This is a genomic window from Embleya sp. NPDC050493 (assembly GCF_044458105.1).
GTDB lineage: Bacteria > Actinomycetota > Actinomycetes > Streptomycetales > Streptomycetaceae > Embleya.
This window is the reverse complement of sequence record NZ_JBITHP010000023.1, coordinates 1-56,706: the sequence shown is the minus strand read 5'-3', so window position 1 is coordinate 56,706 and position 56,706 is coordinate 1. Positions and strand designations below refer to the sequence as shown.

Genomic DNA, 56,706 nt, shown 5'->3' with positions numbered 1-56,706 from the left:
GAGCAATCCACTCCGGTCATTCGTGCCACGTTGCCCGTCGTCGGCGCGGCCCTCGGGGACATCTCCGAACGGTTCTACGTCGGTATGTTCGACGCCCATCCCGAACTGCTGCGAGACCTGTTCAACCGGGGCAACCAGGCCAACGGAGAACAAAAGCAGGCGCTGGCCGGATCCATCGCGGCGTTCGCCACCATGCTCGTGGAGCAGCCCGACGTCCGGCCCGACGCGATGCTCGCGCGGATCGCCAACAAGCACGCCTCTCTGGGCATCACATCCGGGCAGTACAAGATCGTCCACCACCACCTCTTCGCCGCGATAGTGGACGTGCTCGGCAGTGCCGTCACCCCTGACGTCGCCGCAGCCTGGGACGAGGTCTACTGGCTCATGGCCAACGCCCTCATCGCCGCCGAGGGACGCCTCTATCAGGAACACCGGCTTGCCGAGGGAGAGGTCTGGCGACCGATGGAGATCACTGGGCGGCGTGAGGAGACCCCCGACGCGGTCTCCTACACGCTGCAGCCCGCCAACGGCGGCTCCGCGGGCTCGTTCAGGCCTGGTCAGTACGTCAGCGTCCAGATCCGACTTCCGGACGGCGCACGGCAGATCCGCCAGTACAGTCTCTCGGCCGCGCCCGGCACCACGCACTGGCGTATCACCGTCAAGCGAGTCCACGGCGGGGCGAGCCCGGACGGCGAGGTCTCCTCCTGGCTGCACCGGAACGCCGCAGTGGGCGATGTCCTGACCGTTTCGGCGCCTTTCGGCGACCTCGTCCTGCCCGACGGCGACAATCCCTTGCTTCTCGCCTCCGCCGGAATCGGCGTCACTCCGATGGTGGCCATGCTCGACCACTTGGTGGCCACCGGTTCGACGCGCCCGGTGGTCGTCGTCCACGCCGATCGCAGCCCCGCCGATCACGCCCACCGCGACGAACAGCGGCGTCTCGTCCACGCGTTGCCGCACGCCGACCTCCACCTGTGGTACGAGGAGCCCGGCGACGAGGAAGCCTCCGTCGGCCGGGCCGACCTCGGCGCACTGGAACTCCCCGACGGTTCGACCGCGTTTCTCTGCGGTCCGCTGCCCTTCATGCGCACGGTACGCGGCGACCTGCTGCGTCGCGGTGTGCCCGCCGAGGCGATCCACTACGAGGTTTTCGGACCGGACCTTTGGCTCGGAGAGGACTGACCCCGACGCGGCGGGCCCGTCGTTCCCCATGGTTGGACAACCGTACATTCGGGGCCGGCGGCGTGAGCGACGGGCGAATATCGGTGTCCGAGGGCGTGGTTCTTTCGAACCTGCACCCTCGGACATCCGGCCGACCGTTGCCCGACGGTTGTTCTAAAACCCCGCCGGATGCCGAGGCGGTCAGGCTCGACTGCGAAAACCCACCGTCGAGCCGACGCCCACGGGCCGCTCCCTATGCCGATTCGAACCACGCGATCGCCACGATCCGCCTGCCACGAGCACACGAGGTCGCGGCATCTCGTGCAGCGCGGCACGGGTCCTGCCGCACAGTCAGCCTCACACCGGCGCCGAACAGAAACCGGGCGACCTCACCGAGCGAAACCGCCGCGCGGCCGCCGTCAATCAGGGTCGCCCGAACAGGGCCAGGGGAGTGCCGATGTCCTGGCAACGGCGCCTGACCTACGCCGGCGAGCTCTTGGCCGCGCGGCGACCGGGCCTGCCTCGGTTCGCGTCCCGCATGGCGGGATGGCTCCGATCGTCGTGCCGGTCCGCTCCTCGATGGAAGGCGCTGTGGTGCCCCGGGTGTTGAGCCCCGGGGCAGCACAGGACGGGTCGGACGCCGAACGCGGCGGGGTACCGGATGGTTCCGGCGGGGACCGTGCGGGTGTTGTCGAGGGCCATGGCCATCATGGCCTCGTCCGGTACCTCGAAGGGTGCGCGGATACCGAAGCGGGAGGCCGGTGTGAAGCCGAACCGCGGGTAGTAGTCGGCGTGTCCCAGGACGAGGACGAGGTTTTCGCCCATGGCCCGGGCGGCGTCGAGTGCGGCGCGGATGGCGGTGGAGCCGGCGCCGGTGCGCTGGGCCGAGGGCAGCACCGCGCAGGGCGCCAGGGCGAGGGCGGGTGCGCCGTCGACGTGGCAGCGGGTGAGCAGGGCGTACCCGGTCGCGGTGCCGTCGGGGGCGGTGCTGAGCATGGACAGGCCGTCGATCCACGCCGTCGGGTCGGCGCGCAGGGCGTCGACGATGTCGGCCTCCAGGGCGGTGGGGAAGGCCGCGAGGAGGATGTCGCGGATGGCCGGGATGTCCTCGGTGGTCTCGGGACAGGCGGTCCAGGTCGTCATGGTTTCGTCCTCGGTGGTGTCGGGGGTGTGGTCGTGGGGGCGGAGGATGGAGACGGCGTGGTTGTAGTCGCTGCCGTGTTCGCGCCGCACGTCGATCTCTGTCCGGTGTGCGGCCGGGGCCTCCGGCATGCCGGGGTGCTGCCGGTCCGCTCGGTCCATGCGCTGGGTGAGCGGCCTGTAGTACTCGTCCCACCGGTCGCTTTCCGGCAGCGACCGGTGCGCGTGGAGACGGTAGCCGGCGGCCTGTACGGCGTCGGTGTTCGCGGCGTGGGTGCGCAGCGGGTAGGCCGCGTCCCAGTAGGCGCGCACCGGGTCGGCGGGGCTGGGCACGGTCCATTCCATTTCGGTGACGACGAGGACGCCGCCCGGGGTGAGCAGGCGACGCCAGGCGCAAAGGGCGGCGTCGAAGCCGATGGTGTAGACGGACCCCTCGGCCCAGATCACGTGATCGGGGACGGGCAGCCGCTCCATCGAGCGGTTGACGACCGTGATCCGGTCGCCCAGGCCCCGGCGGGCCGCTTCGGCGGCAAGGCTGTCCAGCGGTCACGGACGCAGTTCAAAGAAGACCCCCGTGTCCGTGCAGGCCCCGCGCGGACCGACGTGCCGTGTCGGTCGGCGGCGTCGTGATCGACGCCCGCGCCCGATGCGGTTCCCCCTTCGCGGCCGCTGCGCCGCCGACGTGCGGCTGCGCCGGGTCGGACAGCCGTGGTCGGTCGAGCGGGGATTCAGGTTCGCGGCTTCGGAAGAATCGTGTTCGGGGCGGCCTGCCCTGGGCTCGGTCGTGCGCGTTCTCGCGTTCGGTGGCGTGAACGGCCGCGGCGCCGTGGCGTCGAGGAGTCTGCGGTCGGGCGCGTCGTCTGCGCAGGCGGCGGCCGGGGTGGACGGCGCCGCGGCAACACCAACAGCCGATCGGGCCGGGCCGGCCGGCCTGCCGTGGTTTTGTCGTCTGCGGTGCTCGACCAGGCGGGCGACAGGCGCCGGGATGGATGTCGTGACCGACGACCTGCTCCTGGGCGACCTGATCGGCCATTACATGGCGGCGGTCGCGGAACGCCTTCTCGCCGACGGTCATCACGTCGTCGGCTGCGACGCGCGTCCGCCCTACAGCGACGACAACGAACTCGCGTGCGCACGCGGGGGATCGGCCTCGCGTACACCTGCCGGCAGAGCATGCACCCGGGTCCGTACGAGAGCGAGCCGGCCTGGGACGCGGAATCCGGCTGGTCCCGCAGCGTCCGGGACACGGCCACGTCCGAGCCCGTACTCCCTCTCGGCCGGTGGGCCTGCGCCGGGCCCGTCCCGGCCCACGAACGCGTGGCCGCGTTCGTGGCGGCCCGCTGCTCGACGCCACCGCGGCGGGCAGCCCGAGACGACCCGCCTACCGGGAGGACCCGGGCGCCGTGCGCGCCCGCCTGCCCCGCCACACCCGCCAGCCCTGGACCCGACGCGTGGATGCCGCCCGCCGCCACGCCAACCGGCGCCACGCGCTCGAATACCTCGCCGGCGCCCGCGCCGGGGGAAGAACCCCTGTACGTCCCCGTGTCGAGGGGCGAGCCGAGGATGTTGAGCCGCCGGCCGGCGACCCGGCGAACGACCGACGCGTCGCATCGTCCGCCCCACACGCACCCCCACGGGCGGCCGACACGAGCCCGCCCCCGCACCCCGCTGCGCCGCTTCCTCGACCGCGAACTCTCGGCCGGAGCGAGACCGTCGCGCGAAAGCTCTCCCACGAACGCCGACGCCGACCTCCCGGTCGACGGCCTGCTCCCGGACGTCACGAGCACCAACCGGCCCGGGCACTCCGCCCGGAGCACCGTTCACCAACTGCTCGGCCACCTCCTCCCGGACACCCGAGCAGGACGGGCAGGCCCGCAGCCGCGTGGAGTCGGTGGGCCATCACACCGAGGGCGGGCGCTGATTCCTCCCGGCACGGGAAATCGTGCGCGCGTTCGTCTCTCCGCAGGCCGCTCCCTCGTTGCCCGAGTCGGTGATCGCGAGCGTGAACTCGCCGTGCGCGTAATCGGCCGGCACCGGTGTCGTTGACGCATCCAGGCGCCAGTTCGTTGGCGAGTTCGTCGAGGCAGAGGCGATGCGTGCGTCCCGGTCGGCGAACGGTCAGGTGTCCGGCGGAGAGGTCGACCGAACCGGCCGGAAGCCGAGTGGTCTCGTTCGGGCCGAGAGCGTGGACTGCCACCAGAGCGACGATCAGCCTGCCGGCAGGGGTGGGAGTGCGGTCGATGACTTCCCTCGGCGCCTCGGGGGGAATTCGAGGGGAATCTTCTCGGCCGCGGTAACCGCGGGTGGGATCCGCGAAGAGACGAATCCGGACGCGCCGCCAACCCGGCCCACGGAGATGCTTTGCCACAGCAGCCGTCAGGTCGCCCGGCAGGCTCCGGTGTCGACCCATGCGTGGATGAGGTCGTGGTGCAGGGTCTGGCCTTCCGGCGCGTTGGGTATTCGTATCGGGACGTCCGCGGGATCGCGCCCGGCGTTCTCGACGGTCAGACACACCGCGTAGCGCCCGTTGTTCGTCGCGATCGTGAACCGCTCGCCCGCGATCGACCCCGAGACAGCTTCGATCCGCAAAGCCGGCCGCGAACCGTTCGGCGAATCGAGTCTGGTCCCCACGAGTGTGGTGTAGTCGATCGACCCGGCGAACCCTTCCGCCACCGACCCACTCGACAGCTCCGCCGCGAACTTGTCCGCCGCCGATCGCACGGAGTCCCGATCCCACGTCGACCGATCGTGCAGGTTCACCATCAACAGGCCCAACCCGAAACCGCACAGCGCGGTCAGGATCCCGCCGACCTGCCCCTTCCCGAACGACTCCCCCCAGCGCGGCGCGGTCGCCGCGTCGTCACCCGGACCCGCGAACCTTCGGTACAGCCAAGGGATATCGACCACGCTCAGCAGTAACGCCAAGCCACCGAGCCCGAAAAAGTAGACGGCCGATCCAGGCATGCCACTTCCCCCGTTCACCGGCTCGACCACCGCGCCGGCTGCGCCCGAAGGTACACCCCTGCATTTGCGGAGTCCTTGGCAGAGGTCTCAAAGATCGAGCACGGCGGCGACGGCCTCGATCTCGACGAGTCGGTCCTTGTAACCGAATACGGTCACGCCCATCAGGTGCTGGGGACGCCATGGTCGGCGAACGAGTCCCGGACCACCTGACAAACGCGGTGTCGACAGCCCGGCCCCCGCCTCCCCCGCACTGCCACCCTCGTGCGACGGCCCGTCGAGGACCACCCGGCCTCGTCGGAACCCGCCGCCGCGAATTGCCCGAACCACGTGCCTCCTTCGCCGTACTCCTCGCCGGCCGGCCGACACCGTCCCCACCGGCCCGGTGAGGACGCCGCCGTCCGCAGACTCCTCCACGACCTCGACACCGTGCCCAACCCCGGTCACCGCCCGCCCGCGCCCAACCGGTACCGGACCCGCAACGGCGCATCCACCGCTCACGCCGGTGCGGCACACGCGCCCCCACCCCGCGCCACCACGAACGGCCCCTCGGCCACCCGGCGTTCGCCGCCGCCCACACGGGAACCCTCTCCCATCGGAACCACGCCGCGCCCGCCATCCGGACGAGGTCGCGCCGCCGCGGCGGCTTGGATCCCGATCACCCCGCGCTGCGCCGCCCGTCCCGACCCGGCGGAAACCGCGGACGACCTCGTCCTGCCGGGCGAGGTCCCCGAACACCAACGCGGACCCGGTGCGACACGAGCAGGCCGGTACGGCCCGTCCGGTGCCGGTGCAGCGCGCGGTGCACCGGCTGGCCGCACCGAACCGACCGCACGGACGCGGATGCGGCGGCGGGTGAACGGCCGGCGGTGATCGCCGGGCATCCGTAACCGGCCTCCCGGCCCCCGGGACGCTGCGCGCCGCAGGGCCGACCAACTGTCCGTTGCCATCGAAACGAGGCGAATGGCAGCGAATCAAGTTGTTTCGACCTTTGCGCCGGCGATCCTGGACGTTCGTGGTTTCACGGGATCGGACGCTTCTCAGTGCTGGACCAGACAGAAGGGGTGTCCCGCCGGGTCCGCGTAGACGCGCCAGCTTCGCCCGTCCGGACCGATATCGAGCACCGTCGCGCCTGCGGCCAGCACCTCTCGCTGAGCCCGATCCAGGTCTGCGACACCCAGGTCCAGATGGAACTGCTGGGGCCGCGCGGGGTCCGGCCACTGTGGCCGCCGGTAGTTCGCCACGCGCTGGAAGGCGAGCACGAGACCGGACGGCGAGTGGAGCGTTGCCCAGCCGTCACCAGGTGCCCATCGCCGATCCTGCCGATTGACGACGCCGCCGAGGAGGGATCTGTAGAACTCGGAGAGTCGCCTCGGATCAGGACAGTCCAACACCACGCACTGCAGATCGGCAATCACGACCAGACTGTAGACCGTCCCCGAGCACGCACCTAGCGTCGCCGGTCGCGCCGCGTCCAGGCTCGAGGCCGTGGCCTTGTGACAAACGATCCAGTCCATGCAGGTGAGAGCGCCCAACTCGACCGACTCCGTCGACACCAGACACCAACGCCTGAACACCGCGCGCGAATGCCGACGCCGTGACGCTTGCGGATCGCCGAAAACGGCCGGGCATGCTCTTCGTTGTCCACTTGCCGGAACGCTCGGCAAGATCGGGAGCCGCCCGACAGTCGAGGGTCGGGGCCGTACCGACCGGTCACGGGCGGGCGCCTTCGGCGTCGCCGGCGCGATGGCCACGTCACCCCGGGGCAGTTGGACCCGCGTGTCCTACATCGAGATGACATCGCGGTTCCTCGAACCCGTCCTTCCGGGCCTTTCCACAATCCAAGGCCGCGTCAAACGCTGAACCCACTGACATCCGCTCGTGGCGAGAGGCGCTGTCACTCGCCATGTGGTCGGCAGTGAAAATGCTCTGTGCCGCATCGGGCAAACCCTGAACCGGCGCGGCACTTGAACCCGGAAGCAAACACCGTTCCCGGAGCAAAACGCTCTTTCATTCGACGTAGAGGAACTCCGGGCCGTAGGTCTTCCCGCCGCCGTCCGGAAGCTGTTGCACCATCAGGGAGCGCGCGAGGGGCCCCATCTTGAACATGTGGCCGACCGCGGTACCCACCTCACTCCTGCCCGCGTTCGGATCGTCCGCCCGCCACGCGCGCTCCAGCGCCCGCAGCATCGAGCTGAACTCGGTGTTGAACGCGTCGAGAGTCTCCCGGATCTCGGGAGTGGGAGCGTTCGTCGGGTCGTTGGCCCAGCCGCCCTCGGGGACCCTGCCCATGGGGTGGGCCGGAGGCAGGGGAACGGCGTCGCCCGTGAAGTCCCAGACGTCCGGGGACTCCGAAACCTTGATCAGCTTCCGGCCGTGGAAGAGTTCGCGGAACACGTAGAAGTGCGCCAGCTCTCCCGGCTTCCCGGGGAAGGGATTCTCGGGCGAGGCGGAGGTGCCCTCGCCCTGCTCCTTGATGACCTCGATGGCGGCCCGGACCTTCTCGATGCTGTCGAGCGGGACGATGTCGTTGCCCTGCCCGTGGTGGGCCAGCGAGTAGTCGATCTGTCGGGCGCCGGTGATCAGGTGGCTGTGCGCCTCGAACGCTTTCTCGATCGCGGTGTAGAAGGCCCCGATCGTGGTGAAGGTCTCGAATTGCGCGACGGGGTCGTCCGGACGCTCGATCTCGGAGAACATCTCGACGGAAGCCTTGTTCAAGCCCTCCAGGAAGACGATCAAGTCGGGGCGTACACCACCGGGCAGCGGGTGCTCGTACTTCGGCACCACGCTCGGGTCGGCGATGACCGGATTCCCGCCGATGGTGGTGAGCATGTTGCACACCAACCCCATGTGGGTCATCTCGTCGAACATGACCGCCCGGATCGCGTCGTAGACCGGCCCCTGCCTCTGCTCGATCGACCACAGGCCGCTCGCGTAGGGGCCGATGGTCGCGACCTCGACCATGATCGCCTGCTGGAGCGCGTTCCTCAGCCACTCCGCGTCGCGCTCCGTGGGGCGAACCCCCATCAGTTCGACGATGGCGTTGCTCTGGTACTCGAGAGTTTGGGTCACACCGCTACCTTTCCGATCCGTGCATGAAAACGTGACGGCCGTGGTCCACCGTCGACGGATACCAACGTAGGTGCCTCCAACCCGCGGACCGTCGCCACACGAGACGGCCATTCGGGTGCTTCGCGGCTCGATCCGCGCCCACCGCGCGCCGGCCAACGAGGGTTCAACGACCGCTCGGGTTCGTTCACACTCGCGTCCCCGCCCACGGCGCGCCCCCCGCCCGCCGCGCCGCGTGCCGCCGGGGCCTGCGCCGCCGGGAGGAACGGGTGAGGAGACGAGCCGTTGTTCGTCGATGCCTCGGCAGGGCCTCGGGCAGGGCGAGAGAAGGGACGTCTCCCTGCACCGAAGGATGCGGGTAGAGGTGTCGGCGTGGTCGCGGCCGCGCGGACAAGGGGGTTGACCGGCCTGCTCGTCCCCGGGGGCGCGGTCGGCTCGATGCACCCCCGGGGACACGCCCCGGTTTACCCCTTGTCCGCGCGGGCCGGGCGGTCGGTCACACGATGGTGGTCCAGATCGAGCGGTGGGCGGGGCCGTGCTCGTCGAGCTGCTCGAGGGTGGTCGCGTACACGCGCATCACCCGGCGGTCCAGGGCGCGCATCGCGTGCAGGGCCGGGCGCAGCCGGTCGATCCGGCGGTGCAGCACGGCCCAACACGGCCAAGCATCGGATGCCGGCGGCGATCGCGACGCGGGTCGGCACCGTCTACCCCGACGACCCGAGGAGCCCGCTCGAGACCGTGATGCCGCTGGATCTGCGGCCGCGTCCCGGTGGCGGGGTGTGTGCGGGGGTGGGGGATGTCGTCGCCAGCGCGCCGCGGGGCAGCGGATCGCGTTCGCGGTGGTCCCGACGGTGTGTTTGCGCAGGCCTCACACGGGGGTGTGGACGATCCTCGCGCACGAGGTGCGGTTGCTCGAGGAGTGGGTGAGGACCGTAGCGGTGCCGGTGCTGTTGACCGGACGCCACGACGCCCCGGTGCTTCCGCCGCAGGTGACATCTGCGCGGCCTACGACGACGTGCGAGGTCGACTCGCCGACGCCGGTACCGTCCCGGCCACCGAACGATCCCGGGCCCGATTCGAAGCCGCGGCCGCGCGGACTGATCGACGTACTCGCCCCGTCCCCCGGTGGTTTCGCCGAGGAGACGGTACGGGCGTGGGCCGAGGCGCTGACCGATGCCGAGGCCCTCGACCACGCGAACCGGCCGGCCCGGGTCCGCCACGATCCCGCCGCGATCCTCGTGGTGCTTCGTATCTTGATCGCCGAGGCCCGGGTCGCCGCAGGGCGTAGGGGTCCCCGGCAGGATGAAGTCGGGGGCCTGTCGCGGGAATTGCGGTATGCCGGTCACCCGAAGGGGGCGACCGCCTGGAGGACGGTGACGACCAGGACCGTGCCGCCGACCTCGTAGCGCAGGAACGCGTTCGCGACGGTGACCTCGCGGCGGTCGCGGTCGCCGCGGACCGGGCACGAACCAGGCCCGTAGGGGTCGCGGCCGATGATGGACTCCGCGCCCGACCTGACCTCGCCGGGCTGGGTGTCGCCGAGTTTCGACAGGCCGTCCTCGGCCTCGTTCGTGTACTGAATCCGGTAGGTCACGGCTGCTTAACCGGATTGCCCTCGGCGTCGACGATCCCCGAGTAGTCCCCGCGGCGGATCCGCTCGACCGCGGCGTCCTCGTCCTCGTACGCCTCGGCCGGCAACGCCCAACCCAGGATCGCCCGACGCACCAGATGCTCCAGCGGGGTCGCGTACATCTCCTCGTCGAACTCCGCCCGACGCTCCGGCGGCAACGCCGCACGGCTCTCCCCGAGCGTGCCCGGCAACGTCACCACCTCGCCCCGCACCCACATGCGTCATGGCTTTGTTCACGAGAAGTGAAGGCGCCGGTACAGCGGTTCGGGTGTCGCCAGGATTCGCCAGGGGTGAGGTTCACGGGTTTTGAAGGCGGTCGGGCGGTTGCGGTGTGAGCATCGAAGTGCTCTTCATATTGGGGAGGCTCCGATGCCGCGTGAATCGAAGGTCGCGTTGGACGCGGCGATCCGGCGTGACCATCGTGCGGGGCTGTCGACGCGCGCAATCGAGAGCAAGCACGGGGTTAGCCGGCGGACGATCAGCAAGGCGGTGAACTCGGCGTGGCCCGAGCCGCGCAAGCCGCTGCCGCCGCGCCGAGCAGTTGCAGCAGCTCGGTCTCGTCGTTCGGCACCCGACGGGAGAGCACCACGGTGGCGTTCGCGTCGATTGTGGTGCAGTGGTGCTGCGTCTTGCCCGCGTCCGTCCCGGCCCACGGTTCGGGCACCGGATCCTCCTCCGTCGTGCGTGTGCCTGGCCCCGGCAGACGACTTCGCTGTCACGTCCATACAGGCGATTCGGTTCGCCTATCCCAATCAGCAACCGAGTCGTCGCGGGACTTCGGGCGGCCAATCCCTCTGAGCCACGACAACGGCATACGCATGACAGCCACACCCGGAGTCCCTGGGTGTCCCGACCCTACGAACGACCGGGAACCAACCCGACAAGAAAGGTATGGATCCGCCTGACCTTGGTGTTCAGGGTCGAGCAAGCAGGAGGAACTCAGGTGCGCGGCGCCGGGGGAAACGCCACACTGACCTGATGGACCATGTCGAGGCGGCCCGGGAACTGGTTCAGGAGCGCTTTCCCCAGGCTCGGGCCGTGTTCTTGGCCGGCAGCGTGCTGACCAAGCGCCGCACCCTTACCTCCGACTTGGACATTGTCGTCCTGGTCACCGGGCTGTCGGCCCCATGCCGCGAAAGCCTCGTGCACCGGGGCTGGCCGGTGGAGCTGTTCGTGCAGACCGAGCACCACTGGCGCACCTTCGTCGAGCGGGAGACAGCCGCCCGACGCTCCCCACTGTTGGCCATGTGTGCCGAGGGGATGTTGCTGGCCGATGCGGACGGGCTCGGAGCGGCGCTGCAGCGCGAGGCGCAGGCGCGGCTGACCGCCGGCCCGCCGCAGGCCTCGCCGGCCGAGCTGGACGACCGGCGGTATGCGCTCACCGACGGGCTGGAAGACCTGCGCGGCTGCACCGACCCGGAAGAGCGCGTCTACCTCGTGGCTGATCTGCTGCAACGGGCCTCGGAACTGGCCCTCTTGGCTGGAGGGCGCTGGCTCGGCGGCGGCAAGTGGCTGTCGCGTCGGCTTGTGACAGCCGATCCAGGGTTGCACAGCAGGTTGATTGCAGGTGCGGTCGCGGCGGTCTCAAGCGATGCGGACGGGACCGGGCGCTTTGCCGCCGCAGTCGAAGAGGTCCTGGATCGGGTCGGCGGCCCGCTGTGGGCGGGGTACACCCGCGGATGACGACACGTAACCCTGAGTGCTTTCGCGTGGACGCGACACACCGGAATCCTTGGTCGCCTTCAAAACTCGGGAACATTCCACCCTCGCTCACGGCCCGACCGCCTTCCGAACTCGCGGACGAACGCCTTCACGAGTCATGGACATAGCCACCCACCTGCGGGCACCACATCGGGCTCAACGACTTGGTCCCGGGCTCCTGCGGCCGGACCCGGACCCGCAGTTGGTGGCCACGATGCATCGCCTGCTCGACCGGCGGATCGACGAGATCGCCGCCCGGATCCGGCGGGGCGAGGCGGGAGGCCCGCCCATGGACCGACATTCCCCTCCGCCGGCCGTGAGACACAGCCCGCACCAGGGGCATTCGGGCCCCGGCTTGGCCATGATGCTCACACGGGCCGCGTCCGCGAGCCCACGAACAAGGAGGCACACCGTGACCGATCCCGACACGAAATCCACCGCACCCGTCGTGGAGGAGGAGGGCGTTCGGCAGGTCGTTCCGGCGGTGATCAGGGTCGCCCCCTCGCCCGCCGCGGCCGACGCCCGCGACGCGCTCCTGGACGCCATCGGCAAGGAGGCCCGCGTCCTCGCCGACACCCACCCCGGCCAGGCGTCCCAGGCACTTCGGGAACTCGCCCACGCCTATGCCCTGGTGACCACCGCGACCCCCACGATCCCCGACACCTTCGTCGGCGCCAACCGCAACGGTCGCGCCGACATGGTGATCGCCCCCACCAAGCCCTCCGGCGGTTACGAGTCCGGCGACTACACCGGCCAGGTCCACATGGTGTTCGACGCGGTGGTCGAGGCCTGACCCCCGGGGAGACGATCCGTATCCGGCCGGGGGCACGACGCCCCGCCAGGTTTCCGGCCGCAAGCCCCGGGCCGAGGAACCCGGTCCGGGGCTCGGCGTCGTTCCCGTACCCGGCTCCGAGGGATGTGAACGGGCGGCATGGGGCACGCGGTGGGTGCGGCGTCCCGGCGGTACCGTGCGCTACGGAAGTCTCTTCGATTCACCTCTTCCCTGCCCGTAGCCATGGGCGGACCATGCCGTTGAGCCTTGTATGCGGCCGGGTTCGCCGGGTGCGGGAGGTATGACACGTTCCATGAACAGGCGCCGGGTACTGAAACTGGGAGCGGCGGCAGCGGCCGGCACAGGACTGGCTCTCGGAGCCGCACCGGCCGGCGCGGCGGCCCCGGTGGTCACCCGTCCCGAGGTACGCACGCTGACCACGCAGCAGTGGCAGGACTTCGTGGCCGCGGTGCACCAACTGCACTCCGGCGACGACCCCTACACCGCCATGGTCGGAACGCACTACAACCACCAGAGCGCCGGACACGGGGTCCCGGCGTTCCTTCCCTGGCACCGCGTGGATCTGTCGCGGTTGGCAAAGCGCCTCCGGGAGATCGACCCGAGCGTCGTCCTGCCCTACTGGGACTGGAGCCGGGACTCCCAGGCTCCGGAACGCTCGCCGGTGCTGGGGCCCTCCTACTTCGGCGGCGTGGGCAGGCAACCTGACGGCGCCGTCGTGGACGGGGCCTTCCCCAACTGGCAGTGCACCATCCCCAACCGCCACCTCCTGCGCCGCACCACCGGCCCCCGGATCGCCTCGTTCCACAGCCCGGAATCCCTCGAAAGGATTCTGACGAATTCCAATTCGTACGACTACCTGCGGCGCCATCTGGAAGGGGCACCGCACGGGGCCGTCCATACACATATCGGCGGGAACAACGGCGACATGTCCTTCATGTACGCGCCCAACGACCCGATCTTCTGGGTGGCCGAATGCTTCATCGACCTGTTGTGGGCCGAGTGGCAACAGCGGAATCCGACCCTGGCCCGCACCTACGACGGAGGGGGTGCGAAGCCCTCCAACGTCCTGCGCCCCTTCGACGTGACCGTCGCCGACACCTTCGACACCCGCGCCCTGGGCTACATCTACCCCCGGTGGTCCGCCCGCAGGCCCGCGTAGCCCGCCGGTGCCCGCACCCCGGGGCCACGGCCAACGGACCGATTCGGTGGCGCGAAGTCACCGTGAGCGTGCCGGACCGGCCACCACGTTCGGCACGTGCCGGGCCCGGCCCGGCGAGACCGACGTCGACCGACACGACCCCTCGCTCGATCGTGTGAATCCTGCCCGAAGTCGGTGCTTCCGGTGGCATGCTGGGCGCGTTCCCGGCCGGGTCCTCACATTCATCTCGCGGTGGCTCGTGCGGGCGGGCTGTGCCCGAACGGGAGTCCAGGACAGGGAATTCACCCGAGAAGGGCTTCAGGCGTGGACCTCAAGACACGTACACGACGGCTCAGGTCCGGCATGGTGGCGGCGCTGAGCGCAACCGCGCTGACGGTGACACTGGCCACCGACGCTCAAGCCGCCACCGGCACCTTCACCTACACCGACGGCAACACGTACCAACAGGTCACCTACACCAATCCGTCACCGGATCGCTGCATCACGATCAATACGTGGTCGTACGACTTCACCAACAACACGAACTCGTATGCGTGGCTCTACATCGGGACCGCAGGATGCTACGGGACCAACCCCGTATACATCGCCCCCGGCGAGACTAAATTGGGCCAGCTGACGACCTACGCCCACCTCAAGTTCGCCGTCTGATCACTGAAGGTGCGGACGCCACGGGACCGTTACCGGCTCGGCCCCCGTGGCGTCCGCCGGTCGCGATTCCTCCTGACGGGTCTGACACGAAAATAGCGTTCGTCGGGTGGCCGGGATGGGCTCGAAGCGGATGGTCAGGCCGAGGCTGTTGGCTTCTTTGACCATGCGGCGCATGGCACGTTCGGGGTTGCGTTTGGTGAAGTGGTCGGTGCCGGGGTCGCGGTAGGGGACGTTGTCGTGCAGAACATGCCAGATGGCGATGGCGATTTTGTGCATGACCGCGACCAGGGCTCGTCTGCCGCCCCGCCGGGCGGCGATGCGCCGGAAGAACACCGCGAGGTAGCCGTCCTTGTTCCTGACCGCGGCCATCGCGGCGATGCCGAGCAGGCGTTTGAGGTTGCTGTTGCCCGGGCGGGTGCGCCCGGACCTGTTCACGCCGGCGGATTCGTTCTGGCCCGGGCATACCCCGATCCACGAGGCGAGGTGGTGGGCGGTGGGGAACTGGGCCATGTCCCCGCCGGTTTCGGCGATGACGATCTCGGCGGCCAGGCGTGCGATCCCCGGAATGGTGTCCAGGTTCGCCAGGTCCTCCTCGTGGTCCGCCACCAGGGCGGCGATCCGCGTGGCGACGTTGTTGGCCGTGGCCCAGTCCCTGACGCGTTGGCATCTCCTCGTCGTGAGGTGTGGGGAGAAGTTGTCGAGCACGATCGCGATTCGGATCTCGATCGGGTGGAGGGTTCGCAGGTGGCGGCAGAACTCCGGGAACTTCGTGCGGGTCTTGGTCTTCTTGACGTGCGCGTAGAGCTTGTCGGCGCTCGGGTCGTAGGCGGAGAACAGGTGCCGCGCCCCGTGTGCCCGGGTGTGGGTCGCGCGGCGGCGGGGTCGGGGTTCACGGTCGGGGTCCTTGTGTCGTCCGCCGCGTTCGGTCCACTGTCGGCCGGGGTGGGGTTGGAGGTTGAGAGGGCTGAACTCGTCCATGCACCGGACGACTTCGGGTTCGCCGGCCTCGGGGCGGACCTCGTCGTCGGCGATGGCGTAGAGGCATTGTCATCTGCCTGGCCGGGTTTGCCCTGCTCGGCGGCGCTGTCTGGGCCCGCATCATCGGCGTGATCCTGGCGGGGCTGAGCATGATCGCCAACTTCGCCTGGCTGCCGCACTACCCGGTGTGGTCGATCGTGGTGATCGCGATCGACATCGCGTCATCTGCGCGCTGTGCACCGGCCCGCAACGGGACACCCGGTAGCCCGGAAATTCCGCCGCGCGGCGGCCTGGCGAGGTCCGGTTTCCGACGGTCGTGCTCGCGCTGATCGGCGCCGGGGCGACGTCGTCACACTTCCCACGGGGTGATCCCCCAGCGGACGGTGTGCTGTTCGCCGGGGCCGAGGGTGACGAGCCCGGCGCCGCTGCGCAAAGCGTCCGGCGGGCAGGTCATCGCCTCGATGGCGACCGCACGACGGCGCTGCTCGGGTGGGAGGGTGTCGCCGGTGTAGACCTGTACGTAGTCGGCGCCTTCGCCGAGCCACACGTCGGTGCCGAACGCACCCGAGGGGTGGGCAAGACGGACCGTTGCCCGCCCGTCCGCGTCCCGGTCCAGGTCGGTGAACGGGGTGTCCAGGCGGAGCACTCCGATCGTTTGGGGGGTGCGCAGGTCGTACTCGGTCCCGGTGACCGGTTCGGTGGACACGGGCAGGCCGCGCTCGTCGGTGCGCAGCCATGTCCGTGCGGGGACCGTCAGCACCGCCTGATCGACGAGCGCGGTGCCCGCGGTGACATAGGGGTGCTGGCCGAAGCCGTACGGCGCGGGGCTCGTGTCGAGGTTGCGCGTGGTGACGGCGACATCGAGCCCTTCGGCGCTCAGGGAGTACCGGGCGCGGAGGCGAAGGTGGAACGGGTAGCCCGGTTGCGGCCACAGCGGGACCTCCAGGACGGCACGGCTGTCGCTCGCCTCCACGACCTGCCAGGCGACCCACCGGAGCAGCCCGTGGATGGCATTGCCGCCGGCCGGCTCGGTGAGCGGCAGTTGCAGGTCCTTACCGGCCCAGCGGTACCGGCCGTCGCGGACCCGGTTGGGCCACGGCACCAGGATCTGGCCGCGTCCGCCGGTGATGCGATCGTCCTGCTCGCCGAATCCGTCGATCACGGTCCGCTCGCCGACCGTGTACGACCGCAGCGCCGCGCCCAGTTCGACGACGACGGCGCGGTGCGCGCCGCGGCAGAGCGTCACTTGCCTTCCGGTGCGGCTTCGTTGCACGCGTTGCTCCTCGGTCGGCCCGGTGCTCGGGGGCGTGGTGTGGTGGGTGGTCCGGGGCGTCGCCCCCTCGTCCGGAGCGTGCGGTTCCGTGCGGGGCCGGTCAAGCGCAACGCGCTTTCACGGTCGAAATCGTCGGACAGGTTCGCCCACCGGGGTCACCGGCGGCCTGACGGAAGCTCGGCTTCAGACGGCGCCGGCGGACCCGCGGCGGCCGATCCGCCGCCAGACGGCCCGTTGGAATCGGAGCATCAGTACGCCGACCACGATCAGCAGCACGACGTTGAGCAGGAGTTGTGCCAGGGATCCGCGGGCTTCGCTCCAACTGGAGAAGGCGCAGGAGACGCCGACGTCGGCGGCTGCGGGGATGGTGGTGACGGAGATGAAGACGCCGAGCAGCGCGCTCGTCCTGGCCTGGGTCAGGGACACGATCCCGACGATGCCGGCCAGCACCGCGACGACGACGGAGAAGACGTTGGGGCTGTCGATCAGCGCGGAGACCGGCCTGATGCCGAGTTCGAACGCCCTGGGCTGAAGGCCGAGCCCCCGGATCGCCCACGAGAACAGGAAGGTCGCCGCGACGGCCAGCGAGAATCCCGCGGTCAGGGCGAACAGGCCCTGCCGGATCCTTGTGCGGTTGCCGCGGTCGATGCCCAGCGCGACGCTGGTGATGGCGCCGTACTCCGGTCCGACGACCATCGCCGCGACGATCAGGATCTGGGAGTTGGTGATGATCCCCACCGCCCCGATGACGCCGGCGATGACCAGGTAGACGTAGAAGCTCGGCAGGTAGGTTCCCTCGGCGCGAATGCGCGCCTCGACCTCCTCCCAGACCGGCGCGTGGGCGAGCGCCCCGAGCTGCCGCCGCTCCGCCTTGGCGGCGGTGCCGGAGAAGGCCATCTCCACCGGCTCGATGACGATGGATCCGCGGATGTCCAGTTCCAGCTCGCGCAGACTGCGCAGCACGGTGTTCGCCGCGCCCGCCAGGATGTCGCACTCGATCGCGACGCCGTCGGGGTGACGCGCCGGTTCGGCCATGACGACCAGGTTGAAGACGTAGCGGCCGTCTCCCAGTAACTCGACTGTGCGGGCGGTGAGGTCGTGGGGGCTCACCAGCCGGACGTGGATCATCTCCATGCACAACCTCCATCGCCGGGCGGGCGGACCCTTGAGGCCCTGCGGTGACCGAGCGTAGAAGTCCCGAACCACCCATGAGTGCCCGGCCGTCTCCGATCCGTAACACGCCGAACAGCGCACGGCGGCGGCCGACGACCCGCTTCAGTGGCCCGGCGACCTCGACCACCCGGCCGAAGCGCCCGGCTGTGGCGGGCCCGCTGCGGCAACCGCTTGGACCGCGCGGGTGCCGCCTGCCGACGGTCGGCGGCAGCAATGATGAGTGGGCGGTCGCCGCGTCAACGTGGCAGGGGTCACTTCCGTGGCCGATAGTGGCACATAGATGATCATTTCCTACGTTCCGGAGCAGCCCATGGACCGCTACCCTCCCATTGCCGAGCACGGCTTGGTCGGCGACCTGCAGACCGCCGCGCTGGTTTCGTCGCAGGGGGTCGTGGACTGGTTCGCCGCTCCCCGGTTCGACTCGCCGAGCATCTTCGCCGCCCTGCTCGACCACGACCGAGGCGGGTACATGCGGCTCGCTCCCGAACATCCCGAGGTGTCCTGCAAGCAGCTGTACTACCCCGACACCGCGATTCTGGTGACCCGGTTCATGTCACCGGACGGAGTGGGCGAGGTAATCGACTTCATGCCCCCGGACCGGAGCCGCACCGCCACAGACCGCCATGCCCTGATCCGCGTCGTGCGTGCCGTGCGGGGGACCGTCGACTTCACCTTCGAGTGCCGACCGCGGTTCGACTACGGCCGGGCCGAGCATCAGCTGGAACTGGGCGAGAATACCGGCGTGTTCCGGGCCCCGGGGATGGACGCGTATCTACAGACCTCGTTCCCCCTGGAGAGGGACGGGGAAGACGTGCGCGGCCAGGTGACGCTGAACGCCGGCGAGTCCGGTGGCGCCGTGTTCACCGTGTGCGCGTCCGGCGGCGAGGCACCCGCGCCCCTCACGGTCGACGGACTCACCGCACAGGTCGAGGACACCGGCCGCTTCTGGCAGAAGTGGCTGCGCCAGTCCACCTACCGGGGCCGCTGGCCCGAGCTGGTGCACCGTTCGGTCATCACCCTCAAGCTCCTCACCTACGCCCCCACCGGCGCCCTGATCGCGGCGGCCACCATGGGCCTGCCCGAGCAGGTCGGCGGAGAGCGCAACTGGGACTACCGGTTCACCTGGGTACGCGACGGCGCGCTGTCCGTGCGGGCCATGCTCGACCTCGGTTTCGTCGAGGAGGGCACCGCTTTCCTCCACTGGCTGGTGGCCAGGCTGCAGGAGCGCGAGGGCAAGGGCGGGGAGCCGCTCCAGACGATGTACCGGATCGACGGCAATCCCGACCTGCCGGAGGAAACGCTCGGCCACTTCGAGGGCTACCGCGGATCTTCCCCGGTGCGTATCGGCAACGGCGCCGCCGACCAGCTCCAGCTGGACATCTATGGTGAGGCCGTCTACGCGTTCTCCCAGGGCCGCGAGATCATGCGGCAGGCCACCTACCGGGGGTGGCGGGCCCTGGCCACGACCCTGGACTGGCTCGCCGACCACTGGGACCGCCCGGACGAAGGCATCTGGGAAACCCGCGGCGGACGGCAGGACTACACCTACAGCCGGGTGATGGCCTGGGTCGCGATGGACCACGGACTGAGCCTGGCCGAACAGTTCCGCAGGCCCGCCGACCTGGAGAAGTGGCGCAACGCCAGGGACGCCGTCTTCGAGCAGATCATGGACCGCGGCTGGAGCGAGAAGGAGAGCGCCTTCGTCCAGCACTACGGCAGCGACGTCCTGGACGCCTCGCTGCTGCTCATGCCGATGGTCGGATTCATCGCCCCGCAGGACCCGGCCTGGCTCTCCACGCTCGACGCGATGGACCGCAAGCTCGTCTCCGACAGCCTCGTCTACCGCTACGACCCGGCCGCGTCGCCGGACGGGCTGCGCGGCTCGGAGGGCACCTTCAGCCTGTGCACCTTCCTCTACGTGGACGCGCTGGCCCGGGCGGGACGGCTGGACCAGGCCCGGTACACCTTCGAGAAGATGCAGACGTACGCCAACCACGTCGGCCTGTTCGCCGAGGAGGTCGGCCCGACGGGCGAGCAACTGGGCAACTTCCCGCAGGCGTTCACCCATCTCTCCCTCATCATGGCGGCCACCACGCTCGACACCGCGCTCGACGCGCGGCAAGAACGCTGACCGTGGTCGCCCACGCCGCTCCGGCGGCACCGCCGCGCCTGACCGAGGACGAGTTCCGCGCCCTGTACCGGCACCTGCGCTCGTGCGCCGCGTGGGCCGCAGGCGACCGGGGCGCTTTGACCGCCCTTACTCCCGCCCGGGTGGCGGCGGCCGCCCGGGAAGTGCGGACCGGTCGGACGGTCACGCTCGCGGCGCCGGTGGAGACGCGGCCGGGGCCGGACAATCCGGAGCCCGCGAGGCATCGGATGATCGGGCAGCCGGGGGAAGACACCTCGGATGGGCTTCAATTCGCGACGGACAGCTTCGCGATGAACGTGCACGGCGACGCCGACAGTCATATCGACGCCCTCTGCCACGTGATCTACGACGGCACGCTGCACGGCGGTGCGGCCGCGAGCAGCGTCACGGCGGACGGTGCCACGGCGCTGTCCATCGAGGCGGCCCGGGACGGGATCCTCGGACGCGGCGTGCTGCTGGACATCCCGCGGCTGCGCGGCGTGCCGTGGCTCGAACCGGGTGATCACGTCACCGCCGACGACCTGACCGCGGCCGAGGCCGCCCAGCACGTCCGCGTGGCCGAGGGCGACCTGTTGTTCGTCCGAGTCGGCCACCGCCGACGCCGCACCGAACTCGGGGCGTGGCACGCGGCACACGAGCGCGCCGGACTCCACCCGTCCGCACTGGAGTTCCTGGCGGAGCGCAGGGTCGCCGTCCTCGGCGGCGACGGGAACAACGACACGGCCCCCAGTTCCTCCGAGGGCGTGGACTTCCCCGTGCATGTGCTGGCCATCCACGCCATGGGTGTCCACCTCTTGGACTACCTGCAGTTCGAGGACCTGGTACCGATCTGCGAAGCGGAGGGACGTTGGTCCTTCCTGTGCGTGGTCGCCCCGCTGAGGCTGGCGGACGCCACCGGCTCACCGGTCAACCCGATCGCGGTGCTGTGACCCCGATGCCGGCGCTCGTGGTGGTCATGGGTGTCTCGGGATCGGGCAAGTCCACGGTGGGGCGGCTGCTCGCGCGCCGACTCATGGTGCCCTTCCTGGAGGCGGATGACGTCCATCCGGCCGCGAACCGTGCCAAGTTGGCCGCGGGCCGCCCGCTCGACGACGCGGAGCGCAGACCGTGGCTGCTGTCCGTCGCCGCATGGATCCGAGAAGCGGCCGACGCCGGCCAGGGCGGGGTGGTGGCGTGCTCGTCCCTCAAGCGCGCGTACCGGGATCTGTTCCGCGGGGCGGGTTCGGGCGTGTGGTTCCTGCATCTGGCGCTCGACCGGACGGCCGCCGACCGCCGGGTCGCGGGCCGTGCCGGCCACTTCATGCCCGCCCGGCTGGTGAACTCCCAGTACGCCGCCCTCGAACCGCTGCGGCCGGACGAGCCCGGCCTGACGGTCGACGCGTCGGCCGACCCGCAGGCGATCGTCGAGGAGGCGGTTCTCGCGATGCCGGACATCGACTGACTGCCCGTTCGGCTGTGGCGGGTCGCCGCCGCCCGGCCCGCCCGTTAGCTTGAGAACTGCCTTCGAGGATTTGCCCCTCAATATCCCGAACGCTCGCCATCACCCTCAGGACGGGACCCCTCTCATGGCCGAGGATCAGCGCTACGACGTCGTCATCATCGGCACGGGAGCGGGCGGCGGCACCCTCGCGCACCGCCTCGCCCCCACCGGGAAACGGGTGCTGATCCTGGAACGCGGCGACTACCTGCCCCGGGAGCGCGACAACTGGGACTCCACCGCCGTCTTCGTCAAGGCCAAGTACCGCGCCCCCGAGTTCTGGTACGACAAGCACGGCAACGAGTTCCCGCCGGAGGTCAACTACTACGTCGGGGGCAACACCAAGTTCTACGGAGCCGCGCTCTTCCGGCTGCGGCCCGAGGACTTCGGCGAGTTGCGCCACCACGACGGCATCTCGCCCGCCTGGCCGATCCGCTACGAGGACCTGGAGCCGTACTACACCCAGGCCGAGCACCTCTACCTGGTGCACGGCCGGCACGGCGAGGACCCCACGGGCGGGCCGGCGAGTGCGCAGTACGCGTACCCACCGGTGGAGCACGAGCCTCGCATCCAGCAGCTCAACGACGACCTGGAGAAGCGCGGCCTGCACCCCTTCCATCTGCCCATCGGCGTGAACCTCACCCAGGACGAGAACGGCCGGGCCACCCATTCCAGCGTCTGTATCCGCTGCGACCGGGTCGACGGCTTCCCCTGCCTGGTGGGCGCCAAGTCCGACGCGCAGACGATTTGCGTGGACCCGGCGCTCGAGTACGACAACGTCACGATGGTGACCAACGCCCATGTGCGGCGTCTGGAGACCGACCCGACCGGACGCACCGTCACCAGGGTCGTCGCCGACCTCGGCGACGGAACGACGGAGGAATTCGGCGCCGACATCGTGGTGGTGGCCGCCGGAGCGGTCAACTCCGCCGTGCTGCTGCTGCGTTCGGCCAACGACAAGCACCCGCGCGGCCTGGCCAACAGCTCGGACGTGGTGGGACGGCACTACATGCGGCACAACAACCTCGCGCTCATGGCGGTGTCGAAGGAACCGAACCCCACCAAGTTCCAGAAGACCCTGGCGCTGAACGACTGGTACCTGGGCGCGGACGACTGGGACTACCCGCTCGGCGGCATCCAGATGCTCGGCAAGTCCGACGCCGACCAGATCCACGGCGAGGCGCCGCGCTGGGCCGGCACGGTAGCGCCCGACATGCCGTTCGAGGTGATCGCACACCACGCCGTCGACTTCTGGCTGTGCGGAGAGGACCTTCCGCTGCCCGAGAGCCGCGTCACCCTCGACAAGGACGACGCCATTCACCTGGCTCTCGACGAGAAGAACAACACCGCCGGACTGAAGCGTCTCCAGCACAAACTGCGGGGCATGCTCGGGCATCTGGGCATGCACGAGCACCACCTGCTGGACCACAGCATCTACCTGCACAAGGGCATGCCCATCGGCGCCACCGCCCACCAGGCCGGCACCGTACGCTTCGGCGAGGACCCGAAGAGCTCGGCGCTCGACGTCAATTGCAAGGCCCACGACCTCGACAACCTCTACGTCGTCGACACCGGCTTCTTCCCCAGCATCGGCGCGGTGAACCCGTCCCTGACGGCCATCGCCAACGCCCTGCGCGTCGGCGACCACATCGCCGCCAGGCTGAGCTGAGTCGACGTCCGGTGACGCCGGCCCCGACCGGGTGAAAAGTCCGGCCGAACGGCCCAACGGCGGCTTGTCCTACCGCTCGCCGTCCTGCGGCAGGTGATTGCTTGACCCTGTCGACATCGGCCGGGGCTACCAGCTCGGCCAGTTCGCCCTGAGTCTTGCCGTCGGTCTGATCGGCGGGGCGGTGGGAGCCGCGCTGCTGTGGTGGACCCTGCGCGTACTGCGGCTCGGGGAAACATCCGCGCCCTCTCGCCGGCGGTCAACGACCCCACGACAGCTGTCCAGGTGCTCAATCACATCGAGTCGTTCCTCGGTGTGGTCGGCAGGGAGCGGCTGCGGGCGCGCTATGTGACGGCGGACGACCGTGGTCGGCGAGCCGTCCGGGACGGTGGCACGGGACCGCGCGGACGCCGGCTCCGCGGGCTCGCCACGTCCGGTACCGCCCGGCCGGGAGAAAGCAACTGGTGCGAGGTGGGCGGTTCAAGCGCCGCCGCTCCGCCGCCGCGCGAACCGCCCGAGTACCGCTACAGGTTGTCCCCGGGTGTTCCGGCGGCCATCGTCTCGGCGTCGGTGAGTTCCTCCAGTTCGCCCATGGTGTCGAGCCGATAGAGCAGCACCAACGCCGGGCCGACCAGGACGATCGCGACGACCGTGACGATCACCAGCCAGCGCAGGGTGTGGTCGGCGCCGGCCGCCTGGGTCACCGTCAGCGTGGTGGGCAGCAGGTAGGGCCGCTGTGCGAAGCCCCAGGCGCCGACGACCAGGGCGACGCTCGCTACCGACGCGTAGCGGGACCAGCCGTGGGACCGGCGCAACAGAAGCAGCAGCGTGGCCACACCGCAGACCCCGGCCAGGACGACCAGCAACAGGCCCGCGCCCTCGGTGAGGCCGTCCCAGACGTACCGTGCGTCGTCGTGGGTGACGGGCAGGGCGATGAGGGCGAGGACGACGACCGCGGCGAAGGCGAGCAGCGCACGCAGGCGGAAGTAGTCGGCGAGGTCGTGCGCACCGAACCGCCCGGCGTCGGAGCACAGGAAGACCGCCCCGAGGAACGCGGTGGCGGCGATGGCCAGCAGACCTGTGAGCACGGAAGTCTCATTGGCCCAGGCGTCCGCGGACGCGGTCGTGCCGACCGCGACCCGGCCGGAGGCGATGCCGCCGAGCACGGCTCCGAGGAAGAACGGCGTGAGCAGTGACGAGATGGCGAACATCGCGCCGTAGACGCGCCGTTGGGCCAGTCGACGGGAGGGCTTGCGCAGTGCGAACCCGGCGCCGCGGAGCACGAGTCCGACGGCGGCGAGGGCGAGAGGCAGCCACATGGCGGAGAAGACGGCCTGGAACACGGTGGGGAAGCCGGTCCACATGACGACGAGGACGAAGATCAGCCAGACGTTGTTGACCTCCCAGACCGGTGCCATGGCGTGGTCGATGAGCCGGCGCGGCCGCTTGCCGCGCTCCGCCCCTCCGGCCATCAGGTCCCAGAAGCCCGCGCCGTAGTCGGTGCCCCCGGCACAGGCGTAGGCGGCGATCGCAACCAGCAGTACCCAGGCGATGAGTTCGGGCATTACGATGCACCGCCGGAGCTGCTGTCGGAACCGCCTTTGGGCGGGGTCCCGGCAACTGCGGGCTCGGGCTCGCGTCTGGGCCCATAGGGGGTGTCGGTCTCCGGGGGCAGTGCGGCGCGTGCGGCCGAGCCCTCGTCGGCGATGCGCCAGCGGGTGCGCATCTTCAGGATGACCGCGAGGAACGCGCCGAAGACGGCCGCGTACACGACGATGACGATGCCGAGCATGGCCCACAGCGAGGACGCGCCGGTGTCGGTCACCGCCTCCGAGACCCTCATCCGGTTGTAGACGATCCAGGGCTGGCGGCCGACCTCCGTGGTGATCCAGCCGCACTCCACGGTGACCAGACATGCGACCCCCGCGACCGCGGCGCTGCGGAAGAACCAGCGGGTGCGGGGGAGGTCCCGGTGGCGCCACCAGGACCAGGCGTACCAGAGCGCGAGCAGGACCAGCAGGCTGCCGATGGTGACCATGATGTCGAAGGCCCAGTGGGCGATGGTGGCCTGGAGGACGGTGGGGCGGTCTTCGGCCGGTACCGAGGTCAGCCCGGTGACCTCGGTACCGGGCTTGAAGCCGGCCAGGATCGAGTCCAGCTGGGGAATTTTGATCCCGCCGGAGACCGTCCCGTCGTTGTTCAGGCGCCCGAACATGTACTCGGGCACATGGGTGTCGGTGTCCCAGACCAGTTCGGTGGCGGCGAACTTGACCGGCTGCTTGTGGAACACGGCGCGGGCGGCGGAGTCGCCGAGCATGAACTGGACCGGTGTGAGGATGGTGGCAACGGTGAACGGCACGGTGAAGCCGAGCCGGTGGTAGCGGTCGCGGCGCCCGCGCAGCCAGCCGACCGCGTAGACGCCGGCGACCACGTAGCCCGCAGTCAGGAGCATAGCGACGACGAAGTGCCAGTACTCCGGACCGAACATCGGCGTGAAGATCGCCTTCTGCACGTTGACGTCGATCGGGTTGCCGTTGGCGTCGAGGTCGAATCCCCGGGGGGTGTTCATCCAGGAGTTGGCCGCGATGATGCCGAACGCCCCCATCAGCGCGGCCAGCGGGAGTGGTACGGCGAGCCAGAAGTGCGTCCAGGGCTTGAGCCGGCGCCAGCCGTAGAGGTAGATCGCGATCAGGACGGCTTCCAGGAAGAACGCCCATGCCTCGATGCCGAATCCGAGGCCGAAGACGTCACCCCAGCGGCCCATCATGCCGGGCCACAACAGGCCGAACTCGAAGGACAGCACGGTGCCGGTGATGATGCCGATGGCGAACTGGACGGCCATCACCGCCGACCAACGGCGGGCAAGGAGGAGGGCGACGGCGTCGTTGCGGCGCAGCCCGCGGTGGTGCATCACCAAGGTGATGAACGGCAGTGCCACTCCGAACGGGACCAGAAGGATGTGCGAGGCCAGGGTGAACGCCATCAGCTCTCTGGCGGGCAGGAGCTGAGGCGGTGTGCTGTTCGCCAGAAGAGCCGCTGTAGTGAGCATTTGCGCCTCGGTGGTCTACCCCGCGTGAGGGGCTGAGGAAGGACAGGTCGTGGATCGGGCGGCCGTGTGAGACGGGCCGAGGCCCGCCCGTCACGGCTGCGGCGGTTGCGCCTTCGCGGCATCCGGCGCGTCGGTGTCGGGCACGGTGAAGGCGCGTTCGCGGCGCGAGCTGGTGGCGAAGGAGACCGACCAGCTGAGCACCGCCCCCAGCCTGCTGCGGAACCCGGTGAGGAAGGCCAGGTGGATGAAAAGCCAGGCAAGCCAGCCGGTGAAGCCCGACAGGTGCAGCGGGCCGGCCTTGACGACCGCGTGGCCTCGGGCGATGTAGGCGGCACTGCCGAGATCCACGTACTTGAAGGGCTTTTGCGGCTTCGTCCTGGCTTCGACGGCGTGGCGCACGCTCCGGCCCGCGTACGCTCCCGTCTGTATGGCGACTTCGGCCAAGCCGGGCAGCCGGTTCAGGCTCATCACGTCGCCGGTGACGCGGATCTCCGGATGGCCGGGGACGGTGAGGTCGGGTTCGACGAGGATGCGTCCGGCCCGGTCCTGCTTGGCGCCGGTTGCCCGGGCCAACGCGGCGGCGATCGGCGGGGCCTCCACCCCGGCGGTCCACAGGACGGTCCGTGCGTCGAACCGGGTCGTCACGCCGCCATGGTCGCGGACCGTCAGGCCCCGCGCGTCGATGTCGGTGACCATCGTGCCCAGGTGGAGCTCCACGCCGAGGCCCTGCAGGGTTCGGGCGGCACGATGGGCGAGTCGGGGACCGAACGCGCCCAGGACCGCGTCGGAGCCCTCGAAGAGCAGCACCCGGGCCTTGGCGGAGTCAATCCTCTGGAACTCCCGGTCGAGTGTGTGGCCGGCGATCTCCCGGATCTGTCCGGCGAGTTCGACGCCGGTCGGCCCGGCGCCGACGAGCGCGAAGGTGAGCCACTGCTGCCGTTCGCGCTCGTCCACGGCCGTTTCGGCCATCTCGAACGCCCGGTAGAGCTGTCGGCGGATGTCCAGCGCGTCGTCCAGCGTCTTCATGCCGGGTGCGTGTGCGGCGAACTCGTCGTGCCCGAAGTAGGACTGGCGCATGCCGACCGCGACGATCAGCTCGTCATACTGCAGTTCGAGGAGTCCGCCGTCGGGTCGCCGGGCGTGGACCAGGCGTGCGCCCGCATCCACGTCGGTGGCTTCGGCGAGCACGCAGCGCACGTTGTGGTGGCGACGCAGGACCCCGCGGAGGGGTTGTGCGATCTGCCCCTCGGACAGGATGCCCGAGGCGCACTGGTAGAGCAGCGGCTGAAAGAGGTGGTGGGCGGTGCGGTCGACGATGGTCACCGCGACCGGTGACTTTCGTAGCGCGCGGGCGGCGAACAGCCCGGCGAAGCCCCCGCCGAGGATCACCACCCGGCGGGGAGTGACGTGATCCTGCATCGGCGTCAGCCCCCGGTGGCGAAGCCGGGGAAGAGCGTCATTCCGCCGTCAACGAAGAGCGTGGTGCCGACGACGTAGTCGAGCAGGTCGGACGCGAGGGCCACGACGGCGTTCGCGATGTCCTCCGGGTCTCCCACCCGGCGGTACGGGATCAGGCGCAGCAGGTCGGCCTCGGCCTCGGGCGTGGACCAGGCGTCGCGGTTGATCGGCGTGCGGATGGCGCCGGGTGCGACCGCGTTGACCCGGATCCGCTTGGGGGCGAGCTCTTGGGCGAGGGTCTGCATCAGCATGCCCACTCCGCCCTTGGAGGAGGCGTAGTTCACGTGCCCGGACCACGGGATGATTTGGTGGACCGAGCTCATACAGATGATTTTTCCCGCCGAACGGGAGACCTCCTCCACCACGCCGCGCCGGACGAACTCCTTGGCTGCTTCCCGGGCGCAGAGGAACTGGCCGGTCAGGTTGACGTCGATGACCTTCTGCCACTGGGCGAGCGTCATCTCGGTCACGGCGGCATCCCGTTGGAGGCCCGCGTTGGCCACCATGATGTCGATGGTGCCGAACTCCTCGACCATCCTCGCGACCATGGCGGTCACCTGGTCCTCGTCGGACACGTCGGCCTCGTGGGCAAAGGCGCGGACCCCGAACTCCTTGATCTGCGCCACGACCTTTTCGGCCTCGTCCGCACCGACGACGTAGTTCACCACGACGTCCGCCCCCGCGCGCCCCAGACAACCGCGGTCGCCAGGCCGATGCCCGAGTTGGCGCCGGTCACCAGCGCCTTCTGGCCCTTGAGGAGCTGCGCAGGGACCGCTTCGCTTTTCTCGTCGACGTTTCCTGCCACCACGGTCTCCTTCGGCGATCCGAACAGCCGGCCCACAGGGCACGGGCGACGTGCACCAGGAAGGCCGGGAGTCATCGGCCTGCCAGGAAGGACAAAGAAGTAAGCGCATGCCGACCCCCTCAGACGAAACCACCCGGCCTCCGGACGGGCCTGACCGGCACACCGAGAGGTCGCGTTTCGGGGGACATATCATCCGGTCGGGCTAGGAGCCGTCCCCGGCCCATGGACTCCTCCCACGCTCGTGACCTGAGCGTGAGCGCTCCTGCCCTCCGCCACGATCGAACGTAGGCATTTGTCATGCACAGGTTCGAGACACATCCGGCCGGCTTGAGCTTGTGATTGCCGGGCGGGGCGAGTTGCGGGTCAATCTTCGAAGGAGTAGGAAATGACCGCTGCGCCTCGTCCCGCCCGTCGGAAATCCACGATCAACCTGGGTTCGCGCCGTACTCCCGGCCGTCCGGTTCGGTCCCGGCCCAGTTACGGGTTCCACCTCGCCGGTGCGGGCAGACCATCCGTCGCTCCTGTGATAGCCGCGGTCAGGGCGCCTCGCCGCCGTCGGCGCCGGGCGGGGGTTGCCACCGGAGCCGGCTGGCCCGCACCGTCCATGTTTCGTCCTGCCGGGCCACTCGGGGCACCGAGTCCTGCTTGATCACATAGCGTGAGTGTATGGGCGCGAATTGCAACGACCTGATCGAGCCGAGGGTGAGCCGATGGGTAGGCGCATGGTGAAGAAGGCGTTGGTCGCGCTGACGGTCGTGCTGGTCCTGCAGAGCCTGTTCGCGCTGTGTCTGGTAAGCGCGATGCAGTTGCTGGTGCTCCGCGACGCTCCGTTCGGGGTGACCGGCGCGTCCCCGGTCGTGAACGCGGTGACGTCGAAGGTGGATCTCCGGACGCTGAGCTACGCCGACGAGTCGGCGGTGATGGAGGCGATCAACCAGAGCAAGCTGTACGGCGCCTACCTGCCGGGCACGACGAGCGACACCTTGATCGTCGTCCCCGCCAAGAGCTTCTTCGGCCGGGTGGAGCTGGAAGCCGCGTTCGAGGACGCGGCCAGAAAACTCGGCAGGTCCCTGACGGTGCGGACCGTCAAGCCGCTGCCGACGTACGACCGCCTCGGCGGCGTCTGCGGCCTGCTCCTGGTCCCGCTGCTCGTCGGCGGCTGTTCCGCGAGAGCCCGGAGACGCCCGCGTTCCCGCAGGTCGCCGTTCGCGGAACCCGCTCACCCTGGTCCGAAACGCCTGTTGCTTGTCGGTGGGCATCCGGGCGCACGGTTCCTCGAAGTCGTCGACCAGCGCGTCGAGCAGGCCGAGGGCGTGGAGGGTGTGGCGTTCAGGCGCGAACTGCGGCGTGGTGTCGGTGGTCGGGTCTACGGTGCGAGTCCTGGCAGAGGGGCTCGGAGTACGTCGACCCGGTCCCCTCGCCCGACCCGAGGCCTTGGGAGCGGCGGCGGAGGTGCCGGTCGCGAGGTTTGCCGCCCCGGCCGGTATTCCGAAGCGCACGTACCGGCACGCCGGGCCATACGGTCCCGACAAACGGTCGGCATCCACGAGTGGAAGGAGTCCCCATGTTGAGGCGGGTCGCGGAGGGCGTTCTGGTCCACCAGAGTGCGTTGCTCCGGAACAACACCGTCGTCGTGCAGGGCCGGGCCGGCGTGTTGGTCGTCGACCCCGGCATCACAGGCGAGGAGATGGCCTGCCTCGCGAACGACCTTCGCGAGTCGGGTCGGCCCGTCGTGGCGGGTTTCTCGACGCATCCCGATTGGGACCACGTGCTCTGGCACGCCGAACTCGGCGAAGCGCCTCGTTACGGTACGGCCCGATGTGCGGCTCACATGCGGGACGTGCTGTCGAACGCGGACTGGAAGGCCCGCGTGGTCGAGGGGTTGCCGCCGGAAATCGCCGAGGAGACACCGCTCGACCTGTTCGGCCTCATCACCGGTCTGCCCGCCGAAACCGCGCGGATTCCCTGGGACGGCCCTCGAGTGCGGATCATCGAGCATCCGGCTCATGCCCCGGGCCATGCGGCGCTGTTGATCGAGGAATGCGGCGTTCTCGTCGCCGGCGACATGCTTTCCGACGTCCTGGTTCCGATGCTCGACGACACCGCCGACCCGATCGGGGACTACCTAGTCGGGCTGCGGCTGCTGGAGGGCGTGGCGGGCGACGTCGATGTCCTCGTCCCCGGTCACGGGTCCGTCTGCGGAGCCGACCGGCTACGCGTACGGATCGACCGGGATCGGGCGTACGCGCATGCCTTGCGTGACGGCCGTGCCCTCGACGACCCGCGCATCGGCCCGTCGGCCGAGCCCGGCTGGGAATGGGTGAGCGACGTGCACACGGGGCAACTCCGGCGCCACGCCCAAAGAAGACAGCGCGACGGGACGCCCGACTAGCGATCGGGCGGCGGCACACGACCACCCCGCCCGTCCGTCGACGCAAGACGGCGACGCACTCGTGCGGCGGAGCGCAAACGCTCGAACTGCGCACGATCCTCGGCGCGTTCCTCCGGCGTCAGGGCCCACTCCAGCACGATCTTCGCGTGCAACTGATCGAAGGGCAGGTTCGCGAGTTGTTCCTCGAACTCCACCCGCTCCTGGGGAGTCAACGTCTCCCTGATCTCGGCGATCGTCGTCGGCCTACCGCCGTCCGCCGCGAAGCCTCCCCTGTCCGACCTTCCCCCCAGTCTGCCTTCTCCGAGCCGCTCCTGTCCGGTTCTCGGCCCGTGGGGCCGGGTTTGAGGCCGGACACTCGCACACGTGACATCGTCACGCTTGGGGCGGTTTGGTCGGCCGGCCAAACTCGTCGCGCCCAGTGGGCACTTCTCGGGCGAGACGAACGCCGCCTGCCTGTCCGTGTACCGCCTGGTCCAAGGCGTCGCCCGCCGTCGGCGGCGCCACCCGGCCGCAGGAGCCGTCACAACGAGACGCTGAACGTTCGGACGATCCTCGCGCGCCGTGCCGTGCGTGGCGCGGCTGTTGTGTTTCGCTCACGCCCGGCGCGGCGCGGCGGTTGTGGGTCTCGCCGGCGTCGGTGGGTTCGGGTGCGCGTTCGTCGTGGTGGGGTCGGGTGTTCGGCGGTCCGGGGCGTGTACGGCAGATACCACCGAGGGCGGGCGTGGTGCTCGGCACAACGTTCTTGTCGTGCCGCCCTCGATGGGCGATTCTGGGCCGGTGCCGGGACAGCGGAAGAGGAAGCAACGGGAAGAGGCCGAATGGCGACGGACAGCTGCTCGCACCGCGCCGGACCTCGGGCAGTGGGTGGTGATCCTCGAGACACGGGACCAAGCGGAGTTGCGCGCGCACATGCGCAGTCTTCGGGAGGCGCGAGTCGACGAATCGCTGATCCGGATCGACACGCTGTGTCGACGCCCGGTGGAGCAGAGCAGCTACCGACTGAGGCGGTTCGTGGCGAACACCGAACCCGGATCGGATCGCGAGCCTTCCGATCATGACGGGCCGTCCACCGCGTAGCGCGCAGCCGTGCGTCACGGCTGGGATCACTCGGGATGGTGAGGTCGTGCGCGATCAGGCAAGGAATTCCGCGCGCCTTTTTCGGCGATGGCCGGCCTCGAACGCGTGGATGGCGACTCTGCCTCTCCCATCCACCCCGTTGTGTGCCGCTCCTGGTCCATCCGCCCGGGCGGCTACTCCCGTGTGGACCCATAGCGGGTGCGACGCCACAGGATGCCCAGGGGAATCGTGAGCGCTCCCATGACGGCCCCCGCCACGATTGCGGCGACGTACGTCGGGACACCCCAGTCCCGGCCAACGGCCAAGGGCATGGTCAAGACGACCAGAATCGATGCGATGACGACATTCGAGGTGTGTTGACCGGCAGCGGACCGCTGGGTCGGCATGGGTGTCCCCATCTCCCTTGAGAGTTCGTCGTAGACGCCGAACGCGAGTCCGGCGGCGGTGCCACCGATGCCGCCCGTCGCAGCTCCACGGACCGCCCCGCGAGTGCTGCCACGCATCCGCCGACCATGTTTTCGACCGCAAGCGTCATGGACCTTTTGGTGACTCGCTCGACAGTGCCCAAGTCCCTCAGGCCGGAGGGATCGACAGCGTTGATCGGGTCCCCGGCCGCGTACGTTCTGACCTAGCAGTGGGCTTCACCGGTGCTCATGGCTGTGAGGCTGCCCGAGGGTTCGCTGACGAATCCCGGTTCCACGCTGTTGATTGCGGGCCGCAGTGGACGTCCGTGGCGCCGAACTTGGTCCCGGTCGCCGGTCGGAAGCCGCCGCGAGAGCCTCTTCGAAGCTTGGGTATCGCCCTTGTGGCCATGTTCGCGGGTTCCGTGAACATGGCCACCGCCGCATACTGCTCGCCACGCATCCGCCGTCGGTGAAACCGCGAAGGTCCCGGTCAGCGTCCGGCTGAGGATGTCGCCCAGTGATCCCCCGCCACTCAACCATCGCTGGAACATCTCTCCATCGATGACGTGGGCGTTCGCCCCGGCCACGCGCGGCTTCGCCGACGTCCACTGGATGTGGGTGCGGTCGATGTGCAGGTCGGTGGCGATCCACGGGAGGATCGCGGACACGCTGGTCGTGTTGGCCACGACGAGCGAGGCCCCGAGCCCGGGTGCGAGGACCCCGCCGCGTCGCGTCCCGGTGCCCGAGGGGGCGGGTGGTGCGTTCATCGTGGCGCCGTTCCTGGAAGAGGGGTTCGTCGCAAAGCCGTACCCGTGTCCTGGGTGGTTGACGACCGGTGGCGGGCGTTCTGGCGATGGCGTGGCCGGCGTGTCGGGTTGGGTTAGGATCGCGCAACCGTTGTTACCCATCGCACGCACTCGAACCCGTGGCGTAGCCGTCCGGCATCGGTTCGCGTGCCTCCTCGACTCATCGTGCGTGCCTGCCGGAGGTTCCCGGTGCGTTCGGCGTTGTTTCGTTTCGGTGCCGAGCGATCCCGTCGATCGCGGCTGGGCGCGGGGGCGGGCGTGTGTGACGTATGAGAGGACGCACGTCGTGGAGATCCTGTCCGAGGTCTCGCGCACGCTGGGCGAGTACCTGGTGCTGCCGAACGAGACCACCGAGGAATGCACTCCGGACCGCGTCGACCTGACGACCGCGCTGGTGCGGCACCGGGTCGGCGAGGTGTCGCCGTTGCGGGTGGCGACGCCCCTGCTGAGCGCGATCATGGAGGCGGTGTCCGGCCCTCGCCTGGCGATCGCCCTGGCGCAGTGCGGCGGTTTGTCGTTCGTTCACCAGAACCAGGCCGTCGAGGCGCAGGTCGAGGACGTGGTGGCGGTCAAGCGGCACAAGGCGGGGTTTCGGCCCGCGACCGTGTCGGTCAAACCCACCGCGACGCTCGACGAGGTCGCGCACCTGGTGCGGGAGTCGGGTGCGGAGCAGGTTGCGGTGACCGAGGACGGGACGGTGAGCGGACCGCTTCTGGGGTTGATCGGTCCCGGCGACTTCCACCGGGACCGCCATGCCGGGGTCGACGCGGTGACCACGCGCATGCGCGGTGTCGGGGAGTTGCTCACCGCGCCGGTGGGTGTGTCGTTGGGCGAGGCGAACGCGTTGTTGTGGGACGGGCGCGCCGACGTGATCGCGGTCGTGGACGGCGCGGGCGCGCTCGACTCGCTGGTGCTGCGGCGCGACTACGACACGCACAAGCGGTTCCGGCACGAGAGCGTGGACGACCGCAAGCGGTTGCGGGTGGCGGCCGGGATCAACACCCGTGATCACCGTGATCGGGTGCCGGCGTTGGTGGAGGCGGGCGCGGATCTGCTGTGCATCGACTCCTCGGACGGCTACTCCGTCTACCAGGCGCGCGTTCTGGAGGACGTGCGTTCGGCCCACGGGGACGCGGTGCACGTGGGTGCGGGCAACGTCGTGGACGGGCGGGCGTTCGAGTACCTCGCGGACGCGGGTGCGGCGTTCGTCAAGGTCGGCATCGGTGGCGGCAGCATCTGCACGACCCGCGCGCAGAAGGGCATCGGTCGTGGTCAGGCGTCGGCGTTGCTGGACGTGGCGCGAGCCCGGGACGCGTACGCGGAGCGGACGGGCGAGTATGTGCCGCTGGTGTGCGACGGCGGGGTGTTGGAGGACAGTCACATGGCGATCGCGCTCGCCATGGGCGCCGACGCGATCATGCTCGGCCGCTACTTCGCGCGCACCACCGAGAGCCCGACCCGCCGGGTGCGGGTGAACGGGCAGGACTACAAGGAGTACTGGGGCGAGGGTTCGATGCGGGCCCGCAACACCGCCCGCTACGAACATCACGAGGACACGGAGGCGGTCGCCTTCGCCGAGGGTGTGGACGGGCTCGTGCCGTACGCGGGCAGCCTGTACGACGCGGTCGCGATGACGAGTGCGAAGGTTCGCGCGACGATGGTCAGTTGCGGTTCGACGTCACTCGAGGCGTTTCGGGCGTCGGCGCGCATGGTGGTGGTGTCGGAGCAGAGTTTCCGGCAGACCGGCGCCGAGGTGATGGTGCGCGAGCGCGCAGACGCCATCGGCTGATGTGCGGGGCGGACCGAGGGGTGTCGGCCCGCCCCTGGCTTCTCAGCGGGTGTGCACGTCGATCCACGCGCGGTTGGCCGGGCCTGCGGCGAGCGCGGGGTGGACTCCGGCGGTGTGGGCGTCGCGCCACAGCCGGGAGAACGTGCCGCGCTGCGACGCCGCGGTGCCGGCGTCGCGCCACATCAGATCGACCCCGGCCAGCGCATGGGTGGTGGCGGCGTGGTCGCGGCGCGCACGGACCGCGGTGACCGGGTCCATCGGCGTCCGCTCGGCGGCGTCGGCGGTCTCGGCGGCGTCCAGGAGCAGCATGCGCGCCGCCTCGAGGTGGGCGGAGGCGGTTCCCAGGGCTTCGGCGTGCGGCGCCGGGTCCGTCCCGGTTTCGCGCAGGCGGGCGATGCGGTGGTCGAGCATGGCTTCGGCCGCGCCCAGGAGCGGCGCGGCGAACGTGAGGCCCGATACAGCTTCGTGCGGGACCGTGACCTTCGTGCGCGCGTGGCCGGTGAACAGTCGCGGCGAGATGAAGACGTCGTCGCGGGAGATGTGGACGTCGTCCAGGCGCAGGGGGTGGCTGCCGGTGGCGCGTAGGCCGGTGGCGTCCCAGGTGGGGTGGACCGTCCATGCGGTGGCGGGGCCAGGGTGCCCTTCTCTCAATTCGCTCCACACGTCGAGGAGGATTGCGGGGGGTGGCCCCGTGCCCGACGCTGTGACGGAGCTTGTCGATCACGCGTCGAGGAGGGCGAGAAGGCGCTCGGCCTGCCGTTCGAACGATCCGGCGGGGTTGCGGGTGTGTGCGAGGCCACCGGGAAGGAGCATGCGGGTCCACAGGTAGGCGAGCAGGGGCCGCATTCGGCGCAGGCCCTCGTGTTCGGCCGGGTCGAGGTCGAGGCGCTCGACGAGCTGGTCGGCGTCGAAGGCGTGGGTGTCGACCCAGGTCGAGGTGTTCGAGGAGTTCGGCGAGTTCGAAGGGTGCTGCGGCCGGAGTCCTCGTAGTCGACGATGTGAACGCGATTCCCGGTGTTGATCAGGTAGTTGGCAAGGCTTCCGTCGGCGATCCCCAGAGCGGGAGGCATGTCGTGGAGATGGCGGGCATGTTGCGTTTCGAGCCATGACGCGCCGGAGGTCGGTGCCCGTCCGACGCGGGGACCGAGACCTGGGGGAGGGGGTTCGGCGGCGCAAGCCACGGTTTTGGCGAGGACGGTCTCGGGGTTCCAGGGGGGTGGTGCGATGGCGTCGAGCGACGGGGAGGGGGGATGGCTGTGTGCAGGGTGGTGAGCGCGTCGGCGAGCGCGTCCAGGTGCTCGGGGGCAAGGGTGGTGCCGCGCAGGGGTGTTGCGTCGATGCGGGACAGTCCCCGGCACGGCATGCGGTCTAGCCACCGCCGTCACCATCGAACGCCTCAGCGGTCGCCCCGAAAACAGGGAACCCTCCCCGTCGAGACCGCCGACCGCCTTCCAGACCTATCTGGACCAGAACGCATCCCCCAGCCGAAGTTTTGGCCAACCCCTGGCAGTTAAGCCCGAATTGCCAAGGTCACCGACAGAGCGAAGTTGAGTAGTTGTACGGATGTCCGCCGGGGTGGGCCCGCGGGAGGGTCGAGGCATGGTTCGCGAAGCGGTTTCCGAGGTTCGGCGCGTGGAGGATTCGAGTTGGGTGATGGCGGTGGCCATCTCCGTCGGCTTGTGTCTGTTCTCCGCGCCGCTGCCCGCGCTGATGCTGCTGTTCTCGATGATGCCGGCGGACTCGTGTGATCCGGGTCGGTGCGGGGGCGGCATACAGGTTGCCACCGTCGTCATTGCGCTCGGGTTCCTCGCGCAGATCGGCGCGCTCGTCGCCGCGGGGTGCCTGCGGTATCGCAACCGGCGGGCGGCGCGCCTGCTGTGCGCGGCCGCCGCGCCGCTCCTTCCCTGGCTCGCCGTGGGCGCGGTCCTCGCGTAGGCGCCCTCACGAGAGGATTCACCGGTGTGGCGGGCGATCGCCGAGGTCGCCGCCCGGATCGAGAACGAGGGTGACCGGCACGGCTCTCGGCGGTCTGCCGGACTGTCGAATTCACAGGGCAGGGGTCGAGGCGATCGCCGCACCGTGGGGCACCCTGTCGAGACGGCTACGGACGCGTGCGTTTGGTCGGAAGGTTGATTCGGCGGGGCGGATGCGGGCGGCCGAAAAACGAGCCTGGTCCCGACGCTGACGCGGCGGGACCAGAACGCAACATCTTCATGAGTCTTCTAGCCCCGGGACCGGTGCCGGTCCTGGAGTGGCTCCTCGTTCGGGTTTTCGGCGAGGGCTTGCGCGTAGTTGGTGAGTGAGCGGTTGTAGCGGGTCAGGTGGGGTGCGAGTGCGCCGAGTGCCAGTGAGACCGCCTCGCGTTCGCGGCCCGCGTCGACCAGTGACAGGGCGAGGAACGCGGTTATCGCGTCGTCGAGTTCGTCGGTCGCGTTGGCCCGCTCCGCGGTCAACAGGGCGATGCCCTCGTCTATTTCGCCGAGGTTGCGCAGCGTACTGGCGAACTGGACGGTGGCGGGCCGGCGCAGTTCGTCGGGCAGCCCGGCGGCGAATGCCCGGCGGTAGTGGGGCGCGGCCTGCACCTCGTGGCCCGTCGAGTCGTACGCCGATCCCATCCAGTACGCCGCGACCGCGTCGTCCGCGGGCCGTTCCGCGACCAATGCGCGTACGGCCGCGACAAAATCGTCGCTCTCGTGGGTGTCGAACCCGGCCCACAGTGCGTCCATGCGTTGCTGCCAGCGCCGTGCGTCGTCGGTCGGTACGGGGGCCGTGGTGAGCACGACCTTGCCGCGGGTACGTCCCGTCTCGCTCGCTTCGTGGGCCTTCACCGCGTCCTCCAACGGCAGGGCCCGCTCGACGGCGACGCGTAGTTCGCCTCGGTCGACCAGGGCCGCGATCTCGCTCAGGTCCGCTCCGGAGGGTGTGAAGCCGAGTTCGACGACGCGCAGACCGCGCTTGGCGGCCCGGATGTGGAGGTCGCCGCGGTCGGGGCCGGTGCCACGTACGTCGACGAGGATCCCGCCCGGCGCCAGGACTTCGAGGGAGCGCGGGCCGTACGGGCCGCTGATCGGGTCGATCACGATGTCGATCCCGAAGGCGCTCGTCGTGAAGTCCGTTTCCGTGTAGTCGATGACGTCGTCGATGCCCAGCCCGCGCAGGAAGCCGTGGTGCGCGGCACGCGCGGTACCCACGACGTAGGCACCACGGGCCTTGGCGATCTGCACCGCGAGGTGACCGATGCCGCCCGCCGCCGCGTGCACGAGGACCCGGTGGCCGGGGCGGGTATCGGCGACCCGCACGAGCGCTTGCCACGCGGTCAGTGCGGTCACGGGCAACGCGGCCGCGTGGATCGCGTCGACGGTACGCGGGGCGTGCGCCAGGGAGGCGGCGGAGGTCACGACGTACTCGGCGTACGAGCCGTGCGGCGGCAGGGCCACGCCGAACACCTCGTCGCCGGGCGAGAAGCCGGGTGTGTCGGGGCCGACGGCCTCGACGGTCCCGCTCAGGTCGAGGCCCAGGACGAACGGGGGCTCGCCGAACCGGCGCACCTCGCCGGATCGAATGCGCCAGTCGGCCGGATTGACCCCGGCGGCGTGCACCCGCACCAGCACCTCGCCGGTGCGCGGCGCCGCGGGCCGGGCCGTCGTGACGATGTCCAAGACCTCCGGTCCCCCGTAGGCGCGAAAGTTCACGGCGCGCATGGTGCTCATGACGATTCCAATCCTCGGTGGTGAGATCGGCGGCCGATCCGGCCGGCCGCGATGTTCATCCTGGTCGGAGGGAGTACCTCTTGTGAAGAAGACACCTGGTTGATATCTAGGTACCTTATGGATACCGCCTCGACGTCACGCGCCGCCGAACTCGTCGCCACCGCACCCGCCGCCCGCGAGCTCACGTCCGCCGAGTTGTTCGCCACCTACCGCCGCGACTGCCCCTCGCGCACCGTTGTCGAAGTGCTCGCCAACAAGTGGTCGTTGTACGTCCTGGCGGCGCTGCGCCGTTCGGACCGCCCGATGCGGTTCAACGAACTGCGCAGACTCCTTGACGGCATCACGCAAAAGATGCTCACCCAGACGCTGCGCACGCTGGAGCGCGACGGCCTGGTGCGGCGTACGGTCTACCCGACCCTCCCGCCGAGCGTCGAGTATTCGTTGACCGAAGTCGGCGCCGCCGCAGGCGTGTTGACCACGGCTATCGCCGACTGGTCGATTGCGCACGTGCACGGCATCGTGGCCGCGCGCAAGCGGTTCGACGCCCGCGCGGCCGAGCCGATGGCACCGGTGGAGCAGAACCCCGAACACGGGTAGTGCCCCCCGCCGGCTGCGCCGCGATGCCCGCCGTGCAGTCCGGTGCGGGGCGGGGCGGCCCCACCAGGGTGACCCGGGCCCGCTGATCGTGTTGCCGTGTAGTGCACCCAGACGCGCTCGACCTTGACCAAGGTGTCTCGTCCCACCTCTCGCCAGTCCGACAGCCGAGTGCCCTCTCCGTGATTTCGCCCCAAACAAGCGCAGATGCACAAGTCACCCGGTTGGTCGGGCTCGCGTGTTTGGCCGTCGTCGTGGCATTGGAAGTCGCGAAGTCCACCGCCCGGACCAACCCGACGGACACGTGTGCCGACACAAGCCCACGAGCCGGGACCCACCCCCGCCGACGTCGTCAGGACGGCCCTCGACACGCTCGACCGCCGCTCTGCGCCCCCGTCGGTGATCACGAACGGCCACCCGCTCGCCCTCGCCGGCAAGTTCCTGCCGCGCCGCCTGACCGTCCGGTTCATGGGCCGGATGGCCCGACGTCAGCCGCGATCCTCCCTCGTCGCCCTCACCGGCAGCAGTCGCCGTCACCAGCAGTAAGGAACAACATCATGACCATCTCAAAAGTCGCACCACAGCCCACGCTCGCGGAGCGCTTCGGTCGCATCCTCGCTGTTCAACGCGCTGCCTTTCTGCCTCAACTGCCGCTTCGTACGGCCCACATCGCGTAGTTCTTGCGGGCGCGTACCGTCGCCGCGTGATCGGGACCGAGTACGCGTTCCCGATCGGACACCACCTGCGCGAACAGATCCCGGGCACGGGCCGCGTCGCCGGTCTTCCCTGCCGCGGTGGCGACGAAGAAACGGCTTTGAATGCTGTCGGGGTGGTCCGCGCCGAGCACACGCCCGCGATCGCGGGCCAGCTCGGCGGCGAGTTCGCCGGCCCGCTTCCAATCGCCGCATTCGGCGGTCCAGTGGACGAGGCCGTGGCGGACCGTGAACGCCTCGGTGGCGTCCCGGCCGAACACCAGGTCGGTGCGGCTCGTCAGTTCGGCGTAGAGGTCGCGAGCCGCGGCGGCGTCGCCCGCCAGACCGGTCAGTCGCGCGTAGTGGCGTCGGGACCGCAGGGTGTCCGGATGATCGGGTCCGAGTACCCGGGCACGGTCGCGGGCCACGGCGGCGCACAGGTCCCTGGCCCGCGCCGCGTCGCCGGCCCTTTCCGTCGAAAGTGCGTGCCTGTAGCGGCTGTCGAGCGTATCGCCGTGGTCGGGGCCGAGCAGGCGCTCGCGATGCAACACCAAGGCGGCGTACAGATCCCGAGCCCCGGCCGCATCGCCGGTCTCGTCGGTCCAGTGCGCGAGGTTGTCGCGGGCCACGAGGGAATGCGGATGATCGGGGCCGCAGGCCCGTTCCATGCCGGGGATCAGCTCGGCGTACAGCTCCCGCGCCTTCGCGGGATCTCCGGCCCTGCCGGTCCACGACCCGAGCGACTGGGCGACCGACAACGTGGTCGGATGGTCCGGAGGAAGCGCTCGCGCGCAGTCGGACGCCAGATCGGCGAGACAGCTCCGGGCCTTCGCCGCGTCACCGAGTTCGCCCAGCAGTTCGGCGTGCCAGGCGCGGGTGGAAAGCGTGTCGGGGTGATCGGGTACGAATACCCGGGCACGGTCTGCGAGCAGCGTTTCCATCAGGGCGCAGGCAAGCGCCTTGTTCCCGGCCTTCTTCGTCCAGACGGCGTGCGCGCGGCGCACGTGCAGCGTGTCGGGGTGGTCGGGTCCCAGCACGCGCGTGAAATCGGCGACACCCGCGGCGTAGAGGTCGCGGGCCCGGCCGGCGTCCCCCGCGTCCCCAGTGGCGCCGGCAAGCCTGGCGCGCGCCCTGAGGGTTTCCGGATGGTCGGGGCCGAGTTCACGCTCGCGGTCGGCGGCCTGGGCCACATATGTGTCAAAGGTATCGGCCGTGTCGCCGGAGTCGGTGAGGTCGCGCGTCCGTTGCCAGGTGTCCTTCTTCACCGTGGTGGCGACGACCGTCGCCGTGAGCGTTGCTTGCGTCTGACGGGCGTGCGCCGGCGGCCCCGGTGCCGCATGCAGCTTCGAACTCTCGATCCGCTCCACCGCCGTACCCGGCAGCCAGCTTGCCGCCAGATGCGCGTCCGCGACACCGCTCCTGACGGTCTCGAACCTCTTGAGAACCTCCTGGGAAGTGACGCGCTCCCGTGGGTCCTTGGCGAGGCACCGCGCCACCAGGTTGGTCAATTCGTCGGGCAGGCCGCTGAGATCCGGGTCTTCGTAGAGCGTCCGCTCGAAGGTCTCCCACGCACTGCGGCCGACGAACGGAGGGTGGCCCGTCGCGGCGAACGTCAGCACCGCTCCCAGTGCGAAGACGTCACTGTGCGTCGCGGCGCCGCCGCGGATGTGCTCAGGTGCCATGTAGCCGGGGGTGCCCAGCAGTTGGCCCGTCGCGGTATGCGATGTCGCGCTGTCCTCCGCGGCCTTCGCGATACCGAAATCGATGACGCGCGGACCGTCGAGGGTCACCAGGACGTTTGCCGGTTTCAGGTCCCGGTGCACCAACCCGGCGCGGTGCACCGACTCCAGGGCCTCGGCGATCCCCGCAGCCAGCCACCACACGGCAAGCGGCGGCAGCACGCCGCACTGCGCGACCAAGACGTCGAGCGCCGGGGCGGGGACGAAAGCCGTCGCGATCCATGGCATGGGCGCGTCCTCGGCGGACACCGCGACCACGGGGGCGGTGAACGCTGCGCTCACCCGTTGCGCCGACTGCGCCTCACGGACGAAGCGCGCCCGAAACCCGGGGTCTTCGGCGAGGTGGGCGCGGATCGTCTTCACGGCGTACAGCCGTGTGCTTTGTCCTTGTGCGAGATAGACCCTTCCCATCCCGCCCTGCCCGAGCAGCCGAAGAGGCCTGAACGGCCCCAGACGCCGCGGATCGTCATCCCCGAGTTCGGTGCCCCACACCGCTCCGCCGATTGCCACGCTGCCCCCCAAGCTTCCGACCGGTTGAGATCTCGGCGGCGTCACAGGCATGCCGACGTTGGCGGCAGCCGCTGTCGCGCCACGCCGAAAGATATTTCGGCACACCGCCCGTCGTCGCCTCCACGCGCGTTTTTCGGATGACCGGTCGAGCAGGCCGGCGCGGTGCGTGGGCCGCGGGCGCCGGCCATCGAGTGCTGCTACTTACGCTCGCGCAATGCGGCCTTGGGCGCGAGGACCTTGCCGACGCGGGGTACGCGGGCCTGCTGGTGGACGCAGTGCATCGCGCGGCATGGATCCACCTTCGCGTCCGGACACGTTCCCGGGGTACCCGGAGACTTCGAGGAGCCGGATCGTACGAGCGGGTGCGTGGTGCCGGAGCGTGCTGGAACTGGTCAATGCACGGGCGCGTCGGTCCGGTCGGAGGCCGACGATGCTCGAATGCCAGAAAGGCAAGTGCGCCATCTGCGGGTGGGCGCCGGACACGAGCGAGGTCGAGTTCCCGCTCCACGTCGACCACGACCACAACTGTTGCCCCGGCGATCGTTCGTGCGGGATTTGCACGCGCCAACTCTTGTGCCGTGGTTGCAACTTGGCCATCGGTTCCATGGGCGACGATGCCGAACGACCGGAAGCCGCAGCCGAGTACGTTCGCCTTTGGGCACCGTTCACGAAACCAGGGACAGTCAGACAGCTTGTCGGCAGCGCCAAGCGTGACAAGCGACGGTGATCCCCCGACAATGTGTCCCCGCATCGGAGTCCTCCACGGCTTCGGGGCCGACAGCACGCAACACGCGAAACCCCCTCGGATCCGGCGGGCCCCGGTTCGCAGGACCGTGGGCGCCCGAGGTCCGACGGGCGACGCCCGCCGTCGGCGCCTGACGGATCGAAGACCTGCGCAGCACGGTCGCAGCCCTCGTTCGCAACGTCGCGAACGAGGGCATCAGTGGGCTGCCGATCGGCTTCGAGGCGGATCCGAGGGCCGACCCAGGCCACTCGCGCCCGGGTCCGGTGAAGGACCCGCTACGCCGCCTGCTCCCTACAGCAACCCCACCGTTGCGGCGTCGGGGTCACGGACTTGTAAGCACCGGTGATCGAGTGGTCGGTGTTCGTGCCGGTGACACCGAGATGAGGCGTCGCATGTCGCCGAGTGTGGTCGCTGGGGCGTATCGGCTCCATGCTGACCCCCGTGGGACGCGCTGTCCGCCGTGTGCCGGCTAGCCCGTCGATGGCCCGGGCGACCCGCGCGCGGTGGTCCTGCGGGGGTCGCGATGCCGCACCGACGGAGGGCGATCGCCGCCATCACCAGCGCAGGACGCCGTCGGGGTCGGCGTGGGCGCTCTCGGCGAATTCCGCGAAGAACAGGTTCGCCTGAGCCAGGTTGGCTTTCACACGGTGGGTGGCGGCCGGCAGGATCCGGAATGCGCGCGGGGACGCGATGTCGATCGGGTCCGGATCCTCCTCGTCGTACCAGGGGTCAAGGGCGAGCAGTGGATGGTCGTCGCACCACATGGTGTGCCGGTCGGCGACGAACACCACGGATGGGTGCGAGCCACGTCGAGCCGCAGCGAGCACATCGTCGGGCTCGGCGTCCGCCCAAGCGGGATCGTCGACCAGGAGCACGATCGCCGGAAGGTCGTCGTCCGGGCCCCAGGGTTCCGCCAACTCCGCCGTCACCTCGGCCCACGCCGCATCGTCGGTGTAGTCGGTCCTGATCACCACGACCGTGTACTCGTGGTGCGATTCGAGTCTGGGCAACACGCCGATCCCCTCCCGGTGTTCGTCCCCCCGACTCTGACACCCGCCACCGACAACACGCGGCCCTGCTCGACCCTGGCCGAAACCCGTCGCCGCGTGGGGCCGCCGGGGGTGATCCGGTCGCGTGACTGGTAAGCACGCCGTGTGCCCGTCGGGACCCGCCGCAGTGTTTCCCGAACGGCTGCCCGGCCTGCGCGGTGTCACCTTCGCATACGAGGACGGCCGCAGCGTGCTGCGCCATCGGCGAGGCGGCGTCCGGGTGCGGGAACCGCCTCGGTCAAACGAAGCGGAACCCGACCGCGTGGCGGGCGGACGCCGCGGACGGTGCCCGTCGTGCGGTGCCGTCACATCGCTCGTGCCGTGGGCCGGGCCCTTCTCCACTGCCGGTGGCGCCGGTGCGGGCCGCTCGAGTCGGGCGTGCCCGGCGGGCGCGTGGAAAGAAGTGCCGCCGCGCTCGCGGAATCGCCGTCCGGACGGACTCGGAGAGAGTTCCTCCCGCTCCCGGACCGGGCGGACTGCCCCCGACCCGACCGGTGTGGTGGCCGAACGGGTCCGTGTTCCACGCGATGACCCGGGGAGCGGCTTGTACGGGTACGCTCCCGCGCCTGATCGCGCGAGCCCTCGGGGCGGGAGAGCGCCGGACGCCGGCCGTGCGGGGCACCGGACGGCGGAGCGTGCGCCGCGGCTCGGTTCGGGACGCGAGAGCGTCCCGGCCGCGAGACAACTTTCCTCGTTCGGCCCGGAGTTGACAAGACCACCACGTGCCGGACAACCGCCCGAAGCGGTCGGGCGCCCGCGGCGACCGGGGCGGTATCGATATCCCGCTCGCCTCGATCGCGCATTGCGTCCGGCCGTCGCGTTCGACAGCGATCGAAGAACTTCCCGAAGCGGGCGTCTTCGAGCCCGAGCGGGACGGTTCTCCGGACGTTTGCAGATGTCTGATCCGAGGCCGCCCGGTGGCTTGCGGGGCTTCCCGGACGACGGCCGTCCGCGTGGCTTGTGTCAGTGCTGCTCGTCGAAGTGGGTGTGTATGGCCGCCGGCAGGCTCTGCAGGTCCTGCCGGGAGGGGGGAGGCCACGCGAAGTCGCGCAGGAGGGTGTCCAGTTCCTCTCGCGAACGGAACATGAGCAGAATCTGCTGCAGTTCGGCTGCCGCGGAGGCCATCACCGTGTCGCAGGCGATCGGGTGTTCCGTCGAGGCCGCGGCACCCGCCGCGGCCTCGACGTCGGGGTATGGATCCGAGGAGGAGATCCGGACGAACCTGTGGAGGATCTGGAATGCCTGGGAGAAACGGATCCAGGACTCCGGACGACTCATCGGCAGTTCCTCGAGCCGGGGAGAGGGCTCGTAGTCCTTGTCCCGCAGGTACTCGGCCGGGTAGCGCAGGAACTCCGCGGGCGGCCAATCACCCGCGGCGCGGGCCGGCAGGACGTCGAACTCGGCGGGGCGCGGCGGGGATCCGGCCGAGTCGATCTCGTCGGCGAGGACGTCCAGGAGCGCGGAGACGACGCCCAGGGGCATGGTGGACCAGGCCACCGGAGAGTCGCGCACGACGCGGCAGAACCGCTCCAGTTCGTCCTCGAGGGATTCGCCCGCGTCCACGCACGCCCACCGGACCAGGAGGTGAATCGAGCCGTCGATGAACAGGAGATCGTGGTTGGAGGTCATGGCGCCCCAGCCGAGTACCTGCGCCCGAGGACCGCAAACGGATTCGAACCCGCCGGTCGCGCATCGGATGGTTCGTTCCGTGGGAGACCTCGAGGTCGCCGTGCGCCGGACCGGCCGTGAGGCTCACTTCGACCACCCCGCCCTCGCCGCGCACGTGATCCGCCCCCAACTCGCTGCGGACCTCGAGGCGTTGCGGCACGGTTGCTCCACCGCTCGGACCTGGTGCGCCGAAATCGGTCTTCCCCAACCGCTACCGCGGCTTGAGCCGCGAGAACGCGGATCGGTGCGCGATCCTCCCGGGCGCCACCGTCGACATGGTGCGGCATCCGGGAGGAGTCGGCCGCGACCACCGCGTCCGGCTTCGCCACGGGGCGGGAGGTACCCGCCCCGTCAGGGTGGGTGCGCCCCACGGGTCAGGTGATGGCGCAGCGGGTGGCGAGTGCGTGGAATGCGGGGGTGGTGCGGGCGCCGACGAGCAGCCCCGACACGAGGGCGCGGACGGCGGGTCGGGTGTGGGTTTCCTCGGGGGAGAGTCGTTCGGCTTTCAGGAGTGCCTGCAGGGCTTGCTCGCGGCGTCCCCAGTGGGCGTATGCGGTGGCGACGTCGGTGAAGCAGCGGCATCGACGCTCGACCGTGGGCAGGCTCGCCGGGGTGATGGTGTGGGCGGCGGTGATGGCGGCGCCGGGGTCGCCGGCTGCGTTCTCGGCGGAGATGCGGTGCAGGGCGACGGTCGCCGCTCCGAAGCCGCCGCCGTGGTCGCGGAGCACGACCCCGCCCAGGCGCTGCGCGATGGCGGCGGCCTCGTCGGTGAGTTCGCGCATTCCCTCGCGGTCTCTCGCTGCGCGGAAAGAGGGAACACGCCGAACGTCTGATCGACGACGGCATCCGCGACGCGCCCCAGGCCATGCATTGAGCGGCAGCCGGTGCGAACGGGCCTGCGCCGGGAGGTCGACGAGTTCGCCGAGGCGACGCCAGGGGCGGGTGGTGATGACGACGTGGCCGCGGGGGCGCAGGACGGCGCGGAACCGCTCGTGCTGGGCATCCCCTCGATCAGGTCTCGTCGACGCCGCCCCGGCAAACTGCACGTAGAAAAGGGCTACGACAACGACCACCTGCGCCGCTGCGGCTCTCCGGAAACGCGGCATCCACCACCGCATCGACCGACGGGGCATCGTGTCCTCACAACGGCTCGGCCGCAACGTTGGATCGTCGAACGGGCCGTGTCCTGGCTCGCCGGCTGCCGTCGACTCCACCGCCGATACGAACGTAAGGCGGAACACTTCTTCGCCGTCGTAGGCATAGCTGCAGCCCTCATCTGTCGCCGCCGTCTCACTAAATGAAACGATCTCTTGACGACCGGATCGCCGGCGGGGCGTGCGAGCCCGCTCCCACGTCCGAACCGATCATCTCGTGAGCGGGCCGGCTTGCGGGCTGGCCCCCGGGGCGGGGGCGGGCAGGCGTGGGTGACGACGCCGTTCGGGTGGTCGCGCCGGAGGTGGGCGCGTCCGGCGCAAACCCCAGTAGTGCCTTCCCGAGTCGGTCGCGCACGTTCGTGATGCGGTCCGGGCCGCCTGAGTGCAGGAACCGGTCCGGCCGGGTGCTCTTGGCCTCGACCAGTCGGGTCGACCGACGAAGGCCCCTTCGAAGTCCTGTTTCGACATCGAAGGGGCCTTCGTCGGTTTGCCGGGTCGTGTGGGTCAGCCGCCCTGGCCGGCACTGCCGATGGGGCCGACGTTGACCGGGGAGCCGGCGCCGTCGACGACCGGGAGGGTGGGGGTGCCGGGCCAGTTCAGAGTGATGGTCTTGGTTTCTCCGGGCGGGGTGACCTCGAGGCCCGTGATCTTGACGCCGTAGTCGCCGACCTGCGCGGCCCCCGAGTTCGAGTCCGAGTCCGTGCCCTGGCACGCCGTCGTCAACATCGCGCCGCCGAGGACGGTCGCGGAGACGAGGAGGGCGGGGCGACGGTTGCGGAACATGAACGACCCTTTCATAGCCGGTGGTTGGAGCCGAGATCCGCTCGGCCCCTCGGTGCCTGCCCAACCACCACCGGTCCGCCGACCCGGGCGATACGCGAGTCGTCGCACCACGACCTCGCCGTCACAGACCGGTGACATCGTCACGAGAAAAAAACGACAATCACCCCACCCCACCCCACCCCGCCCGACGCCCCGACAACACCACATCTTCCCTGGTCACAACCCTCACCGGCCGCCCCCGAAGGACAGTGTTACAACACCCCGTTACAACACCCCCTCCCCACCCACGGCCCGGCGTTACGGAGTGGAACTACGCACTGCGGCAAGCGCCTGGATGTGGGCGGGGACAACGCATGCCTGGCGCGCGAGCAGGTCCGCGAACGTGGTGGTCAGCGGGTCCGGCCGGGTGCGCGTGTACGCGGTGAGGGTACGGCGGATCGGCGGGTCCGGCAGTCGCAGCAGGCCGTCGAAGTCCGGTGGGACGATGTTGGCCGGAACGAGGGCCGGGCCGAGCCCGGCGGCGGCGAGCAGCGGCGCGGCCGAGGTCTGTTCGGCGTGCACGGCGGTCGTGGGAGAGAAGCCCGCCTGGTGGCAGGCCTGGTCCAGGATGTCGGCGAGCCCATTGGCCGGGGCGTAGCGCACCCAGGCACGGTCGGCCAACTCGGCCACTGCCAGCGGCCCGGACGGTCGTCCTGCGAGCGGATCGTCACCGGGCAGCACGATGACGAACTCCTCGATGCCCAGGTCGCGGACCGGGCCCTCCCAGCCTGCCGGGGACGGGCCGATGGCCAGGTCGGCCTCCCCCGCCGCCATCGCCGCCTGCAACCGGTCGGCGTGCGCGAACTCGCGCAGCCGGATCCGCACGCCCGGGTGCTGCCGGCGCCAGGCGCGTAGGACCGGCGGCAGGATGCCCAGGCTGACGGAGTAGACGGTGGCGACCTCCAACTCGCCGCCCTCCAGGCCGGCCGTCCGCCGCGCCGCCGTGTGCAGGCGCCGCGCCTCGGCGAGTGCGGCTCGGGCGTGCGGCAGGACGGCGCGGCCCATCGGCGTGGGCCTGATCGCGCGCGGCAGCCGTTCCAGCAGCGGACCGCCGAGCGAGGTCTCCAGCGCTCGGATCTGGTGGGACAGGGCCGGCTGGGTCACGTGCAGCAGTTCGGCCGCCGACGTGAACGAGCCGTGGTCGACCACCGTGACCAGGTATTCGAGCTGCCTCAACGTTGCCATGAACAAATGTTATCGCGATCAGAGAAAACAAGCCTTGGACTCATAGGGCGTGGTCGGGAGAGGGTCGGGGACGGGACAACCCACATCACCTCCTCTCTTGGAGCCAGACATGACAACCTCCTCCACTGATCTCACCGGGCAGCGCCTGATCATCGTGGGCGCCGGTTCACGCACCGGCCGCCTCCTGGCCAAGGCCGTCTCGGCGGCGGGCGCGGACCTGGTGCTCGCCGGCCCCGACTCGCGCAAGCTGGAATGGACCGCCGGCGAACTGGCGGGCCCGGCCGACGTGGTTCCGGTCGACCTCGCCGAGGAGACCTCGATCGCCGCCCTCGCCCGGAAGGTCGGCAGCTTCGACCACCTGGTCTCCACCGCCGCGATGCCCGCCAACGGCCCACTCGCCGAACTCGAACTCGCCGACGTGCAGCGCGCCTTCGCCGCCAAGGTGTTCGGTCCGCTGCTGCTCGCCAAGCATCTGGCCGGCCAGGCGCGCGAGGGCGGCTCGTTCACGTTCTTCTCCGGTGTGGCGGCCTGGCGCCCCGCCCCGGCCCGGACTGTCATGGCCACCACCAACGGGGCGCTGGCCTTCCTGGTCCAGGCCCTCGCGGTGGAGATCGCCCCGCTGCGCGTCAACGCCGTCTCCCCCGGCATCGTCGACACCGGCTCCTGGGACGGACTCGGCGCCGACAAGGAGGCATTCCTCCGCACCATCGCCGAACGCAACCCGGCACGTCGGGTGGGCACCCCGGACGACCTGATCAAGGCGGTCCTGTTCGCGGTCACCAGTCCCTACGTCACGGGGACCGTGCTGCACGTCGACGGCGGCGGCCGACTCGCCTGACACGACCGGTCGACAACGTGGGCGGGCCGCCCACTTCACCCTCACCTTTCCCCCGGGAGTACTTCCATGCGTTCTCGCACCCTGATCCGTACCATCGCCATTGCCATCGCCATCGCCGCCTCGGTCGCGGGCCTGGCCGGCGGCACCGTCGCGGTCGCCTCCGCCCACGACAACGGCAATCGTTCTTCGCATGCCTGGCCACAGCGCCTGATCGACCGCTCGCCCGACCTGGTCCAGCCCAAGGCGTTGACCGTCGACCACTCGATCGGCGAGCGCAGGGCCGCCCAGGAGGTGCGCTTGGCCCAACAGCTCTACACCTTCTGGAACACCGGGCAGCAGAAGTACCTGGACGCCGCGGTCAGCCCCCGGTTCAAGGACAACACGCTGCCGACCGGCCGCCCGCAAGGCCCCGCCGGCCCGGCCTTCGCCTCGAAGAACTTCCGCGCCGCCGTACCGGACCTGACCTGCGAACTGTCCGACGTACTGATCACCGGCGACAAGATCACCGCCCGCCTGGTCTTCCGCGGCCACTTCACCGGCACGTTCGACGGCGTCCAAGGCAAGGGCCAGAGTGTCGACTTCAACGCCATCGACATCCAGCATGTCGGCACCGACAGGATCATCGAGGACTGGCACATCGAGGACAACCAAACCCTGATGAGCCAACTCGGCGTCGACAACTGACACCGCCGACCACGTACACACCGCCCTCGACCACACCCAGGCGGCGCCCCGCCTCAGTGATCCTCGACGATGAAGCAGGCCCGCTCGTAGAGTTCGTCGAACGTGATTGTCTCGACGTCCTGGATGGACGTCCGGTACAGCTCGAAGGAGCTCATCTTCTCCGGGTTCACGTTGCCGTTGTGGGTGAACTCGCGCAGGCTCCCGATCACTACGACCTGTCGCGGGCGGGTGGTGGACAGTTCGATGTCTGTCGGGGTGCCGTCTTCCTCGTAGATCCGGGTGAGGAGCCGGCCGGCGATGAGCTGTTTTGCCTTGCTGGCCGTCTTTTGCACCTGTGCCACGCCGCCGCCGAGTTCCTTGGATGCCTGGTAGACGCCGGCGCGGTACGCGGTCTTGGAGAGCAGTTCGGTGCCGTGGGTCTTGATCTCGCAGAAGAGCATGCTGCTGATCAGGCCCTTGGACCGCATGATGGCGTCGATGCGTTTCCCGGCTCCGCCGAAGATGTTGGCGCCGGTGGTGATGCGTTCCAGTTTGCCGTCGTCGATGGACTCGCAGGCGATGAGGTTGAGGCCGTAGCCGAAAATCCACTGATTCGCCTCGAAGAAGGCCTGCCAGACCGCCTCCGTCCCGCGTGTCGTTGCCGAGCTCTCCTCCTGCCGGAAGTACTCCGGATCGGTCAGCAGGCGCTCGAACCTCTTGAGCTGTTCCTTGCGGTTGCTGATCAGCCGGATGTCCTCTTCTGTGAGCCCGCCGCCGATAGCCGTCCTGACGGCGCCGAGAACCGTCGTCCGGTCCCGGCCGGTCAGCAGCTGGGCCAGTTGGGCCTCGTCACCGTCCACGAGTCGGAGGGAACTGCCGGGTGTGCTCAGGCCGGTGCAGCCCTGGAGGAAGTTGATGACCTTCCAGAAGTTCTCGTGGACGTCCCCGGTGTCGACGAGCGCTTTGACGGCCCGGGTGGTCCCGGTCTCGGGCACTGTCTGTGTGGAGGGTTCCCCGGCCTTCTTCTTGTCCTTCTTCCAGAGCTTGATCCTCGGCGTGAAGGTGTCGCCCTTCTTGATGATGGTGACGCTGCACAGAGTCGCCACCTGCGGCCGGTCGTCCAGGACGAAGTCGGTGATCATCCGGCCGGCGCGGGTGTCATAGAGGTAGTGGAACCCACCACTGTCCTGCGAACCGCGGATTTCCAGGCCGGTGAAGTCCCTGCGGGTGACATCGAACTCGGTGGTGGAGAAGGGGAGTCGGAAGCCTCGAACAATGGGGGTGGCGGGCGCCGCGGCTTGGGTCCGCCAGTCCGGTGGGATGTTGGGCAGCGGGCGTATGTCGCCTTCGACCACCAGGTCCTGGACGTCGATGCGTCCGAGCCGGCTGAGCACGGACTGCAACGTCTGCCAGACCACCTCCTTCGCCTCCGGCGTGCAGGTGGGCAGAAGCTCGCGCTCCACCGTCAGGACCGCCTCGTAGGTGGCGTCTGTCCAACCGTCACCAGGTATGGGGTGGAAGAAGCCGCCGTCACGACGGAGGGTCAGGGCCGCGGTGCGGAGCAGGTCGCGTGCGGTCTCCTCGCCGGCGCAGTCCAGGAGGCTGAAGGTCTGGCCGAGGACCAGGTCGAGCTTGCCCGTGTCCTCGTCCTCCAGCGGCAGCGGGACCAACGGGCCACTCGGCGGAACTTGTACCGGCTCATACACAGGGCGGCCCGAGAGGAACTCGTACGGACGCAGGCCCCATCCGTCCGGCGCCAGACGCAGGTTCAGTTCCTCGACGTGCTTTATGGCCTCGTCGACGTCGGTCGCCACTTCAGGATGGACCATTCGTGCCAGAAAGGTGAGCAGTACTTCGTCCGGTCCGTGGGAGAGCTCCAAGCGGGAGTCCTCGAAGATCCAGTCGTCGGACAGGTCTTGGTTGTTGAACCGGTGCTGCTGGATATCGGCGCGGACAGTCGGAAGCCGGCTGTTGCCGACCGGAGGTCGGTCCAGATCGTAGAGGCCCTCCAGGAACGTGACTTCGTCCATTTCGCCCCACCAAGGGCGCGGCATCCCGCGCAGGTACTTGAAGATGTCGCGTCGTGTCACGGCCGTGATGGCCGGCGGCTCGTTCGCTCTGGCGGGATCGGTGGAAGTCATGCGTCCAGAATGGACGGCTGGGCAGTAGGGCGCCGGATGGTTGAGACTTTCACCCCGTCGAACCGCTGCCACCCGCCACCATCTCTACGAGGCCCTACCTGGGCTACCGGCGGCGACAGTTCGCCCAGCGGCTGGCCGTCCGGAAGCGAAACGACGGACTTGACCGCTAATCCGGAGCCTAATACTCCAGACGCACTTCGTGATTATGTGCTGAGTCGTGCCTGATGGGTGGTTTTTCGTGCTCGGGCCTGGTGCCGTCTGCGCCAGTCGGACCAGGCCAGGACGACTGCCGCGTCAGCCCGGCACCGAGGGCTCCGCCGCCACAGGCATGGGGTTTGTACGCTGTCCGCATGACCGACGCCGCTCCCGCCGCCGAACCGCCGCCCGCCCTCCAAACCCTCCGCGACGTACACGCGCACTACATCCGGCAGGCCTCGTGCCCCTCTGACGTCGCCATCCTGACGTTCGACATCGTGCCGACCTCCGGGTGGGGACACACCGGACTGTGGGTCGAACTTGCCGAGGAGGTTCGCATCGTCGGGGACCCGCTGCCGCTGGCGTACCTGAACGCGTTCACAAGCGGGATCGAGGAGGAGTGGGAGCGCCGGTTCCCGGGCGTACCGCTGCGGGCCACGCTCAGTCTCAACGAGGTGAAGGTCCATCCGGTCGACTCGCACGAGCGTTCGTTCCGCAAGGCCGGCCACCGAGCGATCGAGGGCATCCTCGCCCGGCTCGCCTAGTACTCCACGCACTTGTCGATCTTGATTTGGGGGTTGCGGGAACCAGAGCGGCCGCCGCGTGATCCAGGTGAGGTGTGTGGACTCAAAAGGATCGTGCGGTGGCCGCGGGCCACCAGGATAGACCTCGACCGTTGGGCGTCGCTGTTCGCAGTGGTGATGTCGCGGATCGGGGGCCGGTTTGCCCGCAGTGAACCCCGTTCGACGGCACGGGAGTTCGTGGCCGGATTGCTGTCGACGATCGAGCGCAAGAACTGCTGGAACCTTGCCGAACACGCGGGCCACGCCCGGGCCGACGCGATGAAGAGGCTGTTGCGGTCGGCCCGCTGGGACGCCGACGCCGTCCAGCCGACCTCCGCGATCTCGTTGTCGAGCAGCTCGGCGCCCCCGACGGCGTCCTGATCGTGGACGAGACGGGGTTTCTCAAGAAGGGCCTGCACTCGGCCGGCGTCCAACGGCAGTACTCGGGAACGGCGGGGACCCGTAATTGAATAACTGTCAGGGACGATCTTCGGTGGGAGTCACTCGGGCGTATAGCTGGGTGCGGGCGGCCGGTCCGGGGAGAGGCGTGACGAGGATCTGGTGCAAGTCCAGGAGTCGCTTTGCGTCTTGGTACTGGATGGACAGATTGGTGCGTTTGACGCCCATGAGCTGAGCCAGGAGCGTCATGGTGATTGCTCTGCGGCGGCGCAAGATGGCGGCCAAGAGCCGGTGGAGGTGATCCACGCTGCTGATCTGCGGGTGGCGGTAGCTGCGCGGGCGATGGAAGCGTCGCTGGAATGCCGCGTCGGCCATGGCGTCCCAGTAGGGTTCAGAGACCGCCACCAAATGCGCGAACGCGGTCCGTGACATGCCGGTCAGGGCCGGATCGGTGAGCATCGTGGTCAGGGCCGGGTCGATCCTGCGAGCGCTTGCTGGTGCCTCTGGTGCCTCTGGTGTTCGGGGTGGGAGGGGAGCCAGCGTGTAGTTCCAGTCGCCGTGGAAGGCATTCGGCATGATCGGCAGGGCGTGGAACTCGGCGGGCGGGACGCCGACGCCCAGGTCGTACTTGCCGGTGTCCAGTTCGGCCCCGATGGTCAGTCCGGTCTTGGTGGTGGCGGCGGCGATGGTCTCGAGAACGACCTGGTAGCCGGTCAGCGGTCGCCCTCGCCGGTTCGCGGTGATGTGGCAGAACATCCGGTGCTCGATCTTGTTCCACTTCGACGTTCCGGGAGGCAGGTGGCAGACCGAGATCTCCAGGCCGCTTTCCCGTGCGAAGGCGGCCAGGTTGCTCTTCCAGGTCCGGCGGCGAGGGTCGTTGGAACCGCCGGAGTCAGCGGTGATCAGGAGCCGACTGGCATGCGGATGGTCGGCCTCTCCGCGATGCTGCCACCAGCGGCGGATGGACTCCACCGCGAACTGGGCGGTGTCGTGGTCGGTGCCGACGTTGACCCATCCGGTGTTGTGGGCGATGTCGTAGATCCCGTAGGGAATCGCCATCGGCTGATCGGTGGTGGTGAATGTGTGGCAGTCCACCTTGATCGCGTCCTTGCCCACCCGCCAGGTGCGGCCGGGCCGGTCGCGGTTGCCGAGCCATTCCTTGGCCTTGGTATCGACGCTGATCACCGGCTGAGCGTCGTTGAGGAAGGCGGAGGCGGTGGTGTTCAGGTGGGTGAACTGGGCATCGCGGTCCGGATGGCTGATGCCCTCCGTCGTCTTCGCGGTGCCCTGCAGGCTGTATCCCAAGGTGTACAGCAGGTGCCCGACAGTGGACGCGCCGACGGGATGGCCTCGTGCCGTGAGGGCCGAGGCCAGGACCCGCAGCGACGGCGTGGTCCACCGCAGTGGGGAAACGGGGTCGCCTCGGGTGTGTGGCTCGATCAACGACTCAAGTGCGGGCACCAGGCCGGGATCGGTGTCCGTCAGACGCTTGCGGCCGGCACCTGGGGCCCGGATCCGGAGGGTTGGGACGGAGCCATCAGCCAACTCGGCGATACCACGCGCGACGGTGGCAGTACTGGTGCCGGAAACCGCGGCGACAAAGGCGATCCCGCCGTGACCGAGGGCGGTGGCCTCGCCGGCCAGGTACAACCGACGCCGGCGCTCATCGAAGTGCGGCAATATCTGATCGAACTTGGCCCGCAGCACGCGGACATCGACGCGGTCAGTCAGAAGGGGAGCCATCGTTCAGGCTCCCACCAACTCCCCTTCTACCGTGCACTTATTGAAGGACAGGCCCCGGGCAGGATCGAGAACTGCCAGGTCGGAACGTTCCTCGCCTACGCGGCCCCGGCCGGACACACGCTGATCGACCGCGAGCTGTATCTGCCGAGGTCGTGGACGGACGACCGGGACCGCTGCCGGGCGGCGGCGATCCCCGACGATGTGGTGTTCGCCACGAAGATCGAGCACGCCAAGGCCATGATCAGCCGCGCCCTGGCGGCGCGGGTGCCGTTCGCGTGGCTGACCGCCGACGAGGCGTACGGGCAGGTCAAGGGCCTGAGGTACTGGTTGGAGCAACGCGGGGTGTTCCACGTGCTCGCGACCAGGCGCAACGACACCGTCGTCACCGGTGCGTTCCTCGAGCAGCCGGTGGACGCGTTGGTCGCGGCCCTGCCCCGGCAGGCGTGGAAGCGCCGTTCGTGCGGCAGGGGCGCGCACGGCGAACGCGTCTACGACTGGGCACGCGCGTCGATCCGCCCGTGGCGCGAGGAAGGCGTCGAGCACTGGGTGCTCGCCCGCCGCAGCCTCAAGGACCGCACCGAGATCGCCTATTACGTCTGCTTCGCACCCGAGGGCACCACCCTCGACACGTTGATCCGCATCGCCGGGACGCGCTGGACGGTCGAGGAATGCTTCCGGACCGCGAAGAACGAGTGCGGCCTGGACCACTACCAGGTCCGCAAGTACCACGCCTGGTACCGGCACATCACCCTCGCGATGGCCGCGCACATCCACCTGACCGTGCTCCGCGCCGGCGAGCTGCAAAAAGGGGCTCCGAACTCGATCGCGACGGGCTCGTCCCGCTGAGCCTGCCCGAGATCCGCCGACTCGTCGCCCGCCTCACCGACAGGCTTCCGCCGCCGATCGCCCATGTGCTGCACTGGTCCCACTGGCGACGACGATCCCAACACAGCGCACGCATCAGCCACTACAAACGACGAGGTCACAGCCCGTGAGCTGTGACCTTGTCACACCAACTGCGGTTGCAGTACTAGTGTCCTGAGTCAGTAATTCGCTGGCAGTAGGTGGCGAGGGATTCGAGGATCTGGTCGGCGGTCCTGGTCCATACGAAGGGTTTCGGGTCGTCGTTCCAACCGGCGATCCAGGTCCGGATGTCCTTCTCCAGGGCTTGGACGGATCGGTGGACCCCGCGGCGTATGCGCTTGGTCGTGAGTTCGGCGAACCAACGCTCGACGAGGTTCAGCCAGGACGATCCGGTCGGTGTGAAGTGCAGGTGGAACCGCGGATGGGCGAGCAGCCAGTTCCTCACCGTCGCCGTCTTGTGGGTGGCGTAGTTGTCGCAGACGAGGTGGACGTCGAGGTCGGCGGGGATCTCCTTGTCCAGCTTGTTGAGGAATCGGCGGAACTCCACGGCGCGATGGCGTCGGTGGAGCGAGCCGATGACCCTGCCCGTGGTCGTGTCGAGCGCGGCGAACAGCGTGGTGGTGGGGGGGGGCCCCGAGGTGTTTGTGGTGGGCGCCGGGCGCCCCGGCCACAAA

The 56,706-nt window shown here is 69.7% G+C and carries 47 protein-coding genes and 7 pseudogenes (1 of these 54 only partly in view); 23 read left to right on the top strand and 31 right to left on the bottom strand.

Annotated elements, in window-relative coordinates; all coding sequences use genetic code 11:
- A protein-coding gene (locus tag ACIBM5_RS33945) for a globin domain-containing protein (protein ID WP_396010587.1) crosses the window boundary here: on the top strand, positions 1-1,182 show its 3' portion. The gene continues 9 nt to the left of window position 1, outside the view; only the last 1,182 of its 1,191 coding nucleotides appear in the window; its start codon lies off the left edge, out of view; it ends in the stop codon at positions 1,180-1,182.
- A 459-nt stretch (positions 1,183-1,641) separates the two neighbouring features.
- On the opposite strand, the gene ACIBM5_RS33940 is transcribed toward ACIBM5_RS33945, so the two are convergent.
- The 9 genes and pseudogenes from ACIBM5_RS33940 to ACIBM5_RS33900 all read right to left on the bottom strand — a co-directional run bounded on the left by ACIBM5_RS33940 (position 1,642) and on the right by ACIBM5_RS33900 (position 10,625).
- Positions 1,642-2,775, bottom strand: coding sequence for a GNAT family N-acetyltransferase (locus tag ACIBM5_RS33940; protein ID WP_396010483.1), 1,134 nt, complete (start codon positions 2,773-2,775; stop codon positions 1,642-1,644).
- A 1,902-nt stretch (positions 2,776-4,677) separates the two neighbouring features.
- Positions 4,678-5,265, bottom strand: coding sequence for a hypothetical protein (locus ACIBM5_RS33935; protein WP_396010481.1), 588 nt, complete (start codon positions 5,263-5,265; stop codon positions 4,678-4,680).
- Between the two features lie 87 nt (positions 5,266-5,352).
- A pseudogene (locus tag ACIBM5_RS33930) lies at positions 5,353-5,474 on the bottom strand (RidA family protein); the annotation flags it as partial.
- An 828-nt stretch (positions 5,475-6,302) separates the two neighbouring features.
- Positions 6,303-6,680, bottom strand: coding sequence for a VOC family protein (locus ACIBM5_RS33925; RefSeq protein WP_396010480.1), 378 nt, complete (start codon positions 6,678-6,680; stop codon positions 6,303-6,305).
- A 592-nt stretch (positions 6,681-7,272) separates the two neighbouring features.
- Entirely contained in the window at positions 7,273-8,334 is a 1,062-nt protein-coding gene (locus ACIBM5_RS33920; RefSeq protein WP_396010479.1) for a ferritin-like protein, read from the bottom strand.
- A 493-nt stretch (positions 8,335-8,827) separates the two neighbouring features.
- Positions 8,828-8,977, bottom strand: a complete 150-nt coding sequence (locus ACIBM5_RS33915; protein WP_396010478.1) for a hypothetical protein — start codon at positions 8,975-8,977, stop codon at positions 8,828-8,830.
- Between the two features lie 696 nt (positions 8,978-9,673).
- On the bottom strand, positions 9,674-9,925 hold the full coding sequence (locus ACIBM5_RS33910) for a hypothetical protein (protein ID WP_396010477.1): 252 nt from the start codon (positions 9,923-9,925) through the stop codon (positions 9,674-9,676).
- Positions 9,922-10,179: a hypothetical protein gene (locus ACIBM5_RS33905; protein ID WP_396010476.1), complete on the bottom strand. Its 258-nt coding sequence runs from the start codon at positions 10,177-10,179 to the stop codon at positions 9,922-9,924. The genes ACIBM5_RS33910 and ACIBM5_RS33905 overlap by 4 nt, the downstream gene beginning before the upstream one ends.
- Before the next feature lie 260 nt (positions 10,180-10,439).
- Positions 10,440-10,625 carry a transposase gene (locus tag ACIBM5_RS33900; protein WP_396010475.1) on the bottom strand — a complete coding sequence of 62 codons (186 nt, stop codon included), beginning with the start codon at positions 10,623-10,625 and terminating at the stop codon, positions 10,440-10,442.
- A gap of 314 nt (positions 10,626-10,939) precedes the next feature.
- Between ACIBM5_RS33900 and ACIBM5_RS33895 the strand changes: the two genes are divergently transcribed.
- The 4 genes from ACIBM5_RS33895 (at position 10,940) to ACIBM5_RS33880 (ending at position 14,262) form a co-directional block, all read left to right on the top strand.
- On the top strand, positions 10,940-11,644 hold the full coding sequence (locus ACIBM5_RS33895) for a nucleotidyltransferase domain-containing protein (RefSeq protein WP_396010474.1): 705 nt from the start codon (positions 10,940-10,942) through the stop codon (positions 11,642-11,644).
- 430 nt (positions 11,645-12,074) lie between these two features.
- Positions 12,075-12,455 carry a hypothetical protein gene (locus ACIBM5_RS33890; protein ID WP_396010473.1) on the top strand — a complete coding sequence of 127 codons (381 nt, stop codon included), beginning with the start codon at positions 12,075-12,077 and terminating at the stop codon, positions 12,453-12,455.
- Between the two features lie 292 nt (positions 12,456-12,747).
- Positions 12,748-13,614: a tyrosinase family protein gene (locus ACIBM5_RS33885; protein WP_396010472.1), complete on the top strand. Its 867-nt coding sequence runs from the start codon at positions 12,748-12,750 to the stop codon at positions 13,612-13,614.
- Positions 13,615-13,917: 303 nt separating this feature from the next.
- Complete coding sequence (locus tag ACIBM5_RS33880) at positions 13,918-14,262, top strand: hypothetical protein (RefSeq protein WP_396010471.1); 345 nt, start codon at positions 13,918-13,920, stop codon at positions 14,260-14,262.
- Here the strand turns inward: ACIBM5_RS33880 and ACIBM5_RS33875 are convergent, their stop codons facing one another.
- From ACIBM5_RS33875 to ACIBM5_RS33860, 4 genes and pseudogenes are all read right to left on the bottom strand, one after another.
- Positions 14,263-14,868 (bottom strand): transposase, encoded by a 606-nt coding sequence (locus ACIBM5_RS33875; protein ID WP_396010586.1) that lies wholly within the window; start codon positions 14,866-14,868, stop codon positions 14,263-14,265.
- A 21-nt stretch (positions 14,869-14,889) separates the two neighbouring features.
- A pseudogene (locus ACIBM5_RS33870) lies at positions 14,890-15,303 on the bottom strand (transposase); the annotation flags it as partial.
- Between the two features lie 286 nt (positions 15,304-15,589).
- Positions 15,590-16,486, bottom strand: a complete 897-nt coding sequence (locus tag ACIBM5_RS33865) for an aldose 1-epimerase family protein (protein ID WP_396010470.1) — start codon at positions 16,484-16,486, stop codon at positions 15,590-15,592.
- 210 nt (positions 16,487-16,696) lie between these two features.
- Positions 16,697-17,647, bottom strand: a complete 951-nt coding sequence (locus tag ACIBM5_RS33860; RefSeq protein ID WP_396010469.1) for a DUF389 domain-containing protein — start codon at positions 17,645-17,647, stop codon at positions 16,697-16,699.
- 349 nt (positions 17,648-17,996) lie between these two features.
- Between ACIBM5_RS33860 and ACIBM5_RS33855 the strand changes: the two genes are divergently transcribed.
- The 5 genes from ACIBM5_RS33855 (at position 17,997) to ACIBM5_RS33835 (ending at position 23,587) form a co-directional block, all read left to right on the top strand.
- Positions 17,997-19,817, top strand: coding sequence for a glycoside hydrolase family 15 protein (locus tag ACIBM5_RS33855; RefSeq protein ID WP_396010468.1), 1,821 nt, complete (start codon positions 17,997-17,999; stop codon positions 19,815-19,817).
- 38 nt (positions 19,818-19,855) lie between these two features.
- Complete coding sequence (locus tag ACIBM5_RS33850; RefSeq protein WP_396010585.1) at positions 19,856-20,764, top strand: cyclase family protein; 909 nt, start codon at positions 19,856-19,858, stop codon at positions 20,762-20,764.
- Positions 20,765-20,769: 5 nt separating this feature from the next.
- Positions 20,770-21,276 carry a gluconokinase gene (locus ACIBM5_RS33845; protein WP_396010584.1) on the top strand — a complete coding sequence of 169 codons (507 nt, stop codon included), beginning with the start codon at positions 20,770-20,772 and terminating at the stop codon, positions 21,274-21,276.
- A gap of 124 nt (positions 21,277-21,400) precedes the next feature.
- The gene (locus tag ACIBM5_RS33840; protein ID WP_396010467.1) at positions 21,401-22,981 is read left to right on the top strand and encodes a GMC oxidoreductase; all 1,581 of its coding nucleotides are present in this window, start codon (positions 21,401-21,403) and stop codon (positions 22,979-22,981) included.
- Between the two features lie 198 nt (positions 22,982-23,179).
- Positions 23,180-23,587: a DUF2254 family protein gene (locus tag ACIBM5_RS33835; protein ID WP_396010466.1), complete on the top strand. Its 408-nt coding sequence runs from the start codon at positions 23,180-23,182 to the stop codon at positions 23,585-23,587.
- Here ACIBM5_RS33835 and ACIBM5_RS33830 read toward each other — a convergent pair.
- From ACIBM5_RS33830 to ACIBM5_RS33815, 4 genes and pseudogenes are all read right to left on the bottom strand, one after another.
- Positions 23,503-24,543 carry a cytochrome d ubiquinol oxidase subunit II gene (locus tag ACIBM5_RS33830; RefSeq protein WP_396010465.1) on the bottom strand — a complete coding sequence of 347 codons (1,041 nt, stop codon included), beginning with the start codon at positions 24,541-24,543 and terminating at the stop codon, positions 23,503-23,505. The two genes, ACIBM5_RS33835 and ACIBM5_RS33830, sit on opposite strands and share 85 nt — an antisense overlap.
- Positions 24,543-26,027, bottom strand: coding sequence for a cytochrome ubiquinol oxidase subunit I (locus ACIBM5_RS33825; RefSeq protein ID WP_396010464.1), 1,485 nt, complete (start codon positions 26,025-26,027; stop codon positions 24,543-24,545). The genes ACIBM5_RS33830 and ACIBM5_RS33825 overlap by 1 nt, the downstream gene beginning before the upstream one ends.
- Positions 26,028-26,117: 90 nt before the next feature.
- Positions 26,118-27,446, bottom strand: coding sequence for an NAD(P)/FAD-dependent oxidoreductase (locus tag ACIBM5_RS33820; protein ID WP_396010463.1), 1,329 nt, complete (start codon positions 27,444-27,446; stop codon positions 26,118-26,120).
- Positions 27,447-27,451: 5 nt separating this feature from the next.
- Positions 27,452-28,290, bottom strand: a pseudogene (locus ACIBM5_RS33815) (SDR family oxidoreductase).
- A gap of 710 nt (positions 28,291-29,000) precedes the next feature.
- On the opposite strand from ACIBM5_RS33815, the gene ACIBM5_RS33810 reads away from it, so the two are divergent.
- Together ACIBM5_RS33810 and ACIBM5_RS33805 are read left to right on the top strand one after the other, a co-directional pair.
- A complete protein-coding gene (locus ACIBM5_RS33810) occupies positions 29,001-29,861 on the top strand; it encodes a hypothetical protein (protein ID WP_396010462.1) in 861 nt (286 codons plus the stop codon).
- Entirely contained in the window at positions 29,855-30,682 is an 828-nt protein-coding gene (locus ACIBM5_RS33805; protein WP_396010461.1) for an MBL fold metallo-hydrolase, read from the top strand. Before ACIBM5_RS33810 ends, ACIBM5_RS33805 begins: the two co-directional genes overlap by 7 nt.
- Here the strand turns inward: ACIBM5_RS33805 and ACIBM5_RS33800 are convergent.
- Both ACIBM5_RS33800 and ACIBM5_RS33795 read right to left on the bottom strand, forming a co-directional pair.
- A complete protein-coding gene (locus ACIBM5_RS33800) occupies positions 30,679-30,876 on the bottom strand; it encodes a hypothetical protein (RefSeq protein ID WP_396010460.1) in 198 nt (65 codons plus the stop codon). The two genes, ACIBM5_RS33805 and ACIBM5_RS33800, sit on opposite strands and share 4 nt — an antisense overlap.
- Before the next feature lie 1,511 nt (positions 30,877-32,387).
- Entirely contained in the window at positions 32,388-32,849 is a 462-nt protein-coding gene (locus ACIBM5_RS33795) for a hypothetical protein (protein ID WP_396010459.1), read from the bottom strand.
- Positions 32,850-33,255: 406 nt separating this feature from the next.
- On the opposite strand from ACIBM5_RS33795, the gene ACIBM5_RS33790 reads away from it, so the two are divergent.
- Complete coding sequence (locus tag ACIBM5_RS33790; RefSeq protein ID WP_396010458.1) at positions 33,256-34,758, top strand: IMP dehydrogenase; 1,503 nt, start codon at positions 33,256-33,258, stop codon at positions 34,756-34,758.
- A gap of 42 nt (positions 34,759-34,800) precedes the next feature.
- Here ACIBM5_RS33790 and ACIBM5_RS33785 read toward each other — a convergent pair whose 3' ends face one another.
- Positions 34,801-35,421 carry a hypothetical protein gene (locus tag ACIBM5_RS33785; RefSeq protein ID WP_396010457.1) on the bottom strand — a complete coding sequence of 207 codons (621 nt, stop codon included), beginning with the start codon at positions 35,419-35,421 and terminating at the stop codon, positions 34,801-34,803.
- Positions 35,422-35,478: 57 nt separating this feature from the next.
- Positions 35,479-35,604 carry a hypothetical protein gene (locus ACIBM5_RS33780; protein WP_396010456.1) on the bottom strand — a complete coding sequence of 42 codons (126 nt, stop codon included), beginning with the start codon at positions 35,602-35,604 and terminating at the stop codon, positions 35,479-35,481.
- Between the two features lie 753 nt (positions 35,605-36,357).
- On the opposite strand from ACIBM5_RS33780, the gene ACIBM5_RS33775 reads away from it, so the two are divergent.
- On the top strand, positions 36,358-36,693 hold the full coding sequence (locus tag ACIBM5_RS33775; RefSeq protein WP_396010454.1) for a hypothetical protein: 336 nt from the start codon (positions 36,358-36,360) through the stop codon (positions 36,691-36,693).
- Between the two features lie 287 nt (positions 36,694-36,980).
- Here ACIBM5_RS33775 and ACIBM5_RS33770 read toward each other — a convergent pair whose 3' ends face one another.
- A complete protein-coding gene (locus ACIBM5_RS33770) occupies positions 36,981-38,468 on the bottom strand; it encodes a tetratricopeptide repeat protein (protein ID WP_396010453.1) in 1,488 nt (495 codons plus the stop codon).
- A 117-nt stretch (positions 38,469-38,585) separates the two neighbouring features.
- On the opposite strand from ACIBM5_RS33770, the gene ACIBM5_RS33765 reads away from it, so the two are divergent.
- Both ACIBM5_RS33765 and ACIBM5_RS33760 read left to right on the top strand, forming a co-directional pair.
- On the top strand, positions 38,586-39,065 hold the full coding sequence (locus tag ACIBM5_RS33765; RefSeq protein WP_396010452.1) for a winged helix-turn-helix transcriptional regulator: 480 nt from the start codon (positions 38,586-38,588) through the stop codon (positions 39,063-39,065).
- A 303-nt stretch (positions 39,066-39,368) separates the two neighbouring features.
- Positions 39,369-39,608: a hypothetical protein gene (locus tag ACIBM5_RS33760; RefSeq protein ID WP_396010451.1), complete on the top strand. Its 240-nt coding sequence runs from the start codon at positions 39,369-39,371 to the stop codon at positions 39,606-39,608.
- Between the two features lie 97 nt (positions 39,609-39,705).
- Here ACIBM5_RS33760 and ACIBM5_RS33755 read toward each other — a convergent pair whose 3' ends face one another.
- Complete coding sequence (locus ACIBM5_RS33755; protein ID WP_396010450.1) at positions 39,706-42,054, bottom strand: tetratricopeptide repeat protein; 2,349 nt, start codon at positions 42,052-42,054, stop codon at positions 39,706-39,708.
- Here ACIBM5_RS33755 and ACIBM5_RS33750 point away from each other — a divergent pair.
- Complete coding sequence (locus ACIBM5_RS33750) at positions 42,053-42,730, top strand: endonuclease domain-containing protein (protein WP_396010449.1); 678 nt, start codon at positions 42,053-42,055, stop codon at positions 42,728-42,730. The two genes, ACIBM5_RS33755 and ACIBM5_RS33750, sit on opposite strands and share 2 nt — an antisense overlap.
- Positions 42,731-43,302: 572 nt before the next feature.
- Here ACIBM5_RS33750 and ACIBM5_RS33745 read toward each other — a convergent pair.
- The 3 genes from ACIBM5_RS33745 to ACIBM5_RS33735 form a co-directional block, all read right to left on the bottom strand.
- On the bottom strand, positions 43,303-43,761 hold the full coding sequence (locus tag ACIBM5_RS33745; RefSeq protein ID WP_396010448.1) for a DUF6924 domain-containing protein: 459 nt from the start codon (positions 43,759-43,761) through the stop codon (positions 43,303-43,305).
- Between the two features lie 999 nt (positions 43,762-44,760).
- Positions 44,761-45,426: a hypothetical protein gene (locus ACIBM5_RS33740; RefSeq protein WP_396010447.1), complete on the bottom strand. Its 666-nt coding sequence runs from the start codon at positions 45,424-45,426 to the stop codon at positions 44,761-44,763.
- A gap of 413 nt (positions 45,427-45,839) precedes the next feature.
- Complete coding sequence (locus ACIBM5_RS33735; protein ID WP_396010446.1) at positions 45,840-46,247, bottom strand: hypothetical protein; 408 nt, start codon at positions 46,245-46,247, stop codon at positions 45,840-45,842.
- Positions 46,248-46,451: 204 nt separating this feature from the next.
- On the opposite strand from ACIBM5_RS33735, the pseudogene ACIBM5_RS33730 reads away from it, so the two are divergent.
- Positions 46,452-46,766, top strand: a pseudogene (locus ACIBM5_RS33730) (transposase); the annotation flags it as partial.
- A 357-nt stretch (positions 46,767-47,123) separates the two neighbouring features.
- Here ACIBM5_RS33730 and ACIBM5_RS33725 read toward each other — a convergent pair.
- A pseudogene (locus tag ACIBM5_RS33725) lies at positions 47,124-47,285 on the bottom strand (DUF4232 domain-containing protein); the annotation flags it as partial.
- A 414-nt stretch (positions 47,286-47,699) separates the two neighbouring features.
- Complete coding sequence (locus ACIBM5_RS33720) at positions 47,700-48,626, bottom strand: LysR family transcriptional regulator (RefSeq protein ID WP_396010445.1); 927 nt, start codon at positions 48,624-48,626, stop codon at positions 47,700-47,702.
- 109 nt (positions 48,627-48,735) lie between these two features.
- On the opposite strand from ACIBM5_RS33720, the gene ACIBM5_RS33715 reads away from it, so the two are divergent.
- Together ACIBM5_RS33715 and ACIBM5_RS33710 are read left to right on the top strand one after the other, a co-directional pair.
- Positions 48,736-49,464 (top strand): SDR family oxidoreductase, encoded by a 729-nt coding sequence (locus ACIBM5_RS33715; RefSeq protein WP_396010444.1) that lies wholly within the window; start codon positions 48,736-48,738, stop codon positions 49,462-49,464.
- A gap of 66 nt (positions 49,465-49,530) precedes the next feature.
- The gene (locus ACIBM5_RS33710) at positions 49,531-50,148 is read left to right on the top strand and encodes an ester cyclase (protein WP_396010443.1); all 618 of its coding nucleotides are present in this window, start codon (positions 49,531-49,533) and stop codon (positions 50,146-50,148) included.
- A gap of 53 nt (positions 50,149-50,201) precedes the next feature.
- On the opposite strand, the gene ACIBM5_RS33705 is transcribed toward ACIBM5_RS33710, so the two are convergent.
- Positions 50,202-52,268, bottom strand: a complete 2,067-nt coding sequence (locus ACIBM5_RS33705; RefSeq protein WP_396010442.1) for a Shedu anti-phage system protein SduA domain-containing protein — start codon at positions 52,266-52,268, stop codon at positions 50,202-50,204.
- A 350-nt stretch (positions 52,269-52,618) separates the two neighbouring features.
- Between ACIBM5_RS33705 and ACIBM5_RS33700 the strand changes: the two genes are divergently transcribed.
- Complete coding sequence (locus ACIBM5_RS33700; protein WP_396010441.1) at positions 52,619-53,008, top strand: hypothetical protein; 390 nt, start codon at positions 52,619-52,621, stop codon at positions 53,006-53,008.
- 156 nt (positions 53,009-53,164) lie between these two features.
- Positions 53,165-53,484: pseudogene (locus ACIBM5_RS33695) on the top strand (transposase); the annotation flags it as partial.
- Positions 53,485-53,486: 2 nt separating this feature from the next.
- Here ACIBM5_RS33695 and ACIBM5_RS33690 read toward each other — a convergent pair.
- Positions 53,487-55,168: pseudogene (locus ACIBM5_RS33690) on the bottom strand (ISAzo13 family transposase); the annotation flags it as partial.
- On the opposite strand from ACIBM5_RS33690, the gene ACIBM5_RS33685 reads away from it, so the two are divergent.
- Complete coding sequence (locus tag ACIBM5_RS33685) at positions 55,097-56,014, top strand: IS701 family transposase (RefSeq protein ID WP_396010440.1); 918 nt, start codon at positions 55,097-55,099, stop codon at positions 56,012-56,014. The pseudogene ACIBM5_RS33690 and the gene ACIBM5_RS33685 overlap by 72 nt on opposite strands.
- Before the next feature lie 184 nt (positions 56,015-56,198).
- On the opposite strand, the gene ACIBM5_RS33680 is transcribed toward ACIBM5_RS33685, so the two are convergent.
- On the bottom strand, positions 56,199-56,706 hold a 508-nt coding region (locus tag ACIBM5_RS33680), incomplete at its 5' end, for an IS630 family transposase (protein ID WP_396010439.1).

What these genes read in the sequence shown, in the direction of transcription:
- ACIBM5_RS33940 (WP_396010483.1), bottom strand. Translation starts at nt 2,775, where the DNA reads ATGGAGCGGCTGCCCGTCCCCGATCACGTGATCTGGGCCGAGGGGTCC.
- ACIBM5_RS33935 (WP_396010481.1), bottom strand. Translation starts at nt 5,265, where the DNA reads ATGCCTGGATCGGCCGTCTACTTTTTCGGGCTCGGTGGCTTGGCGTTA.
- ACIBM5_RS33905 (WP_396010476.1), bottom strand. Translation starts at nt 10,179, where the DNA reads ATGTGGGTGCGGGGCGAGGTGGTGACGTTGCCGGGCACGCTCGGGGAG.
- ACIBM5_RS33895 (WP_396010474.1), top strand. Translation starts at nt 10,940, where the DNA reads ATGGACCATGTCGAGGCGGCCCGGGAACTGGTTCAGGAGCGCTTTCCC.
- ACIBM5_RS33885 (WP_396010472.1), top strand. Translation starts at nt 12,748, where the DNA reads ATGAACAGGCGCCGGGTACTGAAACTGGGAGCGGCGGCAGCGGCCGGC.
- ACIBM5_RS33860 (WP_396010469.1), bottom strand. Translation starts at nt 17,647, where the DNA reads ATGGAGATGATCCACGTCCGGCTGGTGAGCCCCCACGACCTCACCGCC.
- ACIBM5_RS33855 (WP_396010468.1), top strand. Translation starts at nt 17,997, where the DNA reads ATGGACCGCTACCCTCCCATTGCCGAGCACGGCTTGGTCGGCGACCTG.
- ACIBM5_RS33845 (WP_396010584.1), top strand. Translation starts at nt 20,770, where the DNA reads ATGCCGGCGCTCGTGGTGGTCATGGGTGTCTCGGGATCGGGCAAGTCC.
- ACIBM5_RS33840 (WP_396010467.1), top strand. Translation starts at nt 21,401, where the DNA reads ATGGCCGAGGATCAGCGCTACGACGTCGTCATCATCGGCACGGGAGCG.
- ACIBM5_RS33830 (WP_396010465.1), bottom strand. Translation starts at nt 24,543, where the DNA reads ATGCCCGAACTCATCGCCTGGGTACTGCTGGTTGCGATCGCCGCCTAC.
- ACIBM5_RS33825 (WP_396010464.1), bottom strand. Translation starts at nt 26,027, where the DNA reads ATGCTCACTACAGCGGCTCTTCTGGCGAACAGCACACCGCCTCAGCTC.
- ACIBM5_RS33820 (WP_396010463.1), bottom strand. Translation starts at nt 27,446, where the DNA reads ATGCAGGATCACGTCACTCCCCGCCGGGTGGTGATCCTCGGCGGGGGC.
- ACIBM5_RS33810 (WP_396010462.1), top strand. Translation starts at nt 29,001, where the DNA reads ATGGGTAGGCGCATGGTGAAGAAGGCGTTGGTCGCGCTGACGGTCGTG.
- ACIBM5_RS33805 (WP_396010461.1), top strand. Translation starts at nt 29,855, where the DNA reads ATGTTGAGGCGGGTCGCGGAGGGCGTTCTGGTCCACCAGAGTGCGTTG.
- ACIBM5_RS33780 (WP_396010456.1), bottom strand. Translation starts at nt 35,604, where the DNA reads ATGCGGCCCCTGCTCGCCTACCTGTGGACCCGCATGCTCCTTCCCGGT.
- ACIBM5_RS33775 (WP_396010454.1), top strand. Translation starts at nt 36,358, where the DNA reads ATGGTTCGCGAAGCGGTTTCCGAGGTTCGGCGCGTGGAGGATTCGAGT.
- ACIBM5_RS33770 (WP_396010453.1), bottom strand. Translation starts at nt 38,468, where the DNA reads ATGAGCACCATGCGCGCCGTGAACTTTCGCGCCTACGGGGGACCGGAG.
- ACIBM5_RS33765 (WP_396010452.1), top strand. Translation starts at nt 38,586, where the DNA reads ATGGATACCGCCTCGACGTCACGCGCCGCCGAACTCGTCGCCACCGCA.
- ACIBM5_RS33750 (WP_396010449.1), top strand. Translation starts at nt 42,053, where the DNA reads ATGCCGACGTTGGCGGCAGCCGCTGTCGCGCCACGCCGAAAGATATTT.
- ACIBM5_RS33755 (WP_396010450.1), bottom strand. Translation starts at nt 42,054, where the DNA reads ATGCCTGTGACGCCGCCGAGATCTCAACCGGTCGGAAGCTTGGGGGGC.
- ACIBM5_RS33740 (WP_396010447.1), bottom strand. Translation starts at nt 45,426, where the DNA reads ATGACCTCCAACCACGATCTCCTGTTCATCGACGGCTCGATTCACCTC.
- ACIBM5_RS33735 (WP_396010446.1), bottom strand. Translation starts at nt 46,247, where the DNA reads ATGCGCGAACTCACCGACGAGGCCGCCGCCATCGCGCAGCGCCTGGGC.
- ACIBM5_RS33720 (WP_396010445.1), bottom strand. Translation starts at nt 48,626, where the DNA reads ATGGCAACGTTGAGGCAGCTCGAATACCTGGTCACGGTGGTCGACCAC.
- ACIBM5_RS33715 (WP_396010444.1), top strand. Translation starts at nt 48,736, where the DNA reads ATGACAACCTCCTCCACTGATCTCACCGGGCAGCGCCTGATCATCGTG.
- ACIBM5_RS33710 (WP_396010443.1), top strand. Translation starts at nt 49,531, where the DNA reads ATGCGTTCTCGCACCCTGATCCGTACCATCGCCATTGCCATCGCCATC.
- ACIBM5_RS33705 (WP_396010442.1), bottom strand. Translation starts at nt 52,268, where the DNA reads ATGACTTCCACCGATCCCGCCAGAGCGAACGAGCCGCCGGCCATCACG.
- ACIBM5_RS33700 (WP_396010441.1), top strand. Translation starts at nt 52,619, where the DNA reads ATGACCGACGCCGCTCCCGCCGCCGAACCGCCGCCCGCCCTCCAAACC.